A 55,367-nucleotide genomic window follows, 5' to 3' on the forward strand; every position below is an offset into this window, starting at 1 on the left:
CTTTAGATCTGTGGTTCGAGAAGAAGATCAAACCCAAGCTTGAAGGCAGGGCAATGCTCATCCGTTATGCGGATGACTTTGTGGTGGCATTTCAATATCAAGACGAAGCGCGGGCCTTCTATGAGCAGTTGGCTCCCAGACTGAGAACCTTCAATCTGGACGTTGTGCCGGAGAAGACCTCGATTAAACGCTTTAGTCGCTTTCACCCGGGACAACAACGGCACTTTGAGTTTCTGGGTTTTCGTTTCTACTGGGATAAGGACTTTAACGGCGAGCCACGGCTCAGACGAAAGACTGCCCCGAAGAAACATAAGATGGCCTTGCAAACGTTTTATGCGTGGATTAAAGACAATCGCCATCGGCGACTGGATCACTGGATGCCACAACTAAAATGCAAGATTGCCGGATTCAGGAACTACTTTACGTTACCGGACAACAGCCTGAGTGTGGGGCGGATCTATGGTCACATACTCAACAGTCTGTATATCGGGCTAAACCGGCGAAGTGGTCGGAAAAGTTACACGTGGTCAGGGATGAAGGAGATGTTAAGATATTTTGGAATCCAGCCCATGCGAGTGAGTAAAAGAGTGATAGCAGTGGACTGGTATTGAGGGTCTGTGTTTTACACGGGCGAGGATATTATTGAAGAACCGGATGCGGTAGTTCCGCACGTCCGGATCTGTGTGGGGTCGTCTCGGTAACGAGGCGCTCTACCACGACTGTGTGAACACGCTGATGGAAAAAAAGGATAACCTTTGTGGATAGACGCTGGGGAGTATCGATTGATATTGAAGGATTTTCTGCTCTTTACGAGAGTGGTGAGACCGGGAGAAGTAAGGCGATATGGGCGTTACATGAGCTGATGGACGCAATAATAAAAATTGGTCAGCGCGCATACCCAGGTGATATTGCTTTGAATGAAGCTGATCGGATTTTTGCCCACCAGTTTGGTGATGGATTTGTTATTGTTTCAAACTTTGAAGAAACCGACTCTAGCAGGTGTATCGCAATCGCAGCTGCGATAATGCGCCATATGGTGATGAGAGGAGTTTGCACAAAAGCCGCTATCTCCGTTGGTGACATGACTGACATTAATGGCTGCTACCCCGACGCGGTCAGATTCTCTGACAATGGAACTCTGCGGCTCGGTGCTGGTTTAATGACTACGATACCCGTGATGGGAACGGCTTTGACAAAGGCATACAAATTGTCGTCTCGTGTATCTGGCAACGTACTTGTAGTGGATAAGCCGGCATTTGAGCATATTCCTAACTTTTTGGTTGCTTCATGTAGCGCTGAGTGCTGCTTTATCGATTGGCGCAGTGACAAACACGATCTTGCTCGGACAGTTTCGGAGAAGAGTGGCCTAGAATTTGGTAATAGAGATCAGCTGTTAGATTTGTTTGAGCAATACATTGCAAAAGATCCCAAACCGCCAGAAAAATGGATTAAATGTAGCAGGGCATCAATTGGGGAAAACACATAACCAAGCGCAGCACTACGCAGCCTTCGGCTGCCAGACGCTCGCAAGCTCGCGCTGATGTGCGTGGCGTTAAGCGTATGAAAATTGCAGACCACAATGGCTATTTGGAATTAACACGAACTTATGATCAAGAGTTTCCATATCTTCGCATCGCTGCCATGATTCAAACTAGTAGCGGAAAATTTGACGGAGAAAAAGGGAGTAGAAGAAGGAGTAGAAGGGACAGGCATATTCTAAATCACAAATCAGGGCCATATATTCCTGTTATATCTGGCTAAGACAGTCCTTTATTGAATTCAAAGCCGGCTTTGCGTTGGTTTTCCCAATCATTATTTTTTTGATTACCTACTTCCTTACGTCCTCAATTGCAGAAACTGCATTTAAGGTTTATCAGGGGGCTTGAATTGCAACATCTCAGGGAAGTCAGAGCCACTTAACTGGTGCAGCTGCGGATCATCGCTCGCTCATACGCCGGGTGTCATATCTCAATTAACCAGGAAATATTGTGCAAGTAGAAAGAATCGATCACCTTGTTTTGACCGTTAACGATATTGATGAAACTGTACGTTTTTATACATCCGTTATGGGGATGGAAAAGGTTGTTTTTGGAGAGGGGCGGGTAGCATTATCCTTTGGATGTCAGAAAATTAACCTGCATCAACTGGGTAGGGAGTTTGAGCCTAAAGCAGGCAGGGCTACGTCTGGTAGTTCCGATCTGTGTTTTATTATCAAACAGCCAGTAGAACAGGTTATTGCGCATCTGAAGGCTTGTAATGTACCCGTTATTGAAGGGCCGGTTAATCGAACGGGTGCGACTGGTAAAATCGTATCCGTTTATTTTAGAGATCCTGATGGCAACCTTATCGAAGTGTCGAACTATATTATGTAACCAGGCCATTAAGCATCGTCCACAGAGTAAAAGGGAACAGATCTGTTGAAAATCTATCCCGCTCAGCTCTTTTCTCTGTGGCCTCTGTGCCCTCTGTGGTAAAAACGCCCTGGTGGCTTAATCATCCTCATCGTCATCATCATCGTCAGGAACGCGGGTGATTTTGCGATAGATCTCAATCCGGTCGCCCTCTTCAAGCGAGGTAATGTGGATGAAGTTGTGCCATTGGTGATGCTCCAGTGCAAACGGTTATGCCGGAGGCCTGGGTTATTTAAGGTTTGCGGAGCATGGGCAGCGAGGTATGCATTCCCACGCGGGAGCGTGGGAACGAGTAATCTCTCCAGATTCTTTTCTCTGTGTCCTCTGTGCCCTCTGTGGTAAAAACGCCCTGATCCCTTCAGGAATTAATCATCGTCATCATCGTCATCATCGTCGTCAGGAACGCGGATGATTTTGCGATAGATCTCAATCCGGTCGCCCTCTTCAAGCGCAGCGTTCAGCCGGGTGAGTTTGCCGAAGATGCCGATCTTCTGGGTTTTCAGGTTGATCTCCGGGCATTGCTCCAGAATCTGAGATGCTTCGATGGCGGCTTCTACCGTGGCGCTGTCATCGATCTCAATATCGGACCAGAGTTGTTTTTTTTCGCCAGCATAGGCGATCGACACTTTCATACAGACTCCTCCTGCAAACGACCCTGCATTGCGTTTCGGCGGGCTTCCAGCTTACGGTCGGTGACCCGTTTTCCCGCGAGAATCAGGCCGAGACAGATAAAGCCACCAGGCGGAAGGATCAGCAGCAGGGTACCGCCATAATCGGGAAAGATTGTCATCTCTATGAATGCGAAACTGTTGCCCAGCAGCAGTGATGCATCGGCAAACAGGGTGCCGCTGCCCAGCAGTTCGCGCATGCCGCCCAGCAGCACCAGCACCCAGGTAAAGCCGACCCCCATGGCCAGACCATCAATCATCGATGGGCCGACATTGTTTTTTGAGGCGAAACTTTCCACCCGGCCGAGTATGGCGCAGTTGGTGACGATCAGCGGGATAAACAGCCCCAGCACCTGATACAGCTCGTGCATCCAGGCGTTGAGGAACATATCCACCAGAGTCACCATCGCGGCGATCAGCAGAATAAACACCGGTATCCGTACCTGAGGGGTGATAATCCCGCGTATCATCGAGACCAGCATATTGGAGACCAGCATCACTGCCAGGGTGGCGATGCCCATTCCCAGGCCGTTACTGGCGGTGGTGGTGACCGCCATCAGCGGGCAGAGTGCCAGCATCTGCCCGAGTACGACGTTGTTATTCCACAACCCGTCGGCCCAGATCTCTGCATAGGATTGCTGTGTCATTTTGAAGCCTCCTTATTTGCGCTCATCGCAGCACTGAGCTGTCCCTCAATCGTGGCGCGCTGCTGACTGTAATGTATCAGGCCGGTTTTCACCGCTTTTACGACCGCTCTGGGGGTGATGGTGGCACCGGTAAACTGGTCAAAATCGCCGCCATCTTTTTTCACCTGCCACTGGGTTGCCGAGTGGTTTTCCAGCGAATAGCCATTGAAAGAGGTGACCCAGTCATTCTTTTTAATCTCTATTTTGTCCCCCAGCCCGGGGGTTTCTGCGTGACTGATGGTGCGCACGCCGGTGATTTCGCCTTTTTCATTCAGCCCGAGCAGTAATACGATATCACCACTGTAACCCTTGCCGACCACCTCCATGGCAAGGCCGGACAGCTGTCCGTTCCGGGTCGCCAGATAGGCGACGTTATGGCCGGGGAAGGGGCTGTCTTTGAGGCTGTAGCGCAGCTCCAGCGGGTTGTTGTCATACAGGTCAGCGGGGAGTACCTGATCCAGCATGATCCGGGTGTCTTCCTCCAGTCTTAGCTGAATATCTTCGCGGGTGCTCTGATCACCCATGATCAGCAGCAGGCTGATGATGGTTGCCATACCACCTAGCAGACCCGCCTGATAACCGATGCGGTGGGTAAAGCTGGGGATTGCAATGGTTCTGGTGGGCTTCATTGTTTACTCCTCTTTATCACTACTCTTTCGCCACTTTCAGGGGCGCCCCCTTGTAGTTGTAGCCATAGATTCTCGGACGGAAATAACGGTCTATTATGGGTGTCATGGCATTCATAAACAGTACCGCGAAGCCGATCGCCTCAGGGAAGGACCCCCAGGTGCGGATGATAAAGGTGACCAGGCCTATCCCCATGCCGTAGATCAACTGGCCTTTGACATTGGAGGGCGAAGTGACCGGGTCGGTCGCAATAAAGAAGGCACCAAACATCAGTGCACCTGATAGCAGATGGTAAACCGCCGGGGCGTAACGTTCAGCATCGATACTGTTAAACAGGGTTGCCATGGCCGCCACGGTGACGATCAGGGCAACCGGGATATACCAGTGAATGATCCGTTTCCAGATCAGGAAGATGCCGCCTGCCAGCATCAGCAGTGCCGAGGTCTCCCCCAGACTGCCACGGGTAAATCCGGTCAGTGCATCGTTAACATTGAAAATTTCCGCCACCGAAACGGTGGAAGGAATCGCGGCGGTCAGTGCGGTTTTGACATGGCCCAGTGCCGTGGCGCCGGTCAGACCATCGCTCAGAGGAGTGACCAGAAAGGTAATCTCAAGTCCCTGAAGAAAGCCGGGTGCTGAGGCTTCCGTAATCGGATTGACACTGGCCCAGGTGGTCATCTCCAGGGGGAAGGAGATCAGCAGTCCGACCCGGGTCAGCATGGCGGGGTTAAACAGGTTTTGCCCCAGTCCGCCATACAGGTGTTTACCGATAACGATCGCAAACAGTGTTCCGGTAACCGCCAGCCACCAGGGGCCCCAGGGGGGCAGTGTCATGGCGATAATCCAGCCGGTAAGTATGGCTGAGCCATCCAGGGCAAAACTCATACGCTTGCCCGCGAGCGATAAACATAGCAGTTCACTGGCCAGCGCTGAGGCGATACAGAGAACCCAGAGGTTGATGGCAGGCCAGCCAAACAGATAGAACCCCAGCAGTGTTGCGGGGAGTAACGCAAAGCAGACCAGATACATTGTTCTTTCGACAGAGCTGCGATCATGCGCATGGGGGGATGAAATCATCATAGTGCTCAGACCTTCTCAACTTGACTATTCGCTTTCTTGCGGGCCGCCGCTTTAGCTGCCTTCTCCGCTTTTGCCGCGGCTTTTGCTGCAGCCTCTTTTTCCTGCCGGGCCAGACGTGCTTCAGAAAGTGATTTGGTATATTCCCCTTTGCTTGACTGGATCTGATTCTCCCGATGCTTGCCTTTGGCAAACTGGAAGTAGTGCACCAGGGGGATATGGGAGGGACAGACATAGGCGCAGGAGCCACACAGGATGCAGTCTTTCAGGCCGAACTCATTGGCGCCATCGTAGTCGTCTGCCCTGGAGTGGCGAGCCATCTCCAGCGGCAGCAGGCCCATCGGGCAGGCCTGCACACAGCTGCCACAGCGAATACAGGGGGAGGCCGCAGCTGAGTTAATCTCCTCGTTGGTGAGCGCCAGAATCGCGCTGGCCCCTTTGGTGATCGGCACGCCGGTATTGGGCAGAATCTGTCCCATCATCGGTCCACCCATCAGCATCCGTGCCGGCGTCGCAACCAGTCCGTCACACTGTTCCAGCAACCACTGTACCGGGGTGCCTATCAGCACCTCAACATTCTGTGGCGTTGCCAGTGCCTGCCCCGAGAGCGTCACCACCCGGGAGATCAGTGGGCGGTTCTGATAGATCGCCTGATGTACCGCAAAGGAGGTGGCCACGTTATGCACCAGCACTCCAATATCAGAGCTGCGCCCGCCAGTGGGTACCTCGCTACCGGTGATCACTTTGATCAGTTGCTTGGCTGAACCCATTGGATAGCGGGTTGGAATTACCCTGATTTCAACATTTGAATCTGTCTGAGCAACCTCCCGCATCGCTTTTATCGCTTGCGGTTTGTTGTCCTCAATACCGACGATAATCTGTTTGGCGTTAATTGCTTTGAGAATCAGCTGGGCACCACTGATAATCTCAGCGGCGCGCTCACGCATTAGCATATCGTCACAGGTGAGGTAGGGCTCACATTCACTGCCATTCAGAATCAGAGTATGGACATTCTGACGCGATCCGGCTTTCAGCTTCAGCGCTGCCGGGTAGGTTGCGCCTCCAAGACCGACTATGCCTGCGCTATCTACCAGATCGGCAATTGCTGCTGCACTGAGTTGTTGTGGATCAACCGGGGTTTCAGGCAGGTAAATGCTGTCCAGTCCATCCGGTTCGATGTGGATCGCATCGTAACTCAGCAGTGACGGGTGGGGGGCCTGAATCCGACCGATACCCAGTACTGTTCCCGATGTCGGCGCATGAATTGACGCTGAGCGGTCGCCTGCAGTCGCACCGATCAGCTCACCTTTGAGCACATGCTGTCCCTCTGCGACTATCGGTTTCGCTGGCAGACCTGCATGCTGGCTGAGGGGGATCGATAGCAGTGGCGGGATTCCCAATACCCGGATCGGTTTATCTGTGCTCTGCTCTTTGCGCTCATCCGCGTGCACGCCACCGCGCACTTTAAATTTCATCAACATCGTCTTATACCACCGCAGGTTTAGGCCAGTGCCAGTTGTCCAGAGTCTGCTCTTCCTGATGCAGCGCGATACAGTTCTCAGGGCAGGCGGTAACACACTTACCACAACCAGTGCAGGCTTCTTTAAACACATAGTGGAGCTGCTTATTGGCACCGATGATGGCGTCAGTCGGGCAGACTCTGAAGCAGCGGCAACAACCGGTGCAGAGAGATTCCTCAACCGATGCGGTTAACGGAACCGATGTCAGGTTGCTCAGATCCGCTGTCACCCCCAGCTTGTCCGCCAGACTCTTTGCCAGCACCTGGCCGCCAGGAGGGCAGCAGGTGACATCGGCCTGGCCATTCACCATCGCTTCAGCTGCACTGCCGCAGCCGGTAAAACCACACTGGCCACAGTGGGTGCCCGGCAACATAGATTCGACATCCTTAATGAGCGGGTCCTCTTCAACAGCAAAGACTTTGTCTGCATAACCCAGAATAAATCCCAGCATTAATCCGAGGGAAGTCAGTACAGCGATAGTCAGAAACATAATATTTACCCTTCTAAGCTATGGTTTAAAAAGTTCAGGTTTAAAAAGTCCAGTTTTTTAAACCCTGAAAACGGTGAGTAGCGCAACGGTCAACCTAGACGAGCCCGCCAAACCCCATAAAAATCATTGAAAGAATACCCGCGGTGACCAGTGCCACCGGTGTGCCGGCAAAGGTTTTCGGCACTTCTGACAGCGCCAGGCGTTCCCTCAGCCCGGCAAAGATAATCAGAACCAGAGAGAAACCGATTGAGGCACCAATGCCATAGGTCATACTTTCGATAAAGGAGAACCCCTCGCTGATGTTGATGAGCGCGACACCCAGTACGGCACAGTTGGTGGTTATCAGGGGCAGGAAAATGCCTAGTGTCCGGTGTAGCAGCGGGCTGCTTTTCTTAATCATCATCTCGGTAAACTGCACTACGGCGGCGACCACCAGGATGAAGCAGATGATTCTCAGATACTGCAGGTTCATCGGTTCAAGCACGTAGTGTTCAATTAACCAGCCTGACATACATGAAAGGGTCAGGACAAAGGTCGTTGCCACTCCCATACCGGTCGCGGTACTGAATTTATTGGACACGCCCATCAGCGGACAGAGACCCAGAAACTTCACCAGAACGACGTTATTGACCAGCACAGTGCCGACCATCAGCGTGATTAATTCCATCAATGCAACCTCAACAGATATATGCTGATAAGCTGTCTGCATTAACTGTGCCATTGGTAAGATGTTGAAATATAAGCTTTTGTGTTCTTTTTGTTTCTGTATGTTTAGCAACATTGTCAAAAACGTTACATCGCTTTTGTCGCTCGGTTTGTTTGTCGTATTTCCGACAATTTAGCGATTATCTGAACCTTAATGGTGCATTTTTTGTATGGGAATTGTCGGGGCTCTGGCCGTAAACCGCGCTATAACGGTAAACAGAGGGAGTGGCTTAATAATTGCAAAATCAGTTTCAGCAGTGCGAATCAGAGGAGCGGTTATGATCAAACAAGTCAGCGACAATCTTCATGCAAATGACAACGTTGATAATACGGAAGAACAGGCGATCTTTTCCGGGCTGCCCGGAAGCGTGTTTTTTCAGGCTGTCGAACACGCCCCTATCGCGATCTCGATCACCGATCTCAGCGCCAATATCATCTACAGTAACCAGACCTTCAGTCGTGAAACTGAGTATTCAAAAGAGGATGTCCTGGGCAAGAATGAATCAATTCTGTCCAACCATAATACCCCCCGAATTGTTTATGAATCCCTTTGGGGACGGTTAACCCAGCAGAAGCCCTGGGAAGGAGTGCTGGTGAACCGTCGCCGGGATGGTAAACGCTATCTGGCCGAACTGATGGTGGCGCCGGTTCTGGATGAGAACAATAAAACCATCAACTATCTGGGGATGCATCGGGATGTCACCGAGCTGCATATGCTGCAGCAACGGGTGCAGAACCAGAAAGAGATGATCGAAAAGGTGCTGGACGCGGCCCACACCTCGATTGTGCTGATGGATCAGGCAAACCGGGTGGTGCTGGATAACATCGCCTATAAAACCCTGGCCACCGATATCGCTCCCATCGAACCGGGTGCGCTGTTTCTGTCTAAACTGAAAGAGGATCTCGGGGCTGACTTTAACCAGCAAAAACTCAAGCCCGGAGAGACAATTGCTGGCCACGAGGTCACCCTTGAAGTGGGTAAAGGTAAGCAACACCGAATCTTCTCCTGTGATTACAGTATTGTTGGGATAGGGGATGAAAGTGCCGATGGTTTTTTCTCTAACCCGGTGCAGAACTATCAGATGCTGGTGATCAAGGATATTACCGAAATGCGTCACCGTGAGCGGCTGGAGCATATGAATGCGATGCAGCTGCTGATCGCGGAAGAGGAGTCGGTGTATCACCTGCGCGAAGCGCTCTCAGGTGCCATGTTTAAATTTCAGCAGCCGCTGAATCTGATGTCGGCCGCGGTGCGGATGCTGGAGCAGAGTGCCGCAGGGACTGAACTCTCTGCAGAGAAAATCGTTGATGTGCTGAAAGAGGCGATCCAGATTGGCCAGGACACCTGCAGCATGCTTGAAGGCGTTGTACCCCAGGGCAAACCCCGCTCATTTGGCTCAATCAATATCAATGAGGTGCTACGCAATGTACTTGAGTTCTCTACGTCTCGGTTATTGCGTAACGGCATTCAGGTGGTCTGGCTGCCTTCCGTCTATGTTCCGGCTATTAAAGGCCGGGAGAGTCGTCTTCACAGTATGTTTAAGCAACTGGTGGACAACGCCATCGATGTGATTGAGATGGAGCGCCCTTCGCGACGTGAGATTGAGGTTACCACCCGGGTGGAAAGAGAGGAGATTGTGGTCAGTGTGGCAGATACCGGTCCGGGCATTCAGGAAGCGATGATCACAAAAGTGTTTGAACCTTTTTTCAGTACCAAAAGCAACTACACCCCCACCTCTGGGCGCGGCATGGGGCTTACCCTGGCGCAGGAGGTGGTAACGGAACATTGTGGAACGGTTTCAATCGATCCGAAATACAAGGATGGCTGCCGGATTCTGGTGCATCTGCCAATCGATGCACGGGAAGGTTGATGGGGATATATGATGTCGAATAGTGCCGCTACCCGAACAGAGCTGTTTGAGCGCCAGCTGTGCGTGCTGGATAAAATATGCTGGACGTTAACCCGCTCCTTAGACCTGAACCCCAGCTTAGATGAAGTGCTGAAAATTCTGCATAACGAAGCGGAGATGAAAAATGGTTTGATCGCACTCAAAGATTATGAGATGGAAAACCTCTATATCAGTGCGGTGCACAGTGACTCTGATGTGGTGCAGCGGGCCAAAGAGGCGGCCCGTTATCAACAGGGGGAGGGGCTGGTCGGATCTATTTTAAAGTCACAAAGTTCTTTAGTGCTGCCTAACCTTGCCAACGAACAGCGGTTTCTTGACCGGCTGGAACTGTTTGAGCTGAGTCTGCCCTTTATCGGCGTACCGGTTAAGGATCAGCGGGGGGATGTGGTTGGAGTGCTGGCGGCTCAGCCGACCTCTGACCCGGAGCGGTTTCTGGCGGAAGAGTGCCGTTTTCTCAACATGATCGCCAACCTGCTGGCGCAGCTATTGCGTCTGCTGGGTGAGGTGGAACATCAGCAACAGCAACTGACCGATGAGCGGGATGAGCTGCGTCGGCGGGTCAGAGGCAAGTTTGGTTTCGAGAACCTGATGGTCGGGCACACTCCGACCATGGTGCAAATGTTTGAGCAGATCCGGCGGGTGTCGAAATGGGATACCACCGTGCTGTTGCGGGGCGAGTCAGGCACCGGTAAAGAGCTGGTGGCCAGTGCGATTCATTATAACTCGCCGCGGGCACATAATAGCTTTATCCGCCTGAACTGCGCCGCACTGCCTGAGAACCTGCTGGAGTCAGAACTGTTTGGCCATGAGAAAGGGGCTTTTACCGGTGCCACCCGCACCCGCCAGGGGCGTTTTGAACAGGCAGATAAGGGCACACTGTTTCTCGATGAGATTGGCGAAATATCACCGATGTTTCAGGCTAAACTGCTACGCGTATTGCAGGAGGGGGAGTTTGAACGGGTCGGGGGTAATAAAACCATCTCGGTGCAGGTCAGAATTGTGGCCGCCACCAACCGAAACCTCGAGCAGGAGGTCCGCGATGGTAGTTTCCGGGAAGACCTCTATTACCGGCTGAATATTATGCCGATCAACCTGCCACCTCTACGGGAGCGGATAGAAGATATTCCTGAACTGGTTAATTTCCTGCTGACGAAGATCGGTAAGGCGCAGGGACGACCACTGGATATCAGCAAAAATGCAGTACGAAAACTGATGACTCACTCATGGCCGGGTAACGTGCGGGAATTGGAAAACACCCTTGAGCGTGCCTCTATCATGGCCGAGGAGGGCGTCATTGAAGAGAATGATTTCTCCTTTAACAGTGCTGAGCTGATGGGGGGAAACTTTGCCTCGCTGACGTCGCAGTCGGCCCCTCAAATTGCCCCTCCGCCCCCTCAGCATCCGCCACAAGAGAGAGGGACTTCTGAGCTGTCCGGATCAGCGGAGGATGCGGATATGGATGAACGCCGTCAGGTGATCGCCGCCCTGGAACAGGCCGGCTGGGTGCAGGCGAAAGCTGCCCGGTTGCTGAATATGACACCGCGTCAGATCGCCTATCGGATTCAGACGATGAACATTGAAGTGAGGAAGTTATAACGCAGTGCCCCGGATCTACACATCCTGTTAGTGTTACTGAAGGGCGCTAAGTTTTGAGTAGAGGGAATACCGTTTCCCTACCGGGTTATTTCATATACTCTGACAATTGTTATGTATGTGCTCTTATGACAGTGCTCTGATGCAGGCATTTAATCAGATCATGACAGAAACATGATAAGTGCTGGGTATGATGGGGAGGGGGGTAACCGTTATGGCTGATATCCCAACAGAATGTAAGAAGTTGGTCTGCAGCAACTGTGCTGATGAAGTGGGACTTGAATTCGATTTTACCATGGCGTTTCAGCCGATAGTGAACTGTGCGGACCAGACTATTTTTGGCTATGAAGCACTGGTGCGTGGCCTGAATAATGAATCTGCCTATTCGGTTATCTCACGGGTTAATGATGATAATCGCTATACTTTTGATCAGTTGTGTCGGGTGAAGGCGATCGCTCTGGCCGCTCAGCTCGATATCAGATCGATTCTGAGTATCAATTTTCTGCCTAATGCTATCTACCGGCCAGAGCTCTGTATTCGCACGACCCTGGAGGCCGCCCGGACATACAATTTTCCTATTGAGAAAATTATGTTTGAGTTCACCGAGGTGGAAAAGATCGAAGACAGTAATCATATCAAACGCATCGTTGAGTATTATCAATCGCTGGGCTTTAAAACCGCGACTGATGATTTTGGTTCCGGCCATTCCGGTTTGAATCTGTTGGCCGACTTTCAGACCGATATTATTAAACTGGATATGGCCCTGGTTCGGAATATCCACGAAGACAATGTGCGTCAGTCGATTGTGATTAACTGCCTTAATATGTTCCGTGATCTGGGGATCACTCCACTGGCTGAAGGGATTGAAACCATCGAAGAATTTGTCTGGTTACGTGACGCCGGTGTTGAACTGATGCAGGGGTATCTGCTTGCCAGGCCAGGCTTTGAAAGTTTACCGCTGGTTGATTTTGATGCGCTGTTAACTTCATAAGATAATAAACGCTAAGCCCTGCCAAAATTCATTTTTTAGCGCGGGTCCTTGGTGGGGGGAAATATCCCACCGAAGAGTCATGAAAAATGGTATAATGCTCCGCCACCACTCAAACGGAGTTATTTTATGGCAGTTAAATCTAAAAAAGCAGCAGCAAGTCAGACACACGATTCAATCGCAGAACAGACAGCTGCCTTCCTGAAGGCCGGTGGTGAGATCCAGCAGATAGAGAAAGGCGTTTCCGGCCGGGAAAATAATGGCGGCCCGCGTCATATTGTATTAGGCAAGCCCCAGAACAAGTAATATCGTCAGCCGATAAACTAAACCGCGCTCGGACTTCAGAGCGCCGTCATCTTTTATAGCCTGCTAATACACCCGTTGTTATTCCCCGCACTATGAGCCCCTCTTCTGTGGCTGTAGTTTGCTGGCGTAATGCGAGTATCTTCACCCAATAGATTCATTCCACCCACACGATTGGATATTGTATTCATGGCGTCCCGAGCGTTTACTCTACAACGAATATGTAATTTTGCCGGCAAGGCGTTTGATCCTGATTCCGATGAACAGGTCAGCGAAGTTTTGCGCAATAAGTTTAATATATCACTTCCCCAGCGACGCACCCTCAACGATGCAATGGAAGCGGTTTGTAGTGATCACGATATTATCGCCCTGATTTTACAATACCGGACAATGGCGTGATCATTAGTTGCTGAGACTCAGAAAATCCTGAAATCAACGCTGTAAACTTAAACTGCAGATTTTCTCAAAGCCCATGAGCATGACAGGCTGTTTATTCTGATGGTAATCCGCAACAGGTTTCAATGACTCTGCACTCTTTTTACACCGACCGCTGACCAATTCCCGTTGCTACCTTTGAAACCGTTCCTGAGTTGACAGTAGGCTGTCCGTTCAGTGATAGCGCTTGACTAAGTGAGCAGTGGAGATGACTGAATCTTCTGTCTGAGCGAATGTAGCAGACCCGACAATCACCTCTGATCTGTTCAGATTATGACAAACAACTTTCCTTTTGTTTTGATGAAACTCTTTTAAATTCAATAATATAGTTAATGGCGCGTGGTTTGCAAAGGTTTCTCCATAGTAACTGAATCTGATTGATAGCCTTTGGGCTGCAGAGGAGAAACACTGATGGAATTGAACGTCTTAAATGCTGATCAGGCTCCGGCTACCGCTGAAGGTTGTAGCGCCAGTGCCTGCGGTAGCAGCAATGATCAAATGAGTCACCTGCCTGATTCAATCCGCGAAAAGGTTCAGAATCATCCCTGTTATTCGGAAGAAGCACACCATTATTTCGCCCGTATGCATGTGGCGGTAGCGCCTGCCTGTAATATTCAGTGCCATTACTGTAACAGAAAGTATGATTGTGCCAACGAATCCCGCCCCGGTGTGGTATCTGAGTTGTTAACTCCGGATCAGGCAGTGAAGAAAACCAAAGCGGTGGCGGCCAATATTCCGCAGATGACCGTGCTGGGCATTGCTGGCCCCGGTGATCCACTGGCAAACCCTGAGCGCACCTTCGAGACCTTCCGCCGACTGAGTGCCGAAGCACCGGATATCAAACTCTGTGTGTCCACTAATGGTCTGACACTGCCGATGCATGTGGAAGAGCTTGCCAAACACAATATTGATCATGTCACCATCACCATCAACTGTATCGATCCTGAAGTGGGTGCAAAAATCTATCCCTGGATCTACTGGAACAACCGCCGGATACGCGGAAAAGCCGCTGCCAGAATTCTGATCCAGCAGCAGCAGAAGGGTCTTGAGATGCTGGTGGCGAAAGGGATTCTGGTTAAGGTCAACTCTGTGCTGATTCCCGGTGTCAACGATGAACATCTGAAAGTGGTCAGTAAGATCGTCAAAGAGAAGGGCGCTTTCCTGCATAACGTCATGCCGCTGATCGCGGAAGAGGAGCACGGTACTTTTTACGGTGTGATGGGACAGCGGGGGCCAACGGATGAAGAGCTTCAGGATCTGCAGGATGCCTGTTCCGGTGATATGAATATGATGCGCCACTGTCGCCAGTGCCGTGCCGATGCGGTGGGTATGCTGGGCGAGGACCGTGGATCTGAGTTTACTCTGGATAAGATCGAAGCGATGGATATCGATTACGATGCCGCCATGAAAACCCGGGCGATCGTGCACAAAGGCATCGAAGAGGAGCTGGCTGAGAAACAGCTCAAGCGCGAACGACTGGCGGGAGTGAAAGTGCCATCGGGTCCGGTGGCCGCAAACAAGAGTTTCCGCCCGGTACTGATGGCCGTTGCGACCAGTGGTGGTGGCGTCATTAATCAGCACTTTGGTCACGCGACTGAGTTTCTTGTCTATGAAGCCTCAGGCAATGGGGTGCGCTTTATCGGCCACCGTAAGGTTGATCAGTACTGTATCGGTAACAACACCTGTGGTGAGAAAGAGAGTGCTCTGGCAGGCAGCATCCGTGCCCTGTCCGGCTGTGAAGCGGTACTCTGTTCGAAAATTGGCTATGAGCCATGGGGGCTGCTGGAGGACGCCGGTATCGCTCCAAACGGTGAGTATGCGATGGAGCCTATCGAAGAAGCGGTGATGTCGGTTTATCAGGAGATGATCTCGTCCGGCAAGCTGGATGCCGAATCTGAACTGAAAAAAGCTGAAGTCTGAGGAGGTTACTATGGCGCTGAGTATTATTGAAAGTTGCGTAAACTGCTGGGCCTGTATCGATGTCTGTCCCAGTGAAGCGATTGTCGAAGCCAGGCCGCACTTTCTGATCGAAAGTAAGAAGTGTACTGAGTGTGAAGGTGATTATGCTGACCCTCAATGCGCCACTATCTGTCCGATTGAGGGGGCGATCCTTAACGCCTTTGGTGATCCGATCAACCCTGAAGGCTCTCTGACCGGCATCAAGCCGGAGTTGAGGGATGAAGCCCTGAAAGAGATTCAGGCGCGTTAAGGCAGCTATGGCGACCGTTATTTTTTACGAAAAGCCGGGTTGTATTAACAACACCCGGCAGAAAAAACTGTTGCGGGCGGCGGGTCATCAGGTGGATGACCGCAACCTGCTAACCCATGACTGGGAGCCGCAGACGCTGGCGCGTTTCCTCCAACCTGAAAACCGCGATAGCTGGCTAAACAGGACTCATCCTGGGTTGAAATCAGGGGATGTCGAACTGGATCTGAGCCAGCCAGACAAGGTATTGGCAGCAATGTGCCACGACCCGTTGCTGATTCGGCGGCCGCTGATGGAGATCGACGGTCACTGTTTGCAGGGGTTTGATGCAGAGCTGCTGGATCAACTGATCGGTTTAAGCGTAATGCCCGATGGGGATATCGAAACCTGTCCCCGCAGCCAGCACGCCATTGTCTGTAAATAGAGCGTGTAAGTAGCGCGTGTAAATTTGCCTGTATAAATAGAAAGGTGGGATATGTTAATGCAAGCAGCCCAACCTCAGGTGCCTGAGGAACTCTATACAGAGCTGCTGGAAGTTATTGGCAGTGCTGAGGCAGATCGATATCTGATCCGCCTGATTCTGGCCGCCCGGGAGGGGCGTGGTTGCCTGCCACTCCATTTAGGACTCGATGAGACTGCCTTTGAGGCGCTTATCTATCGCTGTTTTTCCGAGATTCAGCGCTGGCTGATTCTGCATACCCGGGTACCGGCGGCGGTGATAGAACGGAGCGAAACCCGCAGTGAGCTGCTGCGTTTACGGCAGGATGAACAGCAGGAATTAACAGCCCTGCTTGAACAGTATCGCAATCCGGAGGTTGATCCGGTGCTGTCTGTGATTATCGCTACCGGCTGCCTGGGAGGGGATCATCTCTGGCGCGATCTTGGCTTTGACAACCGGGACTGGCTGTCGGAGATGATGGCAACAGCTTATCCAGAGCTGAAAGCAAAAAATTCAAAGGATATGAAGTGGAAGCGGTTTCTCTATAAACAGCTGTGTGAAACCGGCGGCCACTATGTCTGTCGGGCTCCCAGCTGTGAAGAGTGCGCTACCTATGCGGACTGTTTCGGGCCAGAGGTCTGAGCGGTGAACAGGCCGACAGCGGCGCCACCCGGGTGGCAGGAAAGCACCGGGCGGGTGGATCTGTTGAGTTACCATCAGCAGTCAAAGCATCATCTGCAGGGCTATGCTGAAGGGCCGCAAACCCTGGACTGGGATGACCAGCCAGACCCGTTCAGACGTTTCTATGATACATTTTTTATCGATCTGCCGCTGCTGGATGGTGATCGTTCGGTTAGCAGTACTGAGTTGTTTGTCGCGTCTGCAGAGCCCCGGCCCTGGTCACTGGAAAACCTGTCGCTATTGCTCAGATACAGTGCAGGTCTGTCTGCATGGAAAACCATGGGGACAGACCGCTGGTCGCTGAGAACCGTGCCCTCCAGCGGTAATCTGCATCCGGGTGAACTCTATCTGCTGCTGCCTGCCAGCGGTTTTTGCCGCGCCGGGCTGTATCATTATGACGTGCTTCATCACCGGCTGACCCTGCGCCTGCCGTTAGCCACTGCGGCACTGGATACTGTATATCTGATCCAGACCAGCATACTGCAGCGTGAAGCCTGGAAATATGGTGTCAGGGCATTGCGCTATTGCTGGCTGGATGCCGGACATCAGCGTGGTCAGTGTCAGGCGGTTGCCGGGCTGCTGGGCTGGCAACTGCAAGACCTGTCGGTGCCGCGGGAGCGTTTATCACAGCTGTGTGGCCTGCAACGGCCGGAATATACCTCTGTGGAGCGCGAGTATCCGCAATGGATCTGTCAGCTGAGTTGTAGCGTTTCAAGCGCTACTTCAGACAGCGGGGCACTTGGGGCACTGGATAAGATTATCAGCAGCGCCGGGGTACACTGGAGCGGGAAGCCAAATAAGCTGGCCCCGGACCCGTTACAGCACTGGCCACTGCCCTTTGCGGCAGCGGAGCAGCTGGATAGCGCAGTGACCCCTGCCTTGCGGTTCTCTCAGCGGGGTGATCTGCCTGTTGATTTCAGTGGTGCAGAACAGGACCCCTGGAGGTTGATATTGTCACGCAGAAGCGGACAGGCCTATGTCCCGCAGAGCCATTATCCTCAGCCACTGTTTCAGCAGATGATGGCGGCCTTGCAACCGGGCGCCAGCCGCCTGTTACCCGATCAGCCGAAGATACATCTGCTCTGTTTTGTCCATGCGGTTGAGGGGCTGACACCGGGCATCTACCTGTTGCCCCGGTCTGGACAAGGGGCACAACTATTTCAGGATCAGCTGCAGCGCTGGCAACCCTGGGAAACGGTTGAACTTGTCGGAGTCCCTATAGCCTGGCGCATGAAAACCGCCAACACCCGCAAAGCAGTGGGGCAGTTGTGTTGTAATCAGCCGATCACGGCTAACAGCTGTTTTACGCTGATTTTTCTTTCGGAGTTTGAACAGCCGATGGCGCTCAGCCATGGTAGTGACTGTCCGCAGCTCTATCAGGAGGCGGGTATACTCGGGCAGCAGATCTATCTTCATTCAACGGCGCAGGGCTTTGGTGGTACTGGCATCGGTTGCTTTTTCGATGATGCCATCCATGAACTGATCGGTCTTGAAAGTCACAGTTTGCAGGCCCTTTATGGCTTTGCAGTGGGTGATCCGCTACGCGATGAACGGATCACTCAATTATCCGGTTATTACCATCTGCGGGAGCGATTTGTATGACACAGATTCAACAGATTTCAATTCAGGAAGCCGAAGCGCTGCTGGAAACTGAGGATGTGCTGCTGCTCGATTCAAGAGACCAGCGGGACTACATGAGCAGCCACCATCCTAAAGCGATGCTACTGGGTGAGCATAACCAGGAACATCTGCTGATGAAGACATCGAAAGAACGCCCGGTGATGGTCTATTGCTATCTCGGTCATGCCAGCCTTGAGAAGGCGCGGATGTTTGCCGATTTTGGCTTTAAGTATTGTTACAGCGTTGAAGGTGGATTCACCGCCTGGAAGAAACAATTGCAGCAGGCGTATTGAAAGAGCGTGTGAGAAAGAAGGACAGTTGAATGGGTGGTTTAGTACAGGGCGCACAGAATGAATTGATGCAGGCGGCCCGCTATGGTGATCTGATCAGGCTGCAACTGCTGCTGGGCCATAGCTCAGTCAATGAGCTGAACAGTGACAACAATAATGCACTCTGGTTTGCCTGCTTCAGTGACAGCAAAGAGGCGGTGAAACTGCTGCTTGAAAACGGCGCAGATATTGATAACCAGAACGTCAATGGAGCGACCGCGCTGATCTATAGCGCGTCTGCAGGCAAAACCGAGATTGTGAAGTTGCTGCTGGAGGCGGGGGCCGATACCTCGCTCACCACGCTGGATGATTTCACGGCGCTGGATCTGGCAGCGAATCTAAAGATTATGAAGATGTTACGAAATAACAGAACTGATGATTAACAGGAAGGTGAAGCCCATGAATACAGAAGAGAAGATTCGTAAACAGTTAGCGGATAATCCGGTTCTGCTCTACATGAAGGGTACACCTGAGGACCCAAAGTGTGGCTTTTCCCGTAATGCGGTGAATGTCCTGAGTGGATTGGGGGCAGCCTATAGTTATGTGAATGTTCTGGAAGCGCCGTTTATCCGTGAAAAGCTCCCCGCTGTTTCGGACTGGCCAACGTTTCCTCAGCTGTTTATCAATGGAGAACTGGTGGGCGGATCTGATGTTGTCTGTGAGATGGCAGAAGATGGCTCATTGAAACCTATGCTCGATCAGGCGGGTGGGGCGGCTTAATGATGAATACCGAGCAGATCACTCAGATTATCGTTGCTGCGATTCCCGATGCCGAACTGGATATCAGTGGTGAGGATTGCAACTTTACCGTGCGGGTTATCAGTGAGTCATTTGCCGACATGAAACCACTGGAGCGGCAAAAACGGGTGTTAAATCTGTTTCAACAGCAACTGAAAACCGGCGAATTACACGCGCTGACAGTTAAAGCCTACACCATGCAGCAGTTCATTGATCTGCAGAATCAGTTCCTGGTTCAGCTGGATAATGATTAAGAGGGGATTCACGATGAATGATGAAAACTTGTTTGATGAGCAGTTTCTGGATGTCACCAACAAACTGATTGAGATCGCCAATGAGATGGGCGAAAAATATGGCGAGCATAAAGCCAGTGTGGCCTTTATCTATGCGGCAGCCCGTTACAACGGTTACATTGCCGCCAGCAGTGTAACCAGTGCTGAAGAGCTGGAATCTAAGCGCGAAAAAGCGGTCGAGTATTTCACCAGCCGGTTCCGTCAGCTTTATGATGGCAATCTGCAGGAATATGTTGCTAACTTTGACGAATATATGGGCAAGACGAATGACGATCAGGCCAGCTCTAACGGCTGAGTTGTCACAAGTCCTACATTCAGCGTCAGCCAGAGGTTGGCGCTGAAGTTCTCTCTGCTACAAAAAGTCATGTCATAAACCCGCCAATTTTAGTGTTGCTCATTTTTTATCCATTTTAAATCAACAGATTAATCTATGGTTCGTTTCTTGCTGTACACCAGTCTCCATTAATACAGATATGAGGGGCTATCCTATGGCCAATGTTTATTTCTCGTCACCGATTATGTCGAAAAACATGAAGATAGAAGCGGTTGCCGGTAAGCGTAACACCCTGCTGGGGCTCGCAAAGGAACACAATGTCAAAATCCCACGCGAGTGTGAAGATGGCCAGTGCGGTTCCTGCCTGGTGAAAGTCACCCACCTGGATGGTTTTCGCGTTAAGGGGATGATGCTGACTGATAAAGAGAAGAACGTGCTGAAATCGATCGGCAAACTGCCAAAGTCAGAACAGGAACGTGCCGAGGTGAAAGACCTGCCACCAACCTACCGACTGGCCTGCCAGACCATCGTTACTGATGAGGATCTGTTGGTAGAGTTTACCGGCGAGCCGGGCGGCGCTTAACCCAGCGTTTGTTGGATTCTGATAAGATCGGAAGGAGGCATTCTTCCGATTTTTTTATGGGGCAGGGGGGGGGGAAGAGTCGCTAGTGGTTAGACGCTTCGCTTGCCAGGGGTTAGAAAAAGCCTTCTTTATTAACCGGGTGAAAACGAGCTTGTAAGATGGTTTCAATGGCGCTTTCGCTTTGTGTGGGAGCGACGCCCTCGTCGCGATACGATCGATAGGGTCACCCATTAAGCAAGGTGTCAGGACTGATGGGGTCTCTACTTGCGTGGGGGCAGTAGGTTTTGGAACCAGTTGAAAGAGCTTTAAATCCATTAGTTCTTAGCCAACCATCCTTGAGCACTTTATCTCTGTGCCCTCGGTGTTCTCTGTGGTGAATTTTCAGAATCAGGTAGCAGAGGACGCGCTTTTTACCGCTGTACTCAAAGGTGATGCTAAAGGCTGCGGGAGAAAGGAGGCGGTTGCACAGAATGCTTTACTGGGATCCACCGATCAAAGGGACAGAGTCAATGATCCAGAATCTACAATTATGAGCCATTTATGGATTGGGTCTGGACTTTGTAAATGGAGATCTCACCGGCAAAATTGTTATAAACTGTGGCAGAATGATTTTACTTTAACCTCAAATCGGTTATCTTCTTCACTCCTCAAAAATCACCCTCACAAGGACAGTGAGTATGTTACATCCTATGGACAGAGCGCGGTTATGTAGTGGCAGCGATCTGACTGCCGAAAAACTCCCCTATGTTTTACGTCCACAGAATGCCCTCAGTGTCGCTCAGCGGATGTGGTCCAATGACTTCGAGCGCTCGAAGCTGATCCGCTTTGACCCAATGCCCCGGCATACCCGATATACACAACGCTTACCCTTTCCCTCATCGTTGGAAAACGCTATCCGTACTGGTCGGCTAATACTCATGCTGGATGATGCCCGCATGATCACGGCACCGGTTGTCAGTCAACGAAATGGTGAGCTGCAGACATCCGGGTTAGAACGGGAATCACTGTTGTTTCGCACCACCATCGAACGGGCGCTGAATCGCAGTAACTTCAGCAGTGGTCGTATCAACCCTGCGGATCAGCCGAAAACAGCACCAATGAGTTTTGCCGATAGTATCGCAGTCAACAACAAATACCTGCTGAGCGAAGGCAAAAAAGCAAAAGATAAAGAGTATGTGGTTGACCTTCAGTGTGTCTGGGATAATGGCCAGTCAGTGGGTGAAATTCCCATACAACTGACCTTTGATAATGGTGTAGTGCAGCGATACATGCTACCCGCCAATGGTCATCTGCAGGTCACAGGGGTTTCCTCCCTCTTCTATAAAGCTCAGCTAAAACCAGATTTGGATAACACCGAGTTATCAGCACTTCGTACCTCGATTCAGAAAACCCTCACCGCGATCATTGAGAAAGAAAAAGCCCAGGCGGCAATACATCAGTCCCTGCAAGATCAGATGGGTGTTGTTGATAATGTTCGGGTGCATACCGGTGCTGTGATGTGGGGTATCTGGAACCTGGCTAAAGATTCAGTGGTTGCTGTTAAAGAGTGGTCTGACGTTATTAATCCAGTGGTTGCTTATAACAATGCATTACAAGCTGCTTATGTGGCACGTCAGGCAGGGCCTGAATCAGACTGGTCGGAAACCTTCAGAGAAACTTATAACGATCTTCAGCACAGGGAGTGGGTAGAAGCGCTGGGCTTTGATCCTTCAAAGATCACCATGGCTCAACTGGCAGAAGCCTATGAATTTGCCAACTTTGTGTATGAGGATCCGCCTACTCAAAAAATGCTGACTAAGTTCGGAAGAGAATACATCGCCGCTCAAGACAGTGTAGAGTTTGCAGAATCCGTGGCACCAACGGTAATTGTAACTATTCTGGGTGCGATCTTAACGGCGACGACACTGGGGGCAGGCGGGGCCGTTGTAGCAGGGAGAGTGGCTAAAGAGTTTGCCGATCTGGGAAAACTTCTGATTGATCTGGGTAAAGCGCTGAAAAAAGCTAAACTTTCAGAACGCATATTCAGCAAGATGAGTAATAAGCTGGAGAAGCTGGAAATTCGGCGCCCGAAAGCACAGAAAGTGGCAGAGCCTAAGCGGGTTGATGGGAATCGAAATGATGGTACGATGCGGGGTGGGAGTGTTGTTCCAGACACGAAAACCATTGTTTCTTCAGAAATGGAAGAAAAAATTCTCTACGGCCAAAGAGCATTAAATGGACAGGGAAATCCTTCTAACAGACTGATAGGCGCACACAGTGGACAAATTAGCAATGCGAACGAACGATTTGCGTTAGAAACATTATCTGTTAACGCAGATGGAACAAGAAATGTTAAGTTGATTACTCAATTTGAAGATGGCAATGTATCGAGGATTAAATCAAGCACTTTATTTCCTGAAAGCTGGAGTGATGCAGATGTTATGTCCGCAGTTAACCATACAGGTTCAACCACTCCTTTAGCTATACGAGCTTCAGATGGAGCTTCTCTTTATCAATCAACTGTAAATGGTGTAAAAGTTGAAGTGATTAAAGTAGGTGATAATGTAACTGCTGCTTATCCATGTGGTAGAGGCTGTACAGATCCAAGTGCTTTTGGAGGCTAATGTGTTTAGTAATTTTGATAAATATTTGGGAACATCTTTTTCAATAGATTATTGGTCTGATGAGGGGATATCTCATGCAGCTGAGATAGTCTCTGAGTTTACGGAAAAAGATTGGGAGGAGTTAATCAGCTCTTTCCCAAAACAAAGTGAAAATTGGCTGGTTCGGTGCGCTGAGTCCTTAGGAGACGTTGAAAATAATTCATCCCTAGATACCTTATTGAATCTTTTAAATTCCCAAAGCGAAGAAGTTCAAATTGCGGCATTAGATTCAATGAATGCATTGTTGAGTAGTGGTGTAAGTGCAGGTGGAAATAAAGATAGAATTAAAATTGCCATAAAGAATATCAACTCTGAGAGTACTGTAGCAAATATGATGTTGAAGTCATTGGGAGACAAACTTAGTTAAGGTGTTGTTCCAGGCACTGAGCTACTGAGGGTAAAACCGGGTACCTTAAGAGGTGAGCCTGAATTGCCTCATCCAAACGCGAATGCTGATATGGTTCGTTCTCTTAATAGGCAAAATGAGTCAGCAGAAATTTTGTCGAATCGAGGATTTGATGTAACGCATTTACCGAATACGGGACGGAAAGGAGGTAACCCTGATTTAGATATCAATGGGAGGGCAGCAGATGCGTATTCTCCGAAGTCTAAAAACCCGAATACTATTAGGGATAATATGATTCATAAGGTTGAGCACCAAGCACCTGACATAGTTTTGAATATTACTGATTCTCCTTTGTCTGTAGAAGACATGTTGAGGTTTTTAGATCAAAAGCCGGTGAGCAGTTTACAAAACCTATATCTGATTGATGGTGAGAACGTTTTGTTGAGGAAGTTTTAAAATGACAATGACTCTTAATTTAGAAGTTGCTCAGGGCGTTAGGCTTGAAGATATAAAAGATTCTTTAGCTGGTGTTGAGTTTTCTAACTTGTCTGAGGTGGAAGATGGGTTTTCTGTCGTATTACCCAATACACATGTGTTGATGTCGGTTAAAACGAACCTTGAAGATTCTAATGTATTAACCGAAGACTTGGAGGGTGGTGGCTGGTCGGTAGGGTTGAGAGCATATTTTGACGTTGATCCCACTTTGCCTAATCCATTTGATGATGTGAAGAAGATTATTCGGAATTTGGAAGAACAAACTTCATTTGAATTTGTGTTGTCATTTCAATACGAATCTCTCTATGCACATAGAGGTCTTAACGGTCTCGAATTGAGTGATGACTTTTAACAAAGCATTTAACTGTGAATTTGAGCCACCCGCCGTGTAAGGATAGTTGTCGTGTGAATTGATCTGACTAGTTTTGTTCAGTGGGCGGAAGTGAGAACTGTGTGGCACGTTATTCAAAAGAGCACCGGGAGTGGGTATTAAGGCAGATGATGCCGCCCTTGAAATTGTGAATAAGTTCCTCACGTACTAATTCAGACTTTATCTCTGTGCCCTCGGTGGCCTCTGTGGTGTAAATATTTAATCGCCCCGGGACGGGGCTCCTACACTCATCGAATCTTTCTCTGTGCCCTCGGTGGCCTCTGTGGTGTAAACAATCAAAGGGTCAGAGTCATTGATCCAAACGCAGCAGTAATCCATTCTTGAGGAGAAAATCACTGGCACTATTGATGAAAGTGAGTTGCTGAAGTATCTCAAAGCAGATGAATCTGTAAGCTAAGGTGAGCGTAAATAAACGAACAGCGTGTTCCTTTCTATCCCTTTATCTCTATGCCCTCAGTGCCCTCTGTGGTGAATAGCCAACTTCGTGTATGAAGATGGTCCTACACGAGCCGCACTGACGGAGTTTTCAAAAAACTATGTTCTTGCCCAAGATAGCATCGAACTTGCCGAGTCGCTGGCACCGACAGTAGCAGATACGATTCTGACCGTCGTACTGACAGCGGTAACAGGTGTTGGAGGAACAGTTATCGTTGCCAGGGCGGGACAGACGCTCTTCAAAAAACTGGGCAGATTATTAGTTAGTCTTGGTAAGGCGTTGAAAAAGTCTGAACTTTCAAAACGCATCGTCAGCAAGCTGAGTAACAAGCCTGAGAGATTTGAAATTCGGCGTCCCGAAGCCCAGAAATTGTCAGAGCCTAAGCGGGTTGATGGGAATCGAAATGATGGTACGATGCGGGGTGAGGGTGTTGTTACAAACAACAATACTTTGCGCCAAACTGGCGGCGGTGGATTTATTGATCCAGCCGATGAACTGTATGATGCTATTCGAGCAAGTGATACCGATGTGAGTACGATTGCGGCTAATACAGGTATCAAACCTCAGAATATTCAAAAAGTAAAAGATCATGTTTTCTACAATGAGCATCTACTAGATAAGTATGTTGATTATGGAATTCCTGCCGAAAGAGCAAGATTTGATAGCGATCTAAATCAAGCACAAGCTTGGCAAAGGTTAGAGAATGGAACTTATACTGATGCGGATATAACTTGGCTGAAGCATGAAACTACAGAAAGGTGGTACGAGATAAAACATAACTCAGGTTATACTGACGCTCACAATGCAGCTGAAAGAAAATGGACCGGTAATCCTTGGGGGGAAAACTAATGCAGTTTATTAAAGATAATGACCTTTACAAGGTAGCCAGAATTACTGGCCCCACCCACAATTTCTTAGCTATACGTTTGTCTAAAAAAAAATGCGTTCCCCAAGTAATACCTCTGCCGATAAAGCAAGGTGGTGTTGAAAGGTTAGATAAGGAAAAAGTCTTGGCTCAAGTCCTGAACGGTTTAGATGTAGTCAATCAAGAATTGGGGAAAGAATATTTTGTATCAGAGATACAGTTCGTACCCTCTGATACAGAATCATCATCTGTCTATATTTTTTTAGTAAATGAACTAATTAAACGAATCGATTCAAATGGTGAGTTTGTAGTGATCTAGCTGTGTTGTTCCAGACAGTAAAGGAAGTACACTTATCGATAGTATGGAGCCGGCAGAAGCTAAGAGATATCAAGAATATTGGAATACTGGCGGCGACACTGCTGCTCAAGTGAGTCCGGGTATAAGGGTTTCTCATACTGAAACAGTACCTAGTAGCCGAGCGGGTGAGGTCTATGAGCGAACCACTTATTACGATGAATTTGGACGGCGACGCAAAGTTACCGATTACACAGATCATAGTATGAGTGATGGCCACACTAATCCCCATGACCATTACTATGATGAAGTTTATGATAATGGACTTTATGTCAATAAGAAAATTAAGAATCCTGAAACGGGTTCTACAACTTTTAATCGATGACAGGTAAATATATGAATAATTCGGTTCGAATAAAAGTTTTGGATTTGATTGATAGTGGATACTGGAAAAGTGTGCAGTGGAAAGAATGGGCGGACGCTGTAATATTGAAGTTCGATGAGCCTCCTTATTGGGTAATTGAGTTAAGTACAGTAAAAAACTCAGGGGAAGCTATTTCAATTTTACGAGAAAGTCTGGCTGAGATTCACTACGAAGACGATATAAATCACAAATCTATCATTCTTGGTTATATGTTTCTTCGGTATAAGGAAAAAGAAATTAATCTTAAGGAGTTTTTAACTTTAGCTTGGCAGGAAACTGAAGCGGAGGAAGATGTTGGTAGCCCTTCAAATTCTGATATTTTTGAAATGTATGAGGCGTGTAACAATTCTTCTGGGGCTGACGAAAAGTTTGAAATTATAGTTGATCGCGTTTGCAAAAAATTTTCTTATAATGCTGAATGTGCAGCTAAAGCGCTTTTGGAAGTAAATGGCTATAAATAGGATGTTCCAAATAATTAACCCATTACTAGGGAATTTGTGAATAAGCTCCTCATGTACTAATTCAGACTTTATCTCTGTGCCCTCGGTGGTGTAAATATTTAATCGCCCCGGGACGGGGCTCCTACACTCATCGAATCTTTCTCTGTGCCCTCGGTGGCCTCTGTGGTGTAAATATTTAATCGCCCCGGGACGGGGCTCCTACACTCATCAGATCTTTCTCTGTGCCCTCGGTGGTCTCTGTGGTGTAAATATTTAATCGCCCCGGGACGGGGCTCCTACACTCATCGAATCTTTCTCTGTGCCCTCGGTGCCCTCGGTGGTGTAAATATTTAATCGTCCCGGGACGGGGCTCCTACACTCATCGAATCTTTCTCTGTGCCCTCAGTGTCCTCTGTGGTGTAAATATTTAATCGCCCCGGGACGGGGCTCCTACACACATCAGATCTTTCTCTGTGCCCTCGGTGCCCTCGGTGGTGTAAATATTTAATCGCCCCGGGACGGGGCTCCTACACTCATCAGATCTTTCTCTGTGTCCTCGGTGTTCTCTGTGGTGTAAATATTTAATCGCCCCGGGACGGGGCTCCTACACTCATCGAATCTTTCTCTGTGCCCTCGGTGGTCTCTGAGGTGTAAATATTTAATCGCCCCGGTACGGGGCTCCTACACTCATCAGATCTTTCTCTGTGTCCTCGGTGGCCTCTGTGGTGTAAATATTTAATCGCCCCGGGACGGGGCTCCTACACCCATCGAATCTTTCTCTGTGCCCTCCGTGTTCTCTGTGGTGAGCGTTTATATGCACGAAGCAGATTTGCACAGAGGACACTGAGTCGGTTATACCGCTTATTTACTATCTGTCAGGCCAGTTCAGTTTCGCTCATGGCCGCTTCCAGAAAGCTTTCCCAGGGCTGTTCGATAATCTGAATCTTTTTCAGTTTACAAAAGCGGCGCTCTTTGTCGGTCGGTTCTTCGATGAATACCCAGCCCGCCTGTTCACTATCGGCGGCGTAGATGATGTCGCCCATTACCATCCGTTCGGTATCCCGGGTGAAGCGCATGCCAAGAAACAGGTACTGTTTGTTCTGCCGGTAGAGCTTAATGAATTCTGGTACGGCGAAGCCCCCCATCAGTTCGGTAATGTAGTCGACAAAGTCGGCATCGGAGGCGATGAAGTTGGCTTCGGGCACCGGACAGCCCAGCGGTTTAAAGAGAATCGGCAGGCCGGCCATCACTTTGCTCTGATCGATCTGGGTGTAGTCCTCGCCATCATAGTTAAATATCTTATAGCGGTAGTCTGTGCCTGCTACGCGGGAGAGGCCCTGTATCAGTATGTGGGGACGGTTTTGATAGAGGTCGATCAACTGTGTGTCGCGGTTGATATCCACCACCCAGCCAGGATTGATGTCCGCCAGCCACTGATGCAGTTTGGCGGTGGTCCATTTTTTATTCAGGTAGGTGTCATTAAAAAAACGGGTAATAAAGCTGCGCCCCTTCTTATTTTCCAGGTTCATCGCCGCGCGGGGGAACTCATACATCAGTCGTGGGGCCATCGGCTGGCCGCCGTTCATCGCCAGGATAAGGCTGTCACTGTCGGCGGGCATCGGTGATTGGTCATCGACATTGGTTACATCTGCAAGCGCTCCCGCACCCAGGTAGGGGACAATCTTTCCCGATTTAAGTCCGTCTATTAATTCACTGTACATAACATTCACCCATGGCTGATTAATTGAATCTGTTGGCTCTGCTTCTCTATATGCAGCAGTTACAGAACCTTATTAAGAGATTGAGTTAACAGAGCTACTGCAATAGTCAGGCCAGCAGGGAGGCAGGGGGCTTTCAGCGGGGATCTGCCGGGGTGCTGGAGTGATGTTTCTACTCTGTGGGTAGAAAACCGGGTGTTTCAGTGAGTTTCAGCCGGGGTTGTTGCTTTTGTCTGTGTGTTTGTCGTTGGTGAATGTTTTAAATCTGACATAACAGAGTCTGACAAAACCCTATTTTTATTGTTGGCATTACAACAGTAACCCCGCCAATTGTTGTTACCTAAACAGTAAACAGACAAACAATGTGGCGGATGTAGTTTTATAAAATATATATAAATCAATATGTTAAATGTTTTTCGGTCGATTGGTACAAGTTTCGCAACAGTGGATGTGAGTTTTCGAGTCAGATGCTGTTGCATCTGGCTCAGGCAATCTAAGTTCTAAACGCTGAGGAGCAAGATTATGGCTATGCGTCAATGTGCAATCTACGGAAAAGGCGGCATCGGTAAGTCGACTACTACCCAGAACCTGGTAGCAGCTCTGGCTGAAGCGGGTAAAAAAGTAATGATCGTAGGATGCGACCCTAAAGCGGATTCTACTCGATTGATTCTGCATTCTAAAGCGCAGAATACCATCATGGAGATGGCTGCTGAGGCAGGTACTGTAGAAGATCTGGAACTGGAAGATGTGCTTAAAGCCGGTTACGGCGACATTAAGTGTGTTGAGTCCGGTGGTCCTGAGCCAGGTGTTGGTTGTGCGGGTCGTGGTGTAATCACCGCCATCAACTTCCTGGAAGAGGAAGGTGCATACGAAGAAGATCTGGACTTCGTATTCTACGACGTACTGGGTGACGTGGTATGTGGTGGTTTCGCGATGCCAATCCGCGAAAACAAAGCTCAGGAAATCTACATCGTATGTTCCGGTGAGATGATGGCGATGTACGCTGCTAACAACATCTCAAAAGGTATCGTGAAATACGCTAACTCCGGTAGCGTGCGTCTTGCTGGCCTGATCTGTAACAGCCGTAACACTGCTCGTGAAGATGAGCTGATTATGGAGCTGGCACGTCAGTTGGGCACTCAGATGATTCACTTCGTTCCCCGTGACAACGTCGTACAGCGTGCTGAGATTCGTCGTATGACTGTTATCGAATACGATCCAAAAGCTAAGCAGGCTGATGAGTATCGTGCACTGGCACAGAAGATCATCGACAACACTATGTTCGTCATTCCTACGCCAATCACTATGGATGCGCTGGAAGATCTGTTGATGGACTTCGGTCTGATGGATGAAGAAGACGAAAGCATTATCGGTAAAACTGCTACAGAAGAGTAATTCACTCTTCTGAGTCGTGGTTTTGCTATTGACGGGTATGGAGCGGATTAGCTTCTACCCGCAAACTAAAATGTAAGGAGACAGCTATGTCTACCATGTCACGCGACGAGACCGAAGCGCTTATTCAGGAAGTGCTGGAAGTCTATCCTGCTAAAGCTAAGAAAGATCGTGAAAAGCATCTTGCTGTTAATGATCAGACGGTTGAGCAGTCAAAAAAATGTATCACCTCTAACAAGAAGTCCCTGCCAGGTGTCATGACCGTTCGTGGTTGTGCTTATGCGGGTTCTAAAGGGGTGGTCTGGGGCCCTATCAAGGATATGATCCATATCTCCCACGGCCCTGTTGGTTGTGGTCAGTACTCCCGTAACGGCCGTCGTAACTACTATATCGGTACCACCGGTATCAACGCCTTCGTTACTATGAACTTTACTTCTGATTTCCAGGAGAAAGATATCGTATTCGGTGGTGATAAGAAGCTGGCTAAGCTTCTGGAAGAGGTGGAAACCCTGTTCCCGCTGAACAAGGGTGTGTCTATTCAGTCAGAGTGTCCTATCGGTCTGATCGGTGATGACATCGAAGCGGTTGCCAAGAAGGCGACAGCGAGCACCGGTAAAACCGTTGTTCCTGTCCGTTGTGAAGGTTTCCGCGGTGTATCTCAGTCTCTGGGTCACCACATTGCGAACGATGCGGTGCGTGACTGGGCGCTGGATAAGCGTGATGACGACGATAGCTTTGAAACCACCCAGTATGATGTTGCCATTATCGGTGACTACAACATCGGTGGTGATGCCTGGTCTTCCCGTATCCTGCTGGAAGAGATGGGTCTGCGCGTTGTTGCCCAGTGGTCTGGTGACGGTACTATTGCTGAGATGGAGCTGACCCCTAAGGTTAAGCTGAACCTGGTTCACTGCTACCGCTCAATGAACTACATCTCTCGTCATATGGAAGAGAAGTACGGCATCCCATGGATGGAGTACAACTTCTTCGGTCCGACTAAAACTGATGAATCCCTGCGTAAGATCGCTGCGTTCTTTGATGAGTCTATTCAGCAGAAAGCTGAAGAGGTTATTGCGAAGTACAAGCTGGAATACCAGAGCGTTATTGAAAAATACCGTCCACGTCTGGAAGGTAAGCGCGTCATGCTTTACATCGGTGGTCTGCGTCCACGTCACGTTATCGGGGCGTACGAAGATCTGGGTATGGAAGTGGTTGGTACCGGTTATGAGTTCGCTCACAACGATGACTACGACCGCACTATCAAAGAGATGGGCAACGCGACACTGCTTTACGATGACGTAACCGGTTACGAATTCGAAGAGTTTGTGAAGAAAGTTAAGCCAGACCTGATCGGTTCAGGTATCAAAGAGAAGTATATCTTCCAGAAGATGGGTGTTCCTTTCCGTCAGATGCACAGCTGGGATTATTCCGGTCCTTACCACGGTTATGATGGCTTCGCTATCTTTGCCCGCGATATGGATATGACTCTGAATAATCCGTGCTGGAAGAAGCTTCAGGCGCCCTGGCAGGTAGAAGACACTGCTGAAGAAGCCGTGGCTGCAAGCGCTTAAGTTGATATCAGTGGTTCGCGGTGGCGACAGTATATAACGATCCATCTTTATACTCAGCGCCGTGAGCCATCTACCCCATTTTAACCCGTATGTTCACAGATTAGTGGCGCGGGAGGAGAGATTCAAATGAGTCAATCAGTTGATAATATCAAACCAAGTTATCCGCTGTTCCTGGAAGATGATTACCAGGACATGCTGGCTAAGAAGCGTGATAACTTCGAGGAAAAACACCCTCAGGACAAGATCGATGAAGTGTTTCAGTGGACCACCACTGAGGAGTATCAGGAACTTAACTTTCAGCGTGAAGCGCTGACCGTTAACCCTGCTAAAGCGTGTCAGCCACTGGGTGCGGTTCTGTGTGCGCTGGGTTTTGAAAAGACCCTGCCCTATGTTCACGGATCTCAGGGGTGCGTTGCTTACTTCCGCAGCTATTTCAACCGTCACTTTAAAGAGCCGGTATCCTGTGTATCTGACTCTATGACTGAGGATGCCGCTGTATTTGGTGGTCAGAAGAATATGTATGACGGTCTGGAAAATGCTCAGGCATTGTACAAGCCAGATATGATTGCGGTTTCAACCACCTGCATGGCCGAGGTTATCGGTGATGACCTGAACGCCTTTATCGGTAACGCCCGTAAAGAGGGTCATGTTGCGGAAGACTATCCGGTTCCATTCGCGCATACCCCGAGTTTTGTCGGTAGCCACACCACTGGCTGGGACAACATGTTTGAAGGGATCGCACGTTACTTCACCCTGAACTACATGGAAGACAAAGTTGTCGGTAGTAACGGTAAGATCAACCTGGTGCCGGGCTTTGAGACCTATCTGGGCAACTTCCGGGTAATGAAGCGCATGATGGCTGATATGGATGTTGATTGCACTCTGCTATCTGATCCGACTGAAGTGCTGGATACCCCTGCAGACGGTGAATTCCGTATGTATTCCGGTGGTACCACTCAGGATGAGATCAAGGATGCACCAAACGCCATTGATACTATCCTGCTGCAGCCATGGCAACTGACCAAGACTAAGAAGCTGGCAAACCTGACCTGGAAGCATGACGTTCCTAAACTGAATATTCCAATGGGTCTGGACTGGACGGATGAGTTCCTGATGGCTGTGTCTAAGGCTACCGGTAAGCCAATCAGCAAGACTCTGGAGATCGAACGTGGCCGTCTGGTTGATGCGATGACCGACTCCCACACCTGGCTGCACGGTAAGAAGTTTGCGTTGTATGGCGATGCTGACTTTGTGATGGGTCTGACCAAGTTCCTGCTGGAACTGGGGGCAGAGCCAACACATATTCTGTGTAACCATGCGAACAAGCGCTGGAAGAAAGCGGTTGAAGAGATTCTGGCCAGCTCGCCGTTCGGTGCTGACTGTGAAGTTCATATCGGTAAGGACTTGTGGCACATGCGTTCCCTGTGTTTCACCAAGAAGCCTGACTTCCTGATCGGTAACTCTTATGGCAAGGATATCTCCCGGGATACGCTGTATAAGGGTAAAGAGTTCGAGGTGCCTCTGATCCGTCTGGGCTTCCCGATCTTCGACCGTCATCACCTGCATCGTCAAACCACACTGGGTTACGAGGGTGCCATGCAGATGTTAACCACTATCGTTAACGCTGTTCTGGATCGCCTTGATGACGAAACCCGTGGTATGCAGACCACAGACTTCAACTACGACCTGGTGCGTTAAGCTCCGGTCCGGTTGAAAGTCGATGGCCTGTGCGAGCCTGATATCGACACGGCTTTTACTTACCGGATTGACGTAACCCGGATTGCTTTGCGCAATCCGGGTTATCCGGTCGGTATTTCCCCAGGGTGTGTGACGATCTCATATTCAATCAGTCCATCCTCACCGGGGCAGGGGGCTGCCCCGGAATGTCTGAACTTCTGATATTGGAGAGTAACGATGCCTAGTGTGATGATAAGGAAGGATAACGAGGGAAAGATGACCCTCTATGTTGCTAAAAAAGATCAGGAAGATGAGATCTCATCCATCGAATTTGAATCTGCCGATAAGTGGGGCGGATTGATTGAGATGACCGATGGCACGAAATATTTCATAGAACCTCTCGATGCTATGCCGAAACTTCCGATCACCTTGCGTGCTCGCAGAGGCTGAGGAGGGTGTTAATATGTCAGCTCAAATCTCGAATGAAGTGGCGCTGCGAATAGGTCTGGCTGCACGTTCGCTACCTGATACCGATGCCCGGCGTCTGATGACGGTGCTGGTTGATGCTGTCGGTTTGCCGATCACTGAAACCAAACTTGCCCGCCTGAAAGTCAATAAACTGCGTCTTGCCGCCGAAGGCGAACTGGAAGATATCGAGCTCAGTTTCCTGAAAAAGGCGCTTAATCTGCTGAAGGGGATCGGTGTTGCCGTTGCCGCAGAACCCCTGCCTGAAACAACTCCCTACAGCGATGGCGATATGCCCGGATCAATTCGGGTGGCCTGTGCATCGAATAACGCCACCGCGATGGATGGTCATTTTGGTTCCTGCTCCCGTTATCTGATTTATCAGGTTTCCGGTCAGGAATACCGGCTGATCGATATCCGTGAAGCGAATATTCCCAAAGATGCCGAGGATAAAAACGTTGTCCGTGCCGGCCTGATCGACGATTGTCAGCTGCTGTATACGGTGTCGGTGGGTGGCCCTGCCGCAGCCAAAGTGATCCGCACCGGTGTTCTTCCCATCAAAATGCCGGACGGCGGCGATTGTGTCGAGATGATGACAAATCTGGTCTCTGTTATTGCCGGAAATCCACCTCCCTGGCTGGCAAAAGTGATGGGGGTTGCGCCTGAAGAGCGGGTTCGCTTCGCTCAGGGTGAGGAGGGCGAATAATGATCAGTCAGCAGCAGTTGGATCAAATCCATGATTTTGTCGCTCAATCAGCTATCAGCGAAGAGCTGATAACTGCACTGAAAAAACAGCATCCTGATCTCCATTTCAGCTGGTGTTTTGAGGATGACATTGGCGCTACAGCAACGCCTTACCGGGAAAGTGAAGGGTTTAATCTCTATCTGGTGAACTCTGAAAGCCATTGTTCCTGTCTGAGCAATGACCCGGACAGTTCCAGCGGAGTGGTGATCGCCGAGGTGATTGATGATGAATGAAAGCGGAGATCAGACACCCCTTGCGGATTGTCGTCGTTGCCGCTTTAAAGCCAGTTTACTGCTGAGTGGGCGCTGTATTCCGGGGGACACCTGTGTGGTTGCACACAGTGGTCGTCAGATTGACCGTTTTCTGCGGGTCAATCCGGAACTGGCAGTGACCTTTCTGCAGGATAGTTTCTGGGAGCGCAGGGCGATCGCAGTACGCTACTCGCCGTTGCCCTATCTGGAGAAAATGATCTGCGATCCTGATGAAGCTGTACGGCGCGCGGTGGCGTATCGCCTGCCCCGGGATCAGCTCTATCGTCTGATTGATGATGAAGATCGTGAAGTGCGTATCACCGTGGCGGACCGTATCCGGCCGGAGCAGCTGGAACAGATGGCTGATGACAAAGACTATCTGGTGCGTGCCTATGTTGCCCAGCGGGTGCCCGTGGGACGGTTGTTCAGGATGATCCGCGATCCGGACCGACAGGTCAGAAAGATTGTTGCCAGACGGCTGCCTCCGGTCAGCCTGGGGCTGATGGTCAGAGATCCCGAAGCGGAAGTCAGACGCATTGTGGCTGAACGGCTGGCACCTGATGAGATGGAACTGATGCTGGATGATTCCGACTGGACGGTACGCCTGACCGCCGCGATGCGGGCTCCGGTCGAGATGTTGGCAGGGCTGACAGATGATCCGGACCCGGAAGTCAGCAGCCTGGTAAAAGAGCGTTTGGCCGGAGCACAACAGAGCGGTTATTTGCCGGGTGACGGATGATAAAACGCCGGAATCCCGATTGTGGGTGTTTTGTCGTGTTTATAACAATTGTTTTTTACGGTCTTTTAAAATCAATAAGTTATCTGTGGTACGTCTGTTGCAGTCTCTTGTGTAAAAGCGTGTAGAAGCTGGTTTGAAAATATCCAGCCGTGTGCCGTACAGATCCGGAGGTTTAAATGAAAGCAAAAGATATCGCCGAACTACTTGATGAACCGGCCTGTGAGCACAACAAAAAAGAGAAGTCGGGTTGTGCCAAACCGATGCCGGGCGCATCCGCTGGCGGTTGCGCTTTTGATGGCGCCCAGATCGCTTTACTGCCGATTGCCGATGTTGCCCATATCGTCCATGGGCCGATCGCCTGTGCGGGCAGTTCCTGGGACAACCGGGGCACCCGCTCCAGTGGACCACAGCTGTATCGCATCGGTATGACAACCGATCTGACCGAACAGGATGTCATCATGGGACGGGGCGAGAAACGCCTGTTCCACTCAATTAAGCAGGCGGTTGAACAGCATAATCCCGCTGCCGTTTTTGTCTATAACACCTGCGTGCCTGCGCTGGTGGGGGATGATGTTGATGCGGTTTGTCGCGCGGCGACAGAGCAGTGGGGAACGCCGGTGGTGCCGGTGGATGGCGCTGGTTTCTATGGCACCAAGAATCTCGGCAACCGGATTGCCGGCGAGGCGATGGTGAAACATGTGATCGGCACCCGTGAGCCGGAACCGGCCCCAGAGCCACTGATTCCCGGCACTAAAATCCACAGCGTTAATCTGGTGGGTGAATACAACATCGCCGGTGAGTTCTGGCATGTGCTGCCGCTGCTGGATGAGCTGGGTATCCGGGTGCTCTGTACCCTGTCCGGGGATGCGCGTTTCCATGAAGTACAGTCGATGCACCGTGCTGAAGTCAACATGATGGTGTGTTCCAAGGCGATGGTGAATGTCGCCCGCAAGCTGCAGGATAAATATGGTACGCCCTGGTTTGAGGGGAGTTTCTACGGCATATCCGATACCTCTCAGGCGCTGCGTGATTTTGCCCGTTTTATTGATGACCCCGATCTGACTCAACGCACCGAAGCGCTGATTGAACGGGAAGAGAAGAAAGTCAGAGCCGCCCTGGAACCCTGGCGTGAACGCTTACAGGGTAAACGGGTACTGCTCTATACCGGTGGAGTTAAATCCTGGTCAGTCGTCTCTGCGCTGCAGGATCTCGGTATGGTGGTGGTGGCCACCGGGACGAAGAAATCTACCGAAGAGGATAAAGCCCGGATTCGTGAACTGATGGGTGAAGACACCAAAATGATCGAAGAGGGTGGCGCGAAAGAGCTGATCAGCATCGTCCATGAATACAAGGCTGACATTCTGATCGCCGGAGGCCGTAACCTCTATACCGCACTGAAAGCCCGGATACCGTTTCTGGATATTAATCAGGAGCGTGAGTTTGGCTATGCCGGCTATGACGGCATGCTGGAGCTGGTTAAACAGCTGGCGATCACTATTGAAAGCCCGATCTGGTCAGCGGTACGCGATCCGGCCCCCTGGGATGAGATGCCCAGTGAGGCTGAACTGTTAAACGCCGAGGGGGTGTAGATCATGGCTATTCTGGAAAAACGCAAAAAAGCGATGTCGGTCAATCCGCTGAAAGCCAGTCAGACCATGGGGGCCACCCTGGCGTTTCTCGGCTTCAGCCGGTCGATGCCGCTGATGCATGGCAGTCAGGGATGCACTGCGTTTGCCAAGGTATTTTTTGTGCGACATTTTCGTGAGCCGATCCCGCTGCAAACCACCGCAATGGATCAGGTCAGTTCGGTGATGGGTGCCGATGAAAATGTTATTGAAGCGCTGAAAACGATCGCCGAAAAACAGTCGCCCGCGATTATCGGTGTCTGTTCAACGGGGCTGGCGGAAACCCAGGGCTGTGATATGGGGCTGGCGATCCACGAGTTCCGCTCACGCTATCCGCAACATGCAAAAGTGGCGGTTGTTAAGGTGAGTACACCGGACTTCAGTGGCTGTTTCGAGACCGGCTATGGGGCGGCGGTGACCGCGGTTATTGATCAGTTGATCGAGCCGTCTGAACGGGCTGGCACCCGGGCGCGTCAGGTGAATGTGCTGTGCGGTAGCCACCTGACACCGGGAGACCTTGAGTTTGTTATCGATACCATCGAGAGCTTTGGTCTGCGCCCCCTGCTGATCCCCGATCTGTCCCGCTCTCTGGATGGGCATCTGCCGGAGGAGGAGTACAGCGCTCTGACCACCGGTGGGCTGACAATGGATGAGCTGGCGCTGGCCGGGGAGAGCTGTGCCACCCTGGTGATCGGCTCATCCCTGACACCGGCGGGGCAAAAGCTTGAGGAGAAAACCGGGGTTAAGAGCCAGGTTTTCCCCCATCTGCACACCATGAAGCAGGTTGATAACTGGTTTATGGCACTGTCTGAGCTGTCTGGACTGCCGGTGCCCAATCGCTGGCGCCGGCAGCGGCGTCAACTGCAGGATGCGATGCTGGATACCCACTTTATGCTGGGACAGCTGCGGGTAGGGATTGCCGCAGATCCGGATCTGTTACTGGCGATGCATGACCTGGTTGTGTCGATGGGGGGCGAAGTGGTCGCGGCGGTGACCCCTGATAAAGGTCCGGCACTGGAGCAGCTGGCACTGGAAACCGTGAAGAAGGGGGATCTTGAAGATCTGGAACGTCAGGCGCGGTCGCAGCAGGCGGAGTTTGTGATTGGCAACAGCCATCTGCATGAGTGTGCCGAACGGTTGCATCTGCCCCATCTACGGATTGGCTTTCCTCAGTACGACTATCTGGGGGGCTTTAACCGGGTATGGATCGGCTATCGGGGGATTCAGCAAGCGCTGTTTGATATCGCCAATATGCGGCTGAGTCAGCATGAAGAGATCCCCACCTATCATTCGCCTTTATCGCAAAAACGTGATGAAGAAAACTATACAAGACAGCAGCATCAGGGAGTCTGACATGGTTCCGGTATCCCGCCATCTGAATGTGATCCGGGAGGAAGAAACGCCCTATATGATCCGTGTCGCGTTTGCGACAAACGATGGGGCCACGGTTAACGAACATTTCGGCTCTGCCCGCGCCTTCTCCATCTATGGGGTCACGACGGCGCGGTGTGATCTGTTGTCGGTGGCAGAGTTTTCACTTGATGCCAGCGAAGATGATCGCTTGCAGGATCGTATTGCGTTTATTTCAGGCTGTGCCGCGGTCTACAGCTACGCCTGTGGCGCGTCCGCTATTCGCAGACTGATAGCGAAGGGGATTCAGCCGATCCGGGTGTCTGAAGAGGCCCAGATCAGTGAGCTGCTGGCGGCGCTGCAACGGGAGATTGAGCGCGGGCCCGGCAGTTGGCTGGCTAAGGCTATCGCCCGGCAACATCTGCTGTTGAAACAACCTGCCGGGTATTCGGAAGTGGATAGCTGGGAAGAGTAAAGCTGTCCGGATAGCGGGCTAAGAGCCGATTTTATAACTGTATCACCAGTGGGTAACGAACACTTAAATTTTTCGGAGAAGATTATGAATGAAGCGCTGTGTATTGAACCGGGTAATGAGCTGATGGACAGCCCCTTCGTCAAGCAGATGGTGGTTCAGCTGCGGGCTATCGATAGCTATGGCACCTATGATGACTGGAGCAACGAAAAGGTACTCGATCCGTTGATTCTGACGAAAGCCCGGCGTCGGGAGATCCCGGTGGTGGGTGATCCGGATGAGATTGTCGTTGCCCGTGTGAAGGCGTATTACAACGCCCTCTCTGTGCGTATCGAACAGGAGTGCGGCATGATGGCGGCACCGATGATCAACCTCAGTCATGAGGGCTTTGGCCGGGCACTGATCATGGTGGGCAAGCTGATTGTGGCGGATAAAGTGTTGCGTGATGTGCATCGCTTCGGCTTCGAATCACTGGAGAAACTCAATGAGGAAGCCACCAGGATAATCGATAAGGCGCTGGCCACCATCGAAACCTTTAAAGACGCGGCAAAAGCATAGGTCAAACCGATAGAAGCCTGGGAGGAAAAGGCATGACAGATGAAGCGCTGAAAAATCTGCAAAAAGATGCGCGCAAAGCGAAACGTATCGCTACGGAGTGGGCATCGCAGATGCATGATCTGGTAGAGGATCAGCTGTGGACCGATTATGAGCGTCTGCCTGAACTGGCGGAGAAAACCCTGGCTGCCTGCCTTGCCTGGAAAGAGGCGCAGGACAAGCTGGATGCCGCTCAGTAAATGATTAACCTTTGTTAGAGGAGAGTAGGGATGTCTGCGGAACTGATTAAGGGGCGCACCCGTGGCGGGAGCGAATGGACCCCCAATTTTATTACCGGGATCAATCAGGAGACCTGCATCGGCTGTGGTCGTTGTTATAAGGTTTGTCCCCGGGATGTATTTGAACTGGTTGAACGCTCTGAGGCGCTGGCTGATGACGATGATGACGACTGGGATGATGATGACGAGATGAAGGTGATGTCAGTGGCTGACGCCGATGATTGCATCGGTTGTATGTCATGTCTGCGGGTCTGTCCAAAGAAATGTCATAGCCATGAGGCGGCTGCCGCCTGATACGATGGGGATCTTAACCCCAAGTGATGGTGACGTTCACCGATAACAGGAGAGGTGTCATGCCAAAACCAGAAATACATGTTTTTATCTGTAACCAGACACGCCCGGATGGACATCCTCGGGGAAGCTGTGGTGCTTCGGGGGCTGGTCAGATTACCCAGATGTTCTCGGAAGAGGTGGCTAAACGTAATCTGTTTACTCAGGTTGCTGTGACGGTTACCGGTTGTCTTGGCCCCTGTGACTGTGGCCCCAATGTTCTGGTTTATCCAGGCTCATACCTGTATATCAGAGTGAAACCTGAAGATGTCAACCGGATCGTTGAGCAGCATATTATGGGTGGCGAGCCGGTGCAGGAACTGCTGGCGCCGGCTGAGCTCTGGTAGCTCGTTTTCAACAGCGGCGTTTAGGTGAGCTGATGGGTAATAGCGCTATGACAAGACTGAGAGATCAGTACCGTCTGCTACTGGACGCCTCTCTGAAAACAGCAGCAGAGACACTGGAGAGAGCGGGGTTTGATAGTACCACGCTGCCCCCTCTGGAGCAGTTTAGTTTTGAAACTAAACAGGAGCCTCTCAACGGTGAGGACAGTCTCAATGGACGCTGGGCTGATAACCACAGCCAGCGGCGAGGCTGGCTGGTGGTTAACTGCGATGGTTCGATGATGCTGGAGATCGATCTGATCTGTCCCTGGCCGGGTAAAGATCAGGTCTGGGCAGAGTCGGTGTCGGTCTGGGGACGTGAAGCTCAATTGCTGGTCGGGGAAGTCACACCGATGGCGATGCTCTGAGCTAGCGGATAACCTACCTATAGCAGGAATTATATGAGTGATTTAAAAATACTGCTGGTTCACCTTAACCCGATCAGCGCCCGGTTATCCTTCTGGATCGACCGGTCAGCGCCGCAGGCATTTGGCTGTCTGCCGGATGGTCTGCCCGCCCTGGCGTCGATTATCGAGGGAGATACCTCTGCGGCCATCATCCCACATCCGGCACCCTATCTGAATGCGGTCGCTAACGGTCTCGGCATCGATAGCGCGTTGCTGGAAGTTGTCAGTCCCGCGATCGCCTGGGTGGAAACCCCCGATGGTCCGGTCGCTGTTGCTCTGGTGCGGATCATGACCACCGATCTGCCCGAGATCGCGGCGGAGGGAGGCTTTATCTCTCTGCTGGAGCTACTTAAAGTGCCCGTCGTTGAACGTCTGGTATTCAGAAAAGCCTATGAGTGTCTGTTGGGTGATTAAACCCGTTTCCGCTTTGTCGTAATTCCTACAATGCCCCTTCAATTGTCATACTATCCCCGAACACTCTCTCCATTGATTTATGTCAACTATCTGAATATTAAGGTTTTTTAATTTTTATCTTCAATGGCACCCGGCTTGCACTGCTAATAACTGAACACTCGGATTGATGAGGACGAGATCATGATTCAGCTAACAGAGAGCGCAGTCAGTGCTATTTCCCGGTTTATAGATCAGGCAGACAAAGATGTTTTTGGGCTGCGTATCCGGGTCGATGGGGGCGGCTGTTCCGGCTTCAAATACGGTATGAAACTCGAAGAGGCGAGCGCTGAAGAGGATCAGATTATTGAGTGTAGTGGGGTGAAAATACTTGTTGATGGCGATAGCGCACCACTGCTTAGCGGCGTAACAGTCGATTTTCTGGATGGCCTTGAGGGTTCCGGTTTTAAGTTTGAAAACCCGAACGCAACAGAGAGCTGCAACTGCGGTAAATCCTTCGCAGGTTAACCACTGACCGGTAACAGATAGATAGAGGAATTCGATATGTGGGATTATTCTGAAAAAGTTAAAGAACATTTTTATAACCCCAAGAATGCCGGGGCAGCTGAAAATGCTAATGCGACCGGTGAAGTTGGATCATTAAGCTGTGGTGATGCACTGCGACTGACCCTTAAAGTGGACCCGGACACCGAGATTATCCTCGATGCCGGCTTCCAGACCTTTGGCTGTGGTTCTGCGATAGCATCCTCCTCCGCTCTGACTGAGATCATCAAAGGGATGACGCTGGATCAGGCGCTGCAAGTATCTAACCAGGACATTGCTGATTTTCTCGATGGTCTGCCACCGGAGAAGATGCACTGTTCCGTGATGGGACGTGAAGCCCTGCAGGCAGCGGTTGCCGATTATCGCGGTGAGGTCTGGAGCGATGATCATGAAGAGGGCGCACTGGTGTGTAAGTGTTTTGCCATCGATGAGGTAATGATTGAAGACACGATCCGTGCCAACAGTCTGACCACTGTCGAAGAGGTGACTAACTACACCAAAGCGGGTGGCGGTTGCTCTGCCTGTCACGAAGGGATCGAAAATATTCTCAGCCGTGTAATGGCGGAGAGCGGTAAAGAGTTTGTTGCGGGTGGCGTAGGCAGTGCCGTGCCCGCTAAGGCGCCAGAAGCACCGGTTGAAGCTGCACCCAAAACCGACATTAAGCGCATCAGCACCATTATGCGGGTGCTTGAAGCGGTGCGTCCACGTTTGCAGGCCGATGGTGGTGATTGTGAACTGATGGATATTGACGGTAATACCATCTACGTCAATCTGACCGGTGCCTGCATGGGTTGCCAGATGGCCTCGATGACGCTGGGTGGCATTCAGCAACAACTGATTGAGGAGCTGGGGGAGTTTGTCCGTCTGGTGCAGGTTGAAAAGAAGGCCGATCAACTGGTTGGAATAGGGGGTTAACCATGAACGATATCTATCTGGATAATAATGCCACTACGATGGTGTCTCCTGAAGTACTGGAAGCGATGCTACCGTTTTTCAGCGAGCAGTTTGGTAACCCCTCTTCGCTGCACAGCTTTGGTAATAAAGTCGGTTTTGCCCTGAAGAAAGCCCGCCAGCAGGTACAGGCGCTGCTGGGCGCAGAGCATGACTCTGAAATCATCTTTACTTCCTGCGGTACAGAGTCCGATTCAACGGCGATTCTGTCCGCTCTGAAGGCCCAGCCGGAACGGAAAGAGATTATTACAACGGTGGTTGAGCATCCGGCGGTACTAACCCTGTGTGAATATCTGGAGACAGAGGGCTATACCGTCCATAAGCTGGAAGTGGACAGTAAAGGACGTCTCGATCTGGATCAGTACGCCAGTCTGCTGAGCGATCAGGTAGCGGTGGTCAGTGTGATGTGGGCCAACAATGAGAGTGGCACGATCTTCCCGGTTGAACAGATGGCCGATATGGCCGATGCCGCCGGGGTGATGTTTCATACCGATGCGGTGCAAGCGGTGGGTAAGCTGCCAGTCAATCTGAAAGAGAGCAACATCCACATGCTGTCTTTGTCGGGCCACAAGCTGCACGCCCCGAAAGGGATCGGTGTGCTCTACCTGAAACGGGGCACCCGTTTCCGTCCGCTACTGCGGGGTGGTCATCAGGAGCGCGGTCGCCGGGCCGGTACTGAGAATGCGGCGGCGATTGTCGGGCTGGGCAAAGCCTGCGAACTGGCGATGCAGCATATGGAATATGAGAACACCGCGGTGAAAGCGATGCGTGATCGCCTGGAGCAGGGCATTCTGGCGGCTGTACCTTATAGTTTTCCGACCGGTGATACGGATAATCGCCTGCCCAATACCGCCAGTATCGCTTTCGAATATATTGAGGGCGAGGCGATTCTGTTGCTGATGAACAAGGTCGGTATTGCAGCATCCAGTGGTTCGGCCTGTACATCAGGTTCACTCGAACCATCCCACGTGATGCGGGCGATGGGTATTCCCTATACCGCCGCCCACGGCACGGTACGTTTCTCTTTCTCCCGTTATAACACCATGGAAGAGGTGGAACGGGTTATTGCTGAAGTACCTGAGATCGTGGCCAAACTGCGTAAGCTGTCTCCTTACTGGGATGGTAATGGTCCGGCAGAAAATCCGGAGCAGGCGTTTGCACCTGTCTATGCCTGATCACTTGGCGAAGGGAGGGATTCGAACCCTCCCTGTGTCACTTTATTGACTAAGCTTTTTATTCACTAAGCTTTGCGTTGCGTTTAGCTGGAGGTAATCATGACTGAGTGTCTGTCTTATCCGAGTATTGCTGAGGCTAGCCCTAACTTCGATGATCTGATCGTGGCGTTTGCCTCGATGGAGGGGGATATGGTGGATCAGCATTTTGGTTCTGCTCAGGGGTTTTATGTTTACTCTGTTAACAGTCATTCTGCTCAACTCCTGACGAGCCAGAGCTTTGCTGCGGCCGCTCAGGATGGCAATGAAGACAAGTTAAAACCCAAACTCAGATGGCTGGTGGGTGCCGATCTGGTGTACTGCGGCTCCATTGGCGGCTCTGCGACAAAACAGCTGATCTCACTGGGAATCACGCCGGTGCAGGTTAAAGGCGGGCCCGATGTGGATGAGTTACTGGAATCGATACAGGCTCAGCTGGCGGGAGAGAAAGCGTTCTGGTTACAGAATATTATCAATCAGAAAACGAAATCGAGTGCTGGCAATTTTGCTGAGATGGCAGAGGAAGACTGGGATGAAGAGTGATGCCAGACATACTTAGCCGGCTTTTATGGGATATTTCCGCCATCGAAGATCCACCAGTTTGATCTTTGCTGTGCCGATTTTTTAGAACAAGGTTTTTCCAGCCCCGCCTGCATACCAGTAACCCCCTTATACCACTGAAAAGATCGCTTCAGCTCCTGCTTCAGCTAATCAAGCAACAGATGGAGTTGCGAGGCTGTCGTTACGGCCGTTCTATGCTCAGCGCGCATTTTTTACCAGCCAGCGAAACAGAGAAAACTGAGAGGGGAGATAGATAAGATATTCCGGGTGCCACTGCACCGCAATGATCTTGTGCTGTTCAGACTCGACCGCCTGGGTGATCTCATCCAGATCCCGGCCAACAATCCGCAGCCCTTTACCGGTGGATTTTATCGCCTGGTGATGCAGGCTGTTTACCCTCAGGTGAATCTTGTTGAAGACGCCTGCCAGTTTTGATTCAGCCGTTATTTTCACCTGTTTGGTGGGTAGCAGTCCCGGTCGGTTATAAGTGTGTTGCCTGAGTGAGCGTATGTCCGTGTGCAGGGTTCCGCCTAAGACCACATTAATCAGTTGTGCTCCCCGGCAGATTCCCATCAGCGGGATATCGTTATCCAGCGCCGTCTTAATCCAGCGGATCTCCAGTTCATCCCGCGCGGGATCGTTTTTGACCGGCTTATCAATGTCACCCTGGTAATGCTCCGGGCTGATATCATCGCCCCCGCCAATCAGCAGACCATCCAGCGGTTGACCACTGGCCGGGTGGCGCACGCTGATCCTCTCGGGAATCGACCCGGCCAGTCGCAGGGCCAGTGCGGCGCACCACCAGCCGGGAGACCAGACCTTCGCCGTTCCGGTTACGCCAATGCGTGGTTTTTTAGCCATTGATCGATATACTCTGTCCACAGTTTACGGCTGACCCCCATCAGCGGCTGCTCTGCTGCCAGAAAAGCGGCACTCAACTCGTTCAGGTAATCCGGTTGGCTGGCCAGCTGTTCCACTACCCACCAGGTGTTCCATGAAAGCGCTAAAGACCAGTTTTCATGTTCAATGTTGCAATTGGGCATACGGTAATGGAAGGTGGGCCGGGCTTTAATTTTGGGGTCGTCGATACAACGGCGGACCCTGTCCTCATCAATCTCTGCCAATAGTGGTAACAGATCGAGTGCCCGGTTGCGGGAGGCGTTGTGTTCAAGATAATCGCTGAAGATCATCTCCATATCCGGGTGGTCACGGGATAGCAGTTGTTTAATATATTTTTCCGGATAAAGATCGATATAGGGGCTGATCTTACGGGTTGTATTAACCGCGTGGGCCTCTACCAGCCACCACTGCAACAGGGAAAAAGCCCTCAGGTAGTCAAATAGCGTGGCGGCATCTAACGAGGGAATTTCGCTATTAATATGAACCCCATACGCGGCAATCATCGACTCCTCTGTGCCGATAGCGCCCGCGTGTCGCAGTTGAACCACTAACTGATCCAGCCGGTCTAACTGTGAGAGTACAATGGGCGGACAGACCACCTCAACCGGTACCAGTAAGCTGGCGGCATCGCTGAGCAGTTCCAGCCAGGGCTGATCCTTATCGCTGGCTGCCTTTTCTTTCAGATAGTTCCAGTCAAGTTCAATATTGAACGCCCCCAGATCTGCACAATGGATAACCGTTTGCGCCGCGGTTTGATGTTCCAGAGTGCCATTCAGGGTTTTTCTGACTATCTCAGTGGTCTGTTGTAGTGTCAAACCGGAAAACTCCAGCTCGAAGCCTACCTTCCTTTCGGCCCCCTTACTGGTCATAGTACAGGAGGGTGATCTGAAACTCTGTGTCTGATACATTGATCGATATTCCTCTGGGGCAGCAAAACAGTGATACGGTTAATAACCGTTTTCAGATCAGTTTAACCGGGCAGTTTTATTACCGGCCGGTCATCTGGATGCGCCTGGCCTGGTCCCCGGGTGAATCGGTGATCGCTTCGGGCTAATACCAATGTCAGATTAGTTCATTGGCTGAAAATTGAAGAGGTGAAAGAGGATGACTGAGGATCGGTGGTACAGCGCTGACTGCGGCGATAGTGCATCAGTTGCAGAGAGTTCTGATCAGGACCTGCGCGGTGCGACGCAGGCTGATCTGATCAGAACTTAAACGGATACGCGGTATTAAACCGCCCCCCAGCCTTCACGTTTGGCATCGGTGACCATCGCCATCGCAGCTTCAAATGCAACGCTGGCGTATTTAGGCTTGTAGGCTTTCAGCTCTTCGTAGACGGTGACCAGTTTGTTGCCTGCAGACTGACCTTTGAGATCGCTTTTTTCAATCGCCAGCTCCTCCATGGTTTCATTCCAGGGCACACCCTGAACCAGCGGAATCAGGATGAAACTGAAGCCGGAAATTTCGGTGACAACCGCTTTCTCCAGGTTGACCACATAGATCAGGGCACTGATGTCGCTGGCAAAATCTGCACTGTATTTGTCCATCAGGGCGGGAAGAGAGTCCATGGAATCAACAACACCACCGAGCATTCTGATCTTGTCGTCTGCCAGTATAAAAACGCCCCGCATGACATCAACAGGTGGTTTTGAGTGGCCTTTGTCATCGCCAATCTCACCTTCGATCAGAATCAATTCTCCCCGATAGGCTTGCATCTGTGTGTCCGTTGATTCGAGAAAGTTGACGTTAAAAAACAGCCCTTTTTGCTTATATTGATCAAGTAACATGTTTCTTTACTCCAGAGTATATAAAACCGAATTCCAGCATTTTTCTCTGAATTGCAATTAGCATACCTATGGCGGATTTATCTTTAACCTGTTCATTTTTATATAAAAAAAATAATCAGCTTGGTTTTTCTTTATAACTGTCGATAAAAACTGCACATATTGTTGTTTTCACTGCAGTTATTTGTTTCGACCTTTGTCGTGTTCACGACAATCTTTAATCCATATCACCCGCCAGAAACTCATCGATCTCCCGCATAATGTACTGATTATCCGGCAGGTTTCTGACCAGAGTTTCCGCTTCTTCGCAGCTGAATCCCTGCAGGGTGAAGCTCTTGGTTCCGATGATCCGGGTATGGTAGTTCAGCTCCAGTTTAAGAATCCGGTCGCCAGTCATGGGGTTGTGGTAAAGCGATGCTAATGCGATCAGCCCCTCTTCCAGCTGAATAATGCGGTTCAGTTCTGTATTCAGCCCGGTATTCATGAGTGACTCTCGATATGTTTCACCAGCGCGGCATCCATATTGGTAATATGTTGATGCAACCACTCATCAACACGGCCATTGATATAGGCCCGGGCCATGGTCTGGCGGCCCTGCTGCACCCGTTGGTTAAACTGTCGTAACTCGGTCAGCAGGCGATTGTGTTCACCACAGTGCTCGCTTTTTCCGGGGTAGTTGTACTGCGCTATAAACTGCTCTTCCCGTTTGAAGTGGGTTTCTGTATGGCTAAGAAGCTCACTGAAAAGTATTCTGAACTGGTCGGTATCTGAGGTTTTCAGCCGGCTAGTGATGTCAGCAAAGCGCTGATGATCACGGTCAATTTCTGCATGATTTAAATGTTGCATGAGTAAACCTATAAGTCTGACTTCGTCTGTTGTCTGATCTGTCTGGTGTTAAGTTTCCAGCAATTTGCACGCCAATAAAGAGATGGCTGGTATAGCTTTTGCAATCGCTCTTAACCGCATGTGCTTTCTTATATGAGTTTTAGCACCGTAAAAAAAGCAACCCAGTCACTGAGGTTTAAGCCGTTGTTGAAATTGCCCCCCGTACTTATGGCCGTCGCCAGCAAAGATGCTGTGTCGATCAATCTGCACTTTGGACATACCAGGGCATTTCTAATCTATCGCGTATCCGGGGATCATTGTGAGTTTGTCGAGCGCCGTGCTGTAGACCTCTACTGCCAGGGGCATACTGGTGACAGGTCTGCCATGGAACTGATTCTGGAGACTATCAAAGACTGTCATGCCGTGTTCGTGGTTAAAATCGGTGACGGGCCGCAAGAGAGGTTGAAGCGGATTGGCGTCATCTCTGTCAGCGATTATGGATATGAGGGGATAGAAGAGTCGCTGCTGCACTATGTACAAAAGTCCGACTGGAGCTGACGATGACCGATATTGAACGGTGGCTGTCTGAACATCTTCTTAGTCCGGTTGAAGTTGATTGCGCGACTACGGTGATGCTGAAAATTATTGATGGTAAATGCAAGATGGCGCAACAGGAAAAAGTCGTTATGGCTGCACTGTATGACGCAGTTAAATCATTGAATCACTCACTGCTGCAACCCGAAGTCCATACGCTGATCGCCACCGCCCGGGACAGCGCGGATGAGGCTGTTAAACTACTGGTGTACGAACAGCGGCTGCTGGCAGAAACGATGATCTCCCGGCCAGTGATGAAACGGTTCAAAGCCCGCATCCGTCAACAGGGGTTACTGGATGATGTTTAAACAGGCTGACTAAAAGGGGGGGGGGGGGGCAACAACCGGGAGTTATTCAGATCTATTGCTCCGCATCACATTTTCAGTCCTCATTACTCATTTTGGTTTCATCTAACCAATAGTACTAGGGCTATTGTGAAGTCATACACGTACTATAGTGGTCACAATAAAACGGCTCGTTTCCCCCGCTATATGGAGCATCGACAGTACTTTGAATGTTCAACTGACCCTGGCAGGCCGACTGGCTTATGCTGTTTTCTTTCTGCTCTATGTTGGATTAGCGTTCTTTTTTTCCAGTTTCAGTCCCCAGGCGCAGATCGTTTCATTATGGCCCTCAGCAGGTGTTGCGCTGGCCGGGTGCCTGATCTTTGGTCAACGTTTCCTGCCAGCCATTCTGCTGGGGTCGTTGCTGTTTAATACGGGAAACTATTTTTTCCAACAGGGTGAGCTGGCGCTCAGCGTTATCCTGACCTCCGGAGTTATCGCTCTGGGGTCGGTGATTCAGGCATGGGCTAATTACCGTATTTTACGGCGGTGGCGAATCAACATCCTTGATGCCCCCTCATACTCCCATGTAGTCGGGTTTATCGGTATTGCTTTTCTCTGTTGTCTGATCAGTGCCGTAGTGGGGAATAGTGCGCTGAGCCTGGCCCAAAGCGGGGATGCCAGCGCGAAAATTTACCTTAACAATATGCTGATCTGGTGGATAGGGGACTTTTTAGGCGTCATTCTGGTTACGCCTCTGCTGTTGGGAGTGTTCATTCGTCAGGCGGATAAAGCCACCTGGTTGCGTTTGCTGAAGTCGTTATCGATCCCTCTGTTTGTCCTGATCACCACGTTTCAGGTGGCGCAGCAATATATCGAAGATGCCGTTGTGGCGAAGACAGAACAGGATTTTACGCTGCGATCTGAGGCGCTTGAAAATACCCTGAAACAACATATGAGCAATTATCTTGATGCGCTGAACCATCTTGGCACTACCCTGGCACAGATGGAAGAGGTCAATTATCAGGTGTTTAATGACGCTAGCCGTCCCTATCTCGCTAACCTGCCCGGCATCACTGCGATCTCCTGGGATATTCTGATCGGACAGGATGAAGTTGCCGAATTTGAGCAGCATGCGCGGATGGAGGTAGACCCTGCTTTTAAGATCAAGGGACACCCCCTGCTACCCACTGATCCATTAGTGGTGGTTGAGTATATTCAGCCGTTGAAAAATAATAATCCGGCACTGGGCTATAACGTTTTTTCCAACGAAGAGCGTAAGCAGAGTATGTTGCTGGCCAAAGCGACCCGTAAGGATACCGCAACCAATATCATAGAGCTGGTGCAGTCTGACAAAGATAAACAGGGGTTTCTTATTTTTTCGCCGGTTTTTCAGCAGCTAGATCCACAGGATAACTCGGTAGCGGCGGTTGAATCGCTTAAAGGGTTCGTCGTCGGGGTTTTTCTGGTGTCTGAAATACTGAATACCCCGCAGATTGCTGAACGGCTGGGTTATATCGATCTCTATGTGTACGAAAATGACAACCCGGCAGACAGGGTGTTCGGGCGTAAGGATATTATGGACGATATCGCCGCGGGGGTGGGATTGAGTCATCTGTTTGAAATGGGGTTCGCGAATCATAGATGGGTGTTTAATCTGCATGTCGGTAACAAAGAGGTCACTGCTCTGCAGATCGGTGACAGCCTGAACTTTCTGATAGCTGAAGTACTGTTTGGTGCCCTGGCGGTGTTTATTGTGCTGTCAGCGTTTGGTTATCACGAAAGACTGACCCGGCTGGTCAGCTTGCGGACCGATGAATTGAAACAAGCGAATGCAGAGCTGGAACATTTTGCTTTTTATGATGCGCTGACCGGGTTGCCTAACCGGCGGCTGTTTATTGACCGGGTGGAGCATACACTTGCGCTGTGCCAGCGAAATAACAGCTCAGCGGCACTGCTGTATATGGATCTGAATGGGTTTAAAGTGGTCAATGACTCTCTGGGGCACGATGTCGGAGATCAGTTATTGATTGAGGTCAGTCGTCGTCTGAGTCGTGTCTTGCGGGATAGCGATACCCTGGCGCGGATGGGCGGTGATGAGTTTACCCTGCTGCTACCTGGCAGTCCGGGTATTGACGAAGTTCGCGTGATCGCCAACAAACTTACCGACTGTCTCTCAGAGCCGATAACGTTATCGACAATGGAACTTAAGATTTCAATCAGTATTGGTGCGGCCTTTTATCCTCGCGATGGCGTCAACCGGGTTGAACTGATTGGCGCTGCTGACAGTGCGATGTATGCCGCTAAAAAGAGCAGCCGATCGCTGTCTTTTTATGCAGATGAGTTAAACAACCAGCCAGCGCTGACGGGGGACACCGAAGCGGTTGAGTGACGTGAAGCGGCGCATCGGGTAAAAAGAACAGGCGGGATTACTGTGGGACAGGCTGCGTCGAACAACTTATGCAGTTCCTAGTTGCTGCCTCCCCAGCCAGCCGCTCAGCAGGCAGATTGACAGAATCATCACCAGTGAACCCTGGGCTAACAACACCTCAGAAGAGGGGGGCGGTGCAATGGTCATGGTTATTACTGTGATGGCCAGTGCGAGCACACAGAGCAGGGTCATGCCCACCACTCTGGCGCTAGAGATTCTGGCACCATAGAGAAACAGTAACAGTCCGGCCAGCACAATACCTGCCTCAATTAGCAAGATAACGGGCATATTATCCCAAAATTTCAGGCCCATCTTCAGCGAGGCATCGCCCAGCAGACAGAGATCGAGGTTATGCACCGTAAAGTCCAGTAACCAGTTGGAGAACACTGCCACCGAAACCATAAATACGGCTCGCTGGCCCACCCCCCTGAATTCTGAATACCAGAGAAACGCTGCCGCACCGGACATGACAGACCAGATAAGTGCCGCAGAAAGACTGTGAGAGTAGGAAAAGTTAAATTTCAGTTGATGCTTATCGTTATAATTGTCAGGAATGGTGACCGACTCCCAGCCCAGCAGTACAAAGCTCCAGAGCAGCAGATCGAGAAACAGGGCTGCAGCCACTAATGCCCCCGGATTCACGCGCCGGTCCAATCGGCACAGAGCCAGTGCAACACCAATATGACCTGCCAGCATAATGACCTCTCAGAGTAAACAGAGCCCGAGGCGGCCAGCGTCAGGCAATAAATTTGGCATAACTGCAACTATGGATATCCACAACCTCCACTGTTAAGGATATTCCAGCCAGATTACAATCTGTTAACCCCTTCAACACTGTAGAAGATAAAAGCTGTTTTTGCTCATCGGTTCTGCCACTTAATATTCTTATGGTTACGTGGATAAAATCAGCAGGGGCTGCCCCTGTGAGAAAATGATCGTAGGCTAAGGCGCGGGTTTTAATATCTTCGGCTTGGAACAAGCCGGATTTCAAGGCACCTTCATAGACGGTTTGTACCAGCTTTGCAGGGCTTAGCCGGGGAGCGAGCGTGTCTGAGAACTCAATAATACAGTGGGGCAAAGGTTGGTACTCCTGATAACATTAAGGTGGTGGGCCGGGATAACTAACCTGGATCAGTCAATATCCAGCCAGTTAAACGATCGCTTTAAAAAGCGTTCCGCTTCGCTGTTGATTATCTGTCCGTGAGCCATAACGATCTTTTCCGGATGCCAGTGTAAGATATTTTGCAGATGTTGTTGCGCCCTCTTTTTACTGAACATAAAGCTCAGTCGCCAGTCCAGGGGCATCTTGCCATTGGGCGCTAAAATGCCCGCAGCAGCGGCCACGAAGCGTTTCACTGGTGTAAACGATTCCGGGGCAAAGTTCTCAATCAGATCGGTGACAATCAGCGTTGCCGAGGGTTTATGGAAAAATACACACTCTTCCATGGCCGGCGAACCGGTAAAAAGCAGTTGTTCGATATGCTCTGACCAGGGGGCATTGAAAAACGGGGTGAACATACCCTCAAAAACGATATCCGGACGTTTGAGCTGTACCTCTTTGGTGCCAAAGCTCAGGGCATCCGGATAATGATCCTGCCAGGCCTTAATAAACAGGTGGTGCAGATGGTTGGGGGAGATCAGGTATTTTACCCTGCCCAACTGGTCAATCTGACGGATCAGTTCCGTTGTCAGGGCGATGGGGCTGTGAACCCATAATTCATCACCGGGTAACCTGATGATCGTCATACGCGTCGTGTAGGGCAGGGTAAAAAAGGGTACGGCAGGCCCTTCAAAAATCCAGATGTTTTCACCTATTTCAGTCACAACACTCTCCATTAACAACGTTGCCACAAAAACGTTTTTGACCAGGTGCTTCAGTTACAGAGCTGAAGAGACAGGGGCTGCTGCGACATTGGCATTTAGCGGCCATCTTTCAGCTGTTCTCTTACAGTGCGCTTATTGGTTGTGCTTTTCAGGGGCACTGATTCCAGTGCGTTCAACGATCTCGGTGTCAAAACCATCGAGACTTTGCTGGTTTCTGTCGTACCAGTAGGCCTCAATACCCTGTTTGCCTTTTTTCTCTGCCCAGTTAGTTAACGCATCACGGTCGCCTTTATAATCAAACAGGGGCACTGACATGCCGCAGGATGACTGAACCAGATTAATATCCAGAATAAAGATCTGCCGGGCGGCTTCGCTGGCAGGAAAAAGTGAGCGATACTCGCACCAGTCGGGGTCCTGCCGATGCAGCACCCGGGCATCGCCATACGCTCTGAGAATCAGTGGCGCAGCCTGAAAATCACAGAACATCAGTGTCATTCTCGGGTTCTGCAGCACATGGGCGGCAGATTCATTGCCACTACCGGTCAGGTTTAACCAGGCTATTCTGGTCGGGCTGATCACTCTGAGGGAATCACCACCTTTGGGGGACAGGTTAACATGGCCGGTTGCCGCGGCTGTTGCCACAAAGTAGATCTTCTGTTCACCGATAAACTCAATGTGTTGAGTGGACAGTTCTGTAAATTGCTGACCCATGTCGTGTTCCCTTTGTTTTGCTGTATCACCCTCTACCCGATTAATATCAGATGATTGCGCCAATGTGAAACAGAAAAGGCCAGGAATTGCTTCCCAGCCTTTTGTTGGTTTCTATATTCAGGGCAGCGTTATGCTGCCAGCCGTTGCTCCCGCAGGATTTTAGCCGCTGCAACCATATTGATCAGGCTGGGGGCAACCTCATCCCAGCCACGGGTTTTCAGACCGCAGTCCGGATTGATCCAGAGACGCTCTGCCGGAATCAGGCTGGCGGCTTTTTCAATCAGTGTCTGGATCTGCTCCACCGTTGGCGTGTTCGGGCTGTGGATATCATAAACACCGGGGCCAATTTCATTGGGATAGTTAAACTCGGTGAACACTTCCAGCAGCTCCATATTGGAACGGCTGGTTTCAATGGTGATCACATCGGCATCCATATCGGCAATCGCCTGAATAATGTCATTGAATTCGGCATAACACATATGGGTGTGGATCTGAGTTTCCGGTTGTACGCCACTGGCGGACACGCGGAAGGCATAGACCGCCCATTGCAGATAGAAATCCCACTCCGACTGTTTCAGCGGCAGCCCTTCACGAATTGCCGGTTCATCGATCTGGATCGCAGCGATGCCGGCCTGTTCCAGATCGACCACCTCGTCCCGCAGAGCCAGGGCGATCTGCAGACAGGTTTCTGAACGGGGCTGATCGTCCCGCACAAACGCCCACTGCAGCATAGTCACAGGCCCCGTCAGCATCCCTTTTACCGGTTTGTTGCTCAGTGACTGGGCATAACGGCTCCAGCCGACGGTCATCGCTTCTTTGCGCAGGATGTCACCATAGATAATCGGCGGCTTAACGCAACGGGAACCATAGGACTGCACCCAGCCCAACTGACTGGTGGTATAGCCTTCCAGCTGTTCGCCAAAGTATTCCACCATATCGTTGCGTTCCGGTTCGCCATGCACCAGCATATCCAGACCATAGCGCTCCTGGCGTTCGATACAGTCTTTAATCTCTGCCTGCATGATTGCGGTATAGGCGATCTCATCCAGCTCTCCACGGCGGTAACGGGCCCGCGCAGAACGGATATCGGTGGTTTGCGGGAAGGAGCCGATAGTTGTGGTCGGGAACGCAGGAAGCTGTAGCTTTTGCTGCTGCTTTATCGCACGTTCAGTGTAGGGCAGGCCCCGCTCCCCATCTTTTGGCATCAGTCCGTTGACGCGGCGCTTCACCTCAATACGGTGTACCCGCTGGGACTGTGTCCGGGCGGTTACATGTTGCAGGTTTGCTGCCAGCTGAGCGCTGTGTTTACCCTCGATCGCCTGTTTCAGCAGGCTGATCTCTGCCAGTTTTTGTCGCGCAAATGCCAGCCAGCTGTATAACTCGGGATCAAAGCCGGTTTCCTGCTCCAGATCTACTGGCACATGCAGCAATGAACAGCTGCTGGAGAGCCAGAGGTTATCTCCCCGTCG

The 55,367-nt window shown here is 50.7% G+C and carries 69 protein-coding genes (1 of these 69 running past the window's edge); 51 read left to right on the top strand and 18 right to left on the bottom strand.

What is annotated here, in order from left to right; translation table 11 throughout:
- The 3 genes from JW499_RS12085 to JW499_RS12095 form a co-directional block, all read left to right on the top strand.
- Positions 1 to 611 (top strand): reverse transcriptase domain-containing protein (locus JW499_RS12085; protein WP_269814564.1); only part of this gene is annotated, 611 nt, incomplete at its 5' end.
- Positions 612 to 757: 146 nt separating this feature from the next.
- Positions 758 to 1,486 carry a hypothetical protein gene (locus JW499_RS12090; RefSeq protein ID WP_205210846.1) on the top strand — a complete coding sequence of 243 codons (729 nt, stop codon included), beginning with the start codon at positions 758 to 760 and terminating at the stop codon, positions 1,484 to 1,486.
- A 502-nt stretch (positions 1,487 to 1,988) separates the two neighbouring features.
- On the top strand, positions 1,989 to 2,372 hold the full coding sequence (locus tag JW499_RS12095; RefSeq protein ID WP_205210847.1) for a VOC family protein: 384 nt from the start codon (positions 1,989 to 1,991) through the stop codon (positions 2,370 to 2,372).
- A 404-nt stretch (positions 2,373 to 2,776) separates the two neighbouring features.
- On the opposite strand, the gene JW499_RS12100 is transcribed toward JW499_RS12095, so the two are convergent.
- From JW499_RS12100 to rsxA, 7 genes are all read right to left on the bottom strand, one after another.
- Entirely contained in the window at positions 2,777 to 3,043 is a 267-nt protein-coding gene (locus tag JW499_RS12100) for an RnfH family protein (RefSeq protein WP_205210848.1), read from the bottom strand.
- On the bottom strand, positions 3,040 to 3,726 hold the full coding sequence (locus JW499_RS12105) for an electron transport complex subunit E (RefSeq protein ID WP_205210849.1): 687 nt from the start codon (positions 3,724 to 3,726) through the stop codon (positions 3,040 to 3,042). The genes JW499_RS12100 and JW499_RS12105 overlap by 4 nt, the downstream gene beginning before the upstream one ends.
- Positions 3,723 to 4,394: an electron transport complex subunit RsxG gene (gene rsxG, locus JW499_RS12110; RefSeq protein ID WP_205210850.1), complete on the bottom strand. Its 672-nt coding sequence runs from the start codon at positions 4,392 to 4,394 to the stop codon at positions 3,723 to 3,725. The genes JW499_RS12105 and rsxG overlap by 4 nt, the downstream gene beginning before the upstream one ends.
- Before the next feature lie 19 nt (positions 4,395 to 4,413).
- Positions 4,414 to 5,472 carry an RnfABCDGE type electron transport complex subunit D gene (locus JW499_RS12115; RefSeq protein ID WP_205210851.1) on the bottom strand — a complete coding sequence of 353 codons (1,059 nt, stop codon included), beginning with the start codon at positions 5,470 to 5,472 and terminating at the stop codon, positions 4,414 to 4,416.
- A 5-nt stretch (positions 5,473 to 5,477) separates the two neighbouring features.
- Entirely contained in the window at positions 5,478 to 6,944 is a 1,467-nt protein-coding gene (gene rsxC, locus JW499_RS12120) for an electron transport complex subunit RsxC (RefSeq protein ID WP_205210852.1), read from the bottom strand.
- A 10-nt stretch (positions 6,945 to 6,954) separates the two neighbouring features.
- Positions 6,955 to 7,479: an RnfABCDGE type electron transport complex subunit B gene (locus JW499_RS12125; RefSeq protein ID WP_205210853.1), complete on the bottom strand. Its 525-nt coding sequence runs from the start codon at positions 7,477 to 7,479 to the stop codon at positions 6,955 to 6,957.
- Positions 7,480 to 7,573: 94 nt separating this feature from the next.
- Entirely contained in the window at positions 7,574 to 8,149 is a 576-nt protein-coding gene (gene rsxA, locus JW499_RS12130; RefSeq protein ID WP_205210942.1) for an electron transport complex subunit RsxA, read from the bottom strand.
- Positions 8,150 to 8,462: 313 nt separating this feature from the next.
- On the opposite strand from rsxA, the gene nifL reads away from it, so the two are divergent.
- From nifL to JW499_RS12250, 24 genes are all read left to right on the top strand, one after another.
- Entirely contained in the window at positions 8,463 to 10,055 is a 1,593-nt protein-coding gene (nifL, locus tag JW499_RS12135) for a nitrogen fixation negative regulator NifL (protein WP_205210854.1), read from the top strand.
- Positions 10,056 to 10,064: 9 nt separating this feature from the next.
- The gene (nifA, locus tag JW499_RS12140) at positions 10,065 to 11,690 is read left to right on the top strand and encodes a nif-specific transcriptional activator NifA (protein ID WP_205210855.1); all 1,626 of its coding nucleotides are present in this window, start codon (positions 10,065 to 10,067) and stop codon (positions 11,688 to 11,690) included.
- 211 nt (positions 11,691 to 11,901) lie between these two features.
- The gene (locus JW499_RS12145; RefSeq protein ID WP_205210856.1) at positions 11,902 to 12,678 is read left to right on the top strand and encodes an EAL domain-containing protein; all 777 of its coding nucleotides are present in this window, start codon (positions 11,902 to 11,904) and stop codon (positions 12,676 to 12,678) included.
- Positions 12,679 to 12,804: 126 nt separating this feature from the next.
- Positions 12,805 to 12,981: a hypothetical protein gene (locus JW499_RS12150; protein ID WP_091362223.1), complete on the top strand. Its 177-nt coding sequence runs from the start codon at positions 12,805 to 12,807 to the stop codon at positions 12,979 to 12,981.
- 186 nt (positions 12,982 to 13,167) lie between these two features.
- Positions 13,168 to 13,377, top strand: coding sequence for a hypothetical protein (locus tag JW499_RS12155; protein ID WP_205210857.1), 210 nt, complete (start codon positions 13,168 to 13,170; stop codon positions 13,375 to 13,377).
- Positions 13,378 to 13,824: 447 nt separating this feature from the next.
- Complete coding sequence (gene nifB, locus JW499_RS12160) at positions 13,825 to 15,333, top strand: nitrogenase cofactor biosynthesis protein NifB (protein ID WP_205210858.1); 1,509 nt, start codon at positions 13,825 to 13,827, stop codon at positions 15,331 to 15,333.
- Positions 15,334 to 15,343: 10 nt separating this feature from the next.
- Complete coding sequence (locus JW499_RS12165) at positions 15,344 to 15,622, top strand: 4Fe-4S dicluster domain-containing protein (RefSeq protein ID WP_205210859.1); 279 nt, start codon at positions 15,344 to 15,346, stop codon at positions 15,620 to 15,622.
- Positions 15,623 to 15,629: 7 nt separating this feature from the next.
- Complete coding sequence (locus tag JW499_RS12170; RefSeq protein ID WP_205210860.1) at positions 15,630 to 16,043, top strand: thioredoxin domain-containing protein; 414 nt, start codon at positions 15,630 to 15,632, stop codon at positions 16,041 to 16,043.
- Positions 16,044 to 16,100: 57 nt separating this feature from the next.
- Positions 16,101 to 16,700 (top strand): nitrogen fixation protein NifQ, encoded by a 600-nt coding sequence (locus JW499_RS12175; RefSeq protein WP_205210861.1) that lies wholly within the window; start codon positions 16,101 to 16,103, stop codon positions 16,698 to 16,700.
- Positions 16,701 to 16,703: 3 nt separating this feature from the next.
- Positions 16,704 to 18,341, top strand: a complete 1,638-nt coding sequence (locus tag JW499_RS22835) for a nitroreductase family protein (RefSeq protein WP_205210862.1) — start codon at positions 16,704 to 16,706, stop codon at positions 18,339 to 18,341.
- The gene (locus tag JW499_RS12185) at positions 18,338 to 18,652 is read left to right on the top strand and encodes a thiosulfate sulfurtransferase GlpE (RefSeq protein WP_205210863.1); all 315 of its coding nucleotides are present in this window, start codon (positions 18,338 to 18,340) and stop codon (positions 18,650 to 18,652) included. Before JW499_RS22835 ends, JW499_RS12185 begins: the two co-directional genes overlap by 4 nt.
- A 29-nt stretch (positions 18,653 to 18,681) precedes the next feature.
- A complete protein-coding gene (locus JW499_RS12190) occupies positions 18,682 to 19,071 on the top strand; it encodes an ankyrin repeat domain-containing protein (RefSeq protein WP_205210864.1) in 390 nt (129 codons plus the stop codon).
- A 16-nt stretch (positions 19,072 to 19,087) separates the two neighbouring features.
- A complete protein-coding gene (grxD, locus tag JW499_RS12195; RefSeq protein ID WP_205210865.1) occupies positions 19,088 to 19,408 on the top strand; it encodes a Grx4 family monothiol glutaredoxin in 321 nt (106 codons plus the stop codon).
- Positions 19,408 to 19,680, top strand: a complete 273-nt coding sequence (locus JW499_RS12200; protein ID WP_205210866.1) for a BolA family protein — start codon at positions 19,408 to 19,410, stop codon at positions 19,678 to 19,680. The genes grxD and JW499_RS12200 overlap by 1 nt, the downstream gene beginning before the upstream one ends.
- Before the next feature lie 13 nt (positions 19,681 to 19,693).
- Entirely contained in the window at positions 19,694 to 20,014 is a 321-nt protein-coding gene (locus JW499_RS12205) for a DUF3144 domain-containing protein (RefSeq protein ID WP_205210867.1), read from the top strand.
- A 193-nt stretch (positions 20,015 to 20,207) separates the two neighbouring features.
- Entirely contained in the window at positions 20,208 to 20,576 is a 369-nt protein-coding gene (locus JW499_RS12210; RefSeq protein ID WP_205210868.1) for a 2Fe-2S iron-sulfur cluster binding domain-containing protein, read from the top strand.
- A 677-nt stretch (positions 20,577 to 21,253) separates the two neighbouring features.
- The gene (locus JW499_RS12215; RefSeq protein ID WP_205210869.1) at positions 21,254 to 23,179 is read left to right on the top strand and encodes an EndoU domain-containing protein; all 1,926 of its coding nucleotides are present in this window, start codon (positions 21,254 to 21,256) and stop codon (positions 23,177 to 23,179) included.
- Between the two features lies 1 nt (position 23,180).
- Entirely contained in the window at positions 23,181 to 23,585 is a 405-nt protein-coding gene (locus JW499_RS12220; RefSeq protein WP_205210870.1) for a HEAT repeat domain-containing protein, read from the top strand.
- Positions 23,586 to 23,675: 90 nt separating this feature from the next.
- Entirely contained in the window at positions 23,676 to 24,020 is a 345-nt protein-coding gene (locus JW499_RS12225; protein ID WP_205210871.1) for a CdiA C-terminal domain-containing protein, read from the top strand.
- A gap of 1 nt (position 24,021) precedes the next feature.
- A complete protein-coding gene (locus JW499_RS12230; protein WP_205210872.1) occupies positions 24,022 to 24,411 on the top strand; it encodes a hypothetical protein in 390 nt (129 codons plus the stop codon).
- 523 nt (positions 24,412 to 24,934) lie between these two features.
- Positions 24,935 to 25,735 (top strand): hypothetical protein, encoded by an 801-nt coding sequence (locus JW499_RS12235; RefSeq protein ID WP_205210873.1) that lies wholly within the window; start codon positions 24,935 to 24,937, stop codon positions 25,733 to 25,735.
- Complete coding sequence (locus JW499_RS12240) at positions 25,735 to 26,070, top strand: hypothetical protein (RefSeq protein ID WP_205210874.1); 336 nt, start codon at positions 25,735 to 25,737, stop codon at positions 26,068 to 26,070. Before JW499_RS12235 ends, JW499_RS12240 begins: the two co-directional genes overlap by 1 nt.
- A 43-nt stretch (positions 26,071 to 26,113) precedes the next feature.
- The gene (locus JW499_RS12245) at positions 26,114 to 26,431 is read left to right on the top strand and encodes a hypothetical protein (protein ID WP_205210875.1); all 318 of its coding nucleotides are present in this window, start codon (positions 26,114 to 26,116) and stop codon (positions 26,429 to 26,431) included.
- Between the two features lie 11 nt (positions 26,432 to 26,442).
- Positions 26,443 to 26,931 carry a hypothetical protein gene (locus JW499_RS12250; protein WP_205210876.1) on the top strand — a complete coding sequence of 163 codons (489 nt, stop codon included), beginning with the start codon at positions 26,443 to 26,445 and terminating at the stop codon, positions 26,929 to 26,931.
- 854 nt (positions 26,932 to 27,785) lie between these two features.
- Here the strand turns inward: JW499_RS12250 and JW499_RS12255 are convergent.
- Positions 27,786 to 28,631: an SIR2 family protein gene (locus JW499_RS12255; protein ID WP_205210877.1), complete on the bottom strand. Its 846-nt coding sequence runs from the start codon at positions 28,629 to 28,631 to the stop codon at positions 27,786 to 27,788.
- A gap of 519 nt (positions 28,632 to 29,150) precedes the next feature.
- Between JW499_RS12255 and nifH the strand changes: the two genes are divergently transcribed.
- From nifH to JW499_RS12355, 20 genes are all read left to right on the top strand, one after another.
- Complete coding sequence (nifH, locus tag JW499_RS12260) at positions 29,151 to 30,023, top strand: nitrogenase iron protein (RefSeq protein ID WP_205210878.1); 873 nt, start codon at positions 29,151 to 29,153, stop codon at positions 30,021 to 30,023.
- 86 nt (positions 30,024 to 30,109) lie between these two features.
- Positions 30,110 to 31,591 (top strand): nitrogenase molybdenum-iron protein alpha chain, encoded by a 1,482-nt coding sequence (gene nifD, locus JW499_RS12265; RefSeq protein ID WP_205210879.1) that lies wholly within the window; start codon positions 30,110 to 30,112, stop codon positions 31,589 to 31,591.
- Between the two features lie 126 nt (positions 31,592 to 31,717).
- Positions 31,718 to 33,289: a nitrogenase molybdenum-iron protein subunit beta gene (nifK, locus tag JW499_RS12270; RefSeq protein ID WP_205210880.1), complete on the top strand. Its 1,572-nt coding sequence runs from the start codon at positions 31,718 to 31,720 to the stop codon at positions 33,287 to 33,289.
- A 228-nt stretch (positions 33,290 to 33,517) separates the two neighbouring features.
- Positions 33,518 to 33,718 carry a putative nitrogen fixation protein NifT gene (gene nifT, locus JW499_RS12275; protein ID WP_232846380.1) on the top strand — a complete coding sequence of 67 codons (201 nt, stop codon included), beginning with the start codon at positions 33,518 to 33,520 and terminating at the stop codon, positions 33,716 to 33,718.
- Positions 33,719 to 33,731: 13 nt separating this feature from the next.
- Positions 33,732 to 34,439 (top strand): dinitrogenase iron-molybdenum cofactor biosynthesis protein, encoded by a 708-nt coding sequence (locus JW499_RS12280; RefSeq protein WP_205210882.1) that lies wholly within the window; start codon positions 33,732 to 33,734, stop codon positions 34,437 to 34,439.
- The gene (locus JW499_RS12285; protein WP_205210883.1) at positions 34,439 to 34,711 is read left to right on the top strand and encodes a DUF6129 family protein; all 273 of its coding nucleotides are present in this window, start codon (positions 34,439 to 34,441) and stop codon (positions 34,709 to 34,711) included. Before JW499_RS12280 ends, JW499_RS12285 begins: the two co-directional genes overlap by 1 nt.
- On the top strand, positions 34,701 to 35,468 hold the full coding sequence (locus tag JW499_RS12290; RefSeq protein ID WP_205210884.1) for a 4Fe4S-binding leucine-rich repeat protein: 768 nt from the start codon (positions 34,701 to 34,703) through the stop codon (positions 35,466 to 35,468). The genes JW499_RS12285 and JW499_RS12290 overlap by 11 nt, the downstream gene beginning before the upstream one ends.
- Positions 35,469 to 35,644: 176 nt before the next feature.
- Complete coding sequence (gene nifE / locus JW499_RS12295; RefSeq protein ID WP_205210885.1) at positions 35,645 to 37,057, top strand: nitrogenase iron-molybdenum cofactor biosynthesis protein NifE; 1,413 nt, start codon at positions 35,645 to 35,647, stop codon at positions 37,055 to 37,057.
- 3 nt (positions 37,058 to 37,060) lie between these two features.
- Positions 37,061 to 38,446, top strand: coding sequence for a nitrogenase iron-molybdenum cofactor biosynthesis protein NifN (nifN, locus tag JW499_RS12300; RefSeq protein ID WP_205210886.1), 1,386 nt, complete (start codon positions 37,061 to 37,063; stop codon positions 38,444 to 38,446).
- Position 38,447: 1 nt separating this feature from the next.
- On the top strand, positions 38,448 to 38,918 hold the full coding sequence (locus JW499_RS12305; protein ID WP_205210887.1) for a NifB/NifX family molybdenum-iron cluster-binding protein: 471 nt from the start codon (positions 38,448 to 38,450) through the stop codon (positions 38,916 to 38,918).
- A gap of 84 nt (positions 38,919 to 39,002) precedes the next feature.
- Positions 39,003 to 39,473 carry a NifX-associated nitrogen fixation protein gene (locus tag JW499_RS12310; protein ID WP_205210888.1) on the top strand — a complete coding sequence of 157 codons (471 nt, stop codon included), beginning with the start codon at positions 39,003 to 39,005 and terminating at the stop codon, positions 39,471 to 39,473.
- A gap of 32 nt (positions 39,474 to 39,505) precedes the next feature.
- Complete coding sequence (locus tag JW499_RS12315; protein ID WP_205210889.1) at positions 39,506 to 39,709, top strand: CCE_0567 family metalloprotein; 204 nt, start codon at positions 39,506 to 39,508, stop codon at positions 39,707 to 39,709.
- A gap of 30 nt (positions 39,710 to 39,739) precedes the next feature.
- A complete protein-coding gene (gene fdxB / locus JW499_RS12320; RefSeq protein WP_205210890.1) occupies positions 39,740 to 40,042 on the top strand; it encodes a ferredoxin III, nif-specific in 303 nt (100 codons plus the stop codon).
- A 59-nt stretch (positions 40,043 to 40,101) separates the two neighbouring features.
- On the top strand, positions 40,102 to 40,425 hold the full coding sequence (locus JW499_RS12325; RefSeq protein ID WP_205210891.1) for a (2Fe-2S) ferredoxin domain-containing protein: 324 nt from the start codon (positions 40,102 to 40,104) through the stop codon (positions 40,423 to 40,425).
- 47 nt (positions 40,426 to 40,472) lie between these two features.
- The gene (locus tag JW499_RS12330) at positions 40,473 to 40,829 is read left to right on the top strand and encodes a hypothetical protein (protein ID WP_205210892.1); all 357 of its coding nucleotides are present in this window, start codon (positions 40,473 to 40,475) and stop codon (positions 40,827 to 40,829) included.
- 33 nt (positions 40,830 to 40,862) lie between these two features.
- Positions 40,863 to 41,282, top strand: a complete 420-nt coding sequence (locus JW499_RS12335) for a hypothetical protein (protein WP_205210893.1) — start codon at positions 40,863 to 40,865, stop codon at positions 41,280 to 41,282.
- Positions 41,283 to 41,462: 180 nt separating this feature from the next.
- Positions 41,463 to 41,786: a HesB/IscA family protein gene (locus JW499_RS12340; RefSeq protein ID WP_205210894.1), complete on the top strand. Its 324-nt coding sequence runs from the start codon at positions 41,463 to 41,465 to the stop codon at positions 41,784 to 41,786.
- 36 nt (positions 41,787 to 41,822) lie between these two features.
- Positions 41,823 to 42,737, top strand: coding sequence for a Fe-S cluster assembly protein NifU (gene nifU, locus JW499_RS12345; protein ID WP_205210895.1), 915 nt, complete (start codon positions 41,823 to 41,825; stop codon positions 42,735 to 42,737).
- Between the two features lie 2 nt (positions 42,738 to 42,739).
- Complete coding sequence (gene nifS / locus JW499_RS12350; RefSeq protein ID WP_205210896.1) at positions 42,740 to 43,948, top strand: cysteine desulfurase NifS; 1,209 nt, start codon at positions 42,740 to 42,742, stop codon at positions 43,946 to 43,948.
- 99 nt (positions 43,949 to 44,047) lie between these two features.
- The gene (locus JW499_RS12355; RefSeq protein WP_205210897.1) at positions 44,048 to 44,527 is read left to right on the top strand and encodes a NifB/NifX family molybdenum-iron cluster-binding protein; all 480 of its coding nucleotides are present in this window, start codon (positions 44,048 to 44,050) and stop codon (positions 44,525 to 44,527) included.
- A gap of 216 nt (positions 44,528 to 44,743) precedes the next feature.
- Here the strand turns inward: JW499_RS12355 and JW499_RS12360 are convergent, their stop codons facing one another.
- On the bottom strand, positions 44,744 to 45,406 hold the full coding sequence (locus JW499_RS12360) for a gamma-glutamyl-gamma-aminobutyrate hydrolase family protein (protein WP_205210898.1): 663 nt from the start codon (positions 45,404 to 45,406) through the stop codon (positions 44,744 to 44,746).
- Complete coding sequence (locus JW499_RS12365) at positions 45,379 to 46,353, bottom strand: amidoligase family protein (protein WP_205210899.1); 975 nt, start codon at positions 46,351 to 46,353, stop codon at positions 45,379 to 45,381. The genes JW499_RS12360 and JW499_RS12365 overlap by 28 nt, the downstream gene beginning before the upstream one ends.
- Between JW499_RS12365 and JW499_RS12370 the strand changes: the two genes are divergently transcribed.
- On the top strand, positions 46,341 to 46,499 hold the full coding sequence (locus JW499_RS12370; RefSeq protein ID WP_205210900.1) for a hypothetical protein: 159 nt from the start codon (positions 46,341 to 46,343) through the stop codon (positions 46,497 to 46,499). The genes JW499_RS12365 and JW499_RS12370 overlap by 13 nt on opposite strands.
- 175 nt (positions 46,500 to 46,674) lie before the next feature.
- Here JW499_RS12370 and JW499_RS12375 read toward each other — a convergent pair whose 3' ends face one another.
- The 3 genes from JW499_RS12375 to JW499_RS12385 form a co-directional block, all read right to left on the bottom strand.
- Complete coding sequence (locus tag JW499_RS12375; RefSeq protein WP_205210901.1) at positions 46,675 to 47,232, bottom strand: hypothetical protein; 558 nt, start codon at positions 47,230 to 47,232, stop codon at positions 46,675 to 46,677.
- 214 nt (positions 47,233 to 47,446) lie between these two features.
- Complete coding sequence (locus JW499_RS12380) at positions 47,447 to 47,713, bottom strand: hypothetical protein (RefSeq protein ID WP_205210902.1); 267 nt, start codon at positions 47,711 to 47,713, stop codon at positions 47,447 to 47,449.
- A complete protein-coding gene (locus JW499_RS12385) occupies positions 47,710 to 48,075 on the bottom strand; it encodes a bacteriohemerythrin (protein ID WP_205210903.1) in 366 nt (121 codons plus the stop codon). Before JW499_RS12385 ends, JW499_RS12380 begins: the two co-directional genes overlap by 4 nt.
- Before the next feature lie 183 nt (positions 48,076 to 48,258).
- On the opposite strand from JW499_RS12385, the gene JW499_RS12390 reads away from it, so the two are divergent.
- The 3 genes from JW499_RS12390 to JW499_RS12400 all read left to right on the top strand — a co-directional run bounded on the left by JW499_RS12390 (position 48,259) and on the right by JW499_RS12400 (position 51,324).
- Positions 48,259 to 48,612 (top strand): NifB/NifX family molybdenum-iron cluster-binding protein, encoded by a 354-nt coding sequence (locus JW499_RS12390; protein WP_205210904.1) that lies wholly within the window; start codon positions 48,259 to 48,261, stop codon positions 48,610 to 48,612.
- A gap of 2 nt (positions 48,613 to 48,614) precedes the next feature.
- Positions 48,615 to 48,956 (top strand): hypothetical protein, encoded by a 342-nt coding sequence (locus JW499_RS12395; RefSeq protein WP_205210905.1) that lies wholly within the window; start codon positions 48,615 to 48,617, stop codon positions 48,954 to 48,956.
- Between the two features lie 202 nt (positions 48,957 to 49,158).
- A complete protein-coding gene (locus tag JW499_RS12400) occupies positions 49,159 to 51,324 on the top strand; it encodes a diguanylate cyclase domain-containing protein (protein ID WP_205210906.1) in 2,166 nt (721 codons plus the stop codon).
- 66 nt (positions 51,325 to 51,390) lie between these two features.
- Here JW499_RS12400 and JW499_RS12405 read toward each other — a convergent pair whose 3' ends face one another.
- From JW499_RS12405 to metE, 5 genes are all read right to left on the bottom strand, one after another.
- Positions 51,391 to 52,059, bottom strand: a complete 669-nt coding sequence (locus tag JW499_RS12405; protein ID WP_205210907.1) for a hypothetical protein — start codon at positions 52,057 to 52,059, stop codon at positions 51,391 to 51,393.
- A gap of 40 nt (positions 52,060 to 52,099) precedes the next feature.
- Entirely contained in the window at positions 52,100 to 52,441 is a 342-nt protein-coding gene (locus JW499_RS12410) for a 5-carboxymethyl-2-hydroxymuconate Delta-isomerase (protein ID WP_205210908.1), read from the bottom strand.
- A 53-nt stretch (positions 52,442 to 52,494) separates the two neighbouring features.
- Positions 52,495 to 53,187 carry a DUF4336 domain-containing protein gene (locus JW499_RS12415; RefSeq protein WP_205210909.1) on the bottom strand — a complete coding sequence of 231 codons (693 nt, stop codon included), beginning with the start codon at positions 53,185 to 53,187 and terminating at the stop codon, positions 52,495 to 52,497.
- 132 nt (positions 53,188 to 53,319) lie between these two features.
- Complete coding sequence (locus JW499_RS12420; RefSeq protein ID WP_205210910.1) at positions 53,320 to 53,898, bottom strand: pyridoxamine 5'-phosphate oxidase family protein; 579 nt, start codon at positions 53,896 to 53,898, stop codon at positions 53,320 to 53,322.
- A gap of 128 nt (positions 53,899 to 54,026) precedes the next feature.
- A protein-coding gene (metE, locus tag JW499_RS12425; protein ID WP_205210911.1) for a 5-methyltetrahydropteroyltriglutamate--homocysteine S-methyltransferase crosses the window boundary here: on the bottom strand, positions 54,027 to 55,367 show its 3' portion. Its footprint extends 942 nt past the window's final position; only the last 1,341 of its 2,283 coding nucleotides appear in the window; the start codon falls outside the window, past its right edge; its stop codon occupies positions 54,027 to 54,029.

The sequence above is a fragment of the Amphritea pacifica genome, from assembly GCF_016924145.1.
Classification (GTDB): Bacteria; Pseudomonadota; Gammaproteobacteria; order Pseudomonadales; family Balneatricaceae; genus Amphritea; species Amphritea pacifica.

Bases quoted from the DNA above. Each gene is read 5' to 3' on its own strand.
- JW499_RS12100 (WP_205210848.1), bottom strand. From the start codon at position 3,043: ATGAAAGTGTCGATCGCCTATGCTGGCGAAAAAAAACAACTCTGGTCC.
- JW499_RS12105 (WP_205210849.1), bottom strand. From the start codon at position 3,726: ATGACACAGCAATCCTATGCAGAGATCTGGGCCGACGGGTTGTGGAAT.
- rsxG (WP_205210850.1), bottom strand. From the start codon at position 4,394: ATGAAGCCCACCAGAACCATTGCAATCCCCAGCTTTACCCACCGCATC.
- JW499_RS12115 (WP_205210851.1), bottom strand. From the start codon at position 5,472: ATGATGATTTCATCCCCCCATGCGCATGATCGCAGCTCTGTCGAAAGA.
- rsxC (WP_205210852.1), bottom strand. From the start codon at position 6,944: ATGAAATTTAAAGTGCGCGGTGGCGTGCACGCGGATGAGCGCAAAGAG.
- JW499_RS12125 (WP_205210853.1), bottom strand. From the start codon at position 7,479: ATGTTTCTGACTATCGCTGTACTGACTTCCCTCGGATTAATGCTGGGA.
- nifL (WP_205210854.1), top strand. From the start codon at position 8,463: ATGATCAAACAAGTCAGCGACAATCTTCATGCAAATGACAACGTTGAT.
- nifA (WP_205210855.1), top strand. From the start codon at position 10,065: ATGATGTCGAATAGTGCCGCTACCCGAACAGAGCTGTTTGAGCGCCAG.
- JW499_RS12145 (WP_205210856.1), top strand. From the start codon at position 11,902: ATGGCTGATATCCCAACAGAATGTAAGAAGTTGGTCTGCAGCAACTGT.
- JW499_RS12150 (WP_091362223.1), top strand. From the start codon at position 12,805: ATGGCAGTTAAATCTAAAAAAGCAGCAGCAAGTCAGACACACGATTCA.
- JW499_RS12155 (WP_205210857.1), top strand. From the start codon at position 13,168: ATGGCGTCCCGAGCGTTTACTCTACAACGAATATGTAATTTTGCCGGC.
- nifB (WP_205210858.1), top strand. From the start codon at position 13,825: ATGGAATTGAACGTCTTAAATGCTGATCAGGCTCCGGCTACCGCTGAA.
- JW499_RS12165 (WP_205210859.1), top strand. From the start codon at position 15,344: ATGGCGCTGAGTATTATTGAAAGTTGCGTAAACTGCTGGGCCTGTATC.
- JW499_RS12170 (WP_205210860.1), top strand. From the start codon at position 15,630: ATGGCGACCGTTATTTTTTACGAAAAGCCGGGTTGTATTAACAACACC.
- JW499_RS12175 (WP_205210861.1), top strand. From the start codon at position 16,101: ATGCAAGCAGCCCAACCTCAGGTGCCTGAGGAACTCTATACAGAGCTG.
- JW499_RS12185 (WP_205210863.1), top strand. From the start codon at position 18,338: ATGACACAGATTCAACAGATTTCAATTCAGGAAGCCGAAGCGCTGCTG.
- JW499_RS12190 (WP_205210864.1), top strand. From the start codon at position 18,682: ATGGGTGGTTTAGTACAGGGCGCACAGAATGAATTGATGCAGGCGGCC.
- grxD (WP_205210865.1), top strand. From the start codon at position 19,088: ATGAATACAGAAGAGAAGATTCGTAAACAGTTAGCGGATAATCCGGTT.
- JW499_RS12200 (WP_205210866.1), top strand. From the start codon at position 19,408: ATGATGAATACCGAGCAGATCACTCAGATTATCGTTGCTGCGATTCCC.
- JW499_RS12205 (WP_205210867.1), top strand. From the start codon at position 19,694: ATGAATGATGAAAACTTGTTTGATGAGCAGTTTCTGGATGTCACCAAC.
- JW499_RS12210 (WP_205210868.1), top strand. From the start codon at position 20,208: ATGGCCAATGTTTATTTCTCGTCACCGATTATGTCGAAAAACATGAAG.
- JW499_RS12215 (WP_205210869.1), top strand. From the start codon at position 21,254: ATGTTACATCCTATGGACAGAGCGCGGTTATGTAGTGGCAGCGATCTG.
- JW499_RS12225 (WP_205210871.1), top strand. From the start codon at position 23,676: ATGGTTCGTTCTCTTAATAGGCAAAATGAGTCAGCAGAAATTTTGTCG.
- JW499_RS12230 (WP_205210872.1), top strand. From the start codon at position 24,022: ATGACAATGACTCTTAATTTAGAAGTTGCTCAGGGCGTTAGGCTTGAA.
- JW499_RS12240 (WP_205210874.1), top strand. From the start codon at position 25,735: ATGCAGTTTATTAAAGATAATGACCTTTACAAGGTAGCCAGAATTACT.
- JW499_RS12245 (WP_205210875.1), top strand. From the start codon at position 26,114: ATGGAGCCGGCAGAAGCTAAGAGATATCAAGAATATTGGAATACTGGC.
- JW499_RS12250 (WP_205210876.1), top strand. From the start codon at position 26,443: ATGAATAATTCGGTTCGAATAAAAGTTTTGGATTTGATTGATAGTGGA.
- JW499_RS12255 (WP_205210877.1), bottom strand. From the start codon at position 28,631: ATGTACAGTGAATTAATAGACGGACTTAAATCGGGAAAGATTGTCCCC.
- nifH (WP_205210878.1), top strand. From the start codon at position 29,151: ATGGCTATGCGTCAATGTGCAATCTACGGAAAAGGCGGCATCGGTAAG.
- nifD (WP_205210879.1), top strand. From the start codon at position 30,110: ATGTCTACCATGTCACGCGACGAGACCGAAGCGCTTATTCAGGAAGTG.
- nifK (WP_205210880.1), top strand. From the start codon at position 31,718: ATGAGTCAATCAGTTGATAATATCAAACCAAGTTATCCGCTGTTCCTG.
- nifT (WP_232846380.1), top strand. From the start codon at position 33,518: ATGATAAGGAAGGATAACGAGGGAAAGATGACCCTCTATGTTGCTAAA.
- JW499_RS12280 (WP_205210882.1), top strand. From the start codon at position 33,732: ATGTCAGCTCAAATCTCGAATGAAGTGGCGCTGCGAATAGGTCTGGCT.
- JW499_RS12285 (WP_205210883.1), top strand. From the start codon at position 34,439: ATGATCAGTCAGCAGCAGTTGGATCAAATCCATGATTTTGTCGCTCAA.
- JW499_RS12290 (WP_205210884.1), top strand. From the start codon at position 34,701: ATGATGAATGAAAGCGGAGATCAGACACCCCTTGCGGATTGTCGTCGT.
- nifE (WP_205210885.1), top strand. From the start codon at position 35,645: ATGAAAGCAAAAGATATCGCCGAACTACTTGATGAACCGGCCTGTGAG.
- nifN (WP_205210886.1), top strand. From the start codon at position 37,061: ATGGCTATTCTGGAAAAACGCAAAAAAGCGATGTCGGTCAATCCGCTG.
- JW499_RS12305 (WP_205210887.1), top strand. From the start codon at position 38,448: ATGGTTCCGGTATCCCGCCATCTGAATGTGATCCGGGAGGAAGAAACG.
- JW499_RS12310 (WP_205210888.1), top strand. From the start codon at position 39,003: ATGAATGAAGCGCTGTGTATTGAACCGGGTAATGAGCTGATGGACAGC.
- JW499_RS12315 (WP_205210889.1), top strand. From the start codon at position 39,506: ATGACAGATGAAGCGCTGAAAAATCTGCAAAAAGATGCGCGCAAAGCG.
- fdxB (WP_205210890.1), top strand. From the start codon at position 39,740: ATGTCTGCGGAACTGATTAAGGGGCGCACCCGTGGCGGGAGCGAATGG.
- JW499_RS12325 (WP_205210891.1), top strand. From the start codon at position 40,102: ATGCCAAAACCAGAAATACATGTTTTTATCTGTAACCAGACACGCCCG.
- JW499_RS12330 (WP_205210892.1), top strand. From the start codon at position 40,473: ATGACAAGACTGAGAGATCAGTACCGTCTGCTACTGGACGCCTCTCTG.
- JW499_RS12335 (WP_205210893.1), top strand. From the start codon at position 40,863: ATGAGTGATTTAAAAATACTGCTGGTTCACCTTAACCCGATCAGCGCC.
- JW499_RS12340 (WP_205210894.1), top strand. From the start codon at position 41,463: ATGATTCAGCTAACAGAGAGCGCAGTCAGTGCTATTTCCCGGTTTATA.
- nifU (WP_205210895.1), top strand. From the start codon at position 41,823: ATGTGGGATTATTCTGAAAAAGTTAAAGAACATTTTTATAACCCCAAG.
- nifS (WP_205210896.1), top strand. From the start codon at position 42,740: ATGAACGATATCTATCTGGATAATAATGCCACTACGATGGTGTCTCCT.
- JW499_RS12355 (WP_205210897.1), top strand. From the start codon at position 44,048: ATGACTGAGTGTCTGTCTTATCCGAGTATTGCTGAGGCTAGCCCTAAC.
- JW499_RS12360 (WP_205210898.1), bottom strand. From the start codon at position 45,406: ATGGCTAAAAAACCACGCATTGGCGTAACCGGAACGGCGAAGGTCTGG.
- JW499_RS12365 (WP_205210899.1), bottom strand. From the start codon at position 46,353: ATGTATCAGACACAGAGTTTCAGATCACCCTCCTGTACTATGACCAGT.
- JW499_RS12375 (WP_205210901.1), bottom strand. From the start codon at position 47,232: ATGTTACTTGATCAATATAAGCAAAAAGGGCTGTTTTTTAACGTCAAC.
- JW499_RS12380 (WP_205210902.1), bottom strand. From the start codon at position 47,713: ATGAATACCGGGCTGAATACAGAACTGAACCGCATTATTCAGCTGGAA.
- JW499_RS12385 (WP_205210903.1), bottom strand. From the start codon at position 48,075: ATGCAACATTTAAATCATGCAGAAATTGACCGTGATCATCAGCGCTTT.
- JW499_RS12395 (WP_205210905.1), top strand. From the start codon at position 48,615: ATGACCGATATTGAACGGTGGCTGTCTGAACATCTTCTTAGTCCGGTT.
- JW499_RS12405 (WP_205210907.1), bottom strand. From the start codon at position 52,059: ATGCTGGCAGGTCATATTGGTGTTGCACTGGCTCTGTGCCGATTGGAC.
- JW499_RS12420 (WP_205210910.1), bottom strand. From the start codon at position 53,898: ATGGGTCAGCAATTTACAGAACTGTCCACTCAACACATTGAGTTTATC.